A 57671-nucleotide genomic window follows, 5' to 3' on the forward strand; every position below is an offset into this window, starting at 1 on the left:
AATCAGAGAAGGTGGTAGAACAGTTGGTTCAGGTCAGGTTACTGAAATCATAGACTAATCATCTTAAAAATATAAAAAGCTTCCGTAAGGAATTTCTTTACGGAGCTTTTTTTAACTACGGGCATCGTCCAATGGTAGGATACCGGTCTCCAAAACCGTTGATCAGGGTTCGAATCCTTGTGCCCGTGCAAATATAAATTATGAGTTCATTTGTCGATTTTTTAAAAGGTTCTTATAACGAATTCAGACATAAGGTTGAATGGCCAAAATGGGCTGACCTTCAGTCTTCTACAATCGTAGTGACTATTGCGACAGTGATTCTGGCATTATTTACCTTTGGAGTTGATGAATTGTTTTCAAAAGCAATCAGCAACATAATAGGAATGCTAATCAACTTGTTCAATTAATAATTAAGTATTTTCCCATAATGAGCGAATTGAAATGGTATGTGCTGAAAGCTATCAGCGGACAGGAAAATAAAGTGAAAAACTATATTGAGACAGAAATCAAACGTCTAGGGTTTGAGCAGTACGTTACTCAAGTGGTTATTCCTATGGAAAAGGTAATCCAAATTAGAAACGGTAAAAAAGTTCCTAAAGAAAGACCTTACTACCCTGGCTACTTGATGATTGAAGCTGACCTGATGGGAGAGATTCCTCACGTTATCAAGAATATCCCTGGTGTTATTTCTTTCTTAAGCTTAACAAAAGGCGGTGATCCTGTTCCAATGAGAAAATCTGAGGTTAACAGAATGCTTGGAAGAATGGATGAACTTTCAGAATTCGCAAGCGATGTTGAAATTCCTTATGTAGTAGGTGAAAATGTGAAAGTAATCGACGGACCTTTCAACGGATTCAATGGTACAGTTGAGAAAATCCTTGAAGACAAAAAGAAAATTGAAGTTTCTGTATTGATCTTCGGTAGAAAAACTCCAATGGAACTTAGCTACATGCAAGTAGAAAAAGTATAATAATTACTTATTAAAGATATAAAAAGACTGCTATTAAGCGGTCTTTTTGCTTTTATAACATTCTCGTTAATTGATAACAGATGAAAAATTGTTATATTGATAATTTTTTTTCAAAAAAAGTATCCTTTTTTTGAAAACTCTATTTAAATGGTAGATTTTTTGTGAATACTTCTACAAAGAGCTTTGCTTCAATTCAATTATCACGTTGTTGGGATTAAATTTATTTTTCTCCATCTGTGTCTTTGTACTGTTGTTAATTTACTGGCAGATGGCATACTTATTGTAACATCCTGTAAACTAATCCAACGATTTTTATATTTTTTTTCATACACTTTTTGCAGGTGTATAGTAGCCTTATTTTTATTTAAAAAATATAGGATCTGGATTGGTACTCAAAACACAAGTTTTAAATAAACACAACCCAATGACAAAAATTATTTCGATGATCATTTTGGTGGGCACCTCCATGCTCACAAGTGCTCAGGTTGGTATAAATACTACCACACCTGAAAAAGAACTTACCGTGAATGGTACAATGAAGACATCAGGAATTGTTTTCAAGCAACCCATGGAAAAACTAAAAGCAGATGAAAATTACACTTTCATTATCAAATCTCCTGCTCCGGAAAACAAAATTACTGCGTACAATGATTCTTTTGTGCCTAATTCACCGGCACCTATTAATCTCATTCAGTTCAAAATTACCTGTGACCCTTCAGATAAGGATTGGGTCAATCAATTTGACACCTTGATCAATTCCAACAAGTTTTTGGTGGTGATCTCTTCTTTTGGATTTACACAGCCTACAAGAACTTTTTCTGCGGACTGGCTTACTCCAATGCCTCAGATTTTTGCTTATTCATCAGAAGGAACATGGAAGCTGAAGGCCGATTACCAGGGATTCGCACCTGATAACTCTTTTCCTACAGGAGTCTGGACATTAAACTTATTGGTGTTTGACAGATCATATGCCAAAGATTTTAGCCCTACACAGAACCTTAATGCTTCAACTACAGGTGCAGCAGCGGCTCCGTTAATTCAATAAAAAATACTCTATGAAAAAAATTATTGCAATACTCTTTACTGGTTTTACTGCTTTAAGCATGAATGCACAAGTAGGAATTAATACCAAAACACCTAAAGGAACTCTTGATGTAGAAGGTGAAACATTGGTTGAATCCTATTTAATAGATACTGAAAATACGAAGGCAAACGGAAACTATCTTCTGCTTACCCGTTCTAAAGATACTTCACCGGTAGGTAAGGTTAAGCTGTTGGATATATCGCTCCGTAATGTAGCCCCTGTAAATATGTATAATGTTGTATTGACCAATGTGAGACAGGATGAAGTGGTGAATCTCAATACAGGATTAGAGGTTAATAAATATGTAGTGGCAATTACAGGTGCTGTTTTTACAGGAGCGGTGTCAGCGGCGAATACGACAACAACTCCTAAATCGTTTGGTTCATATGCAACTGAGGTTACGCAGGTAACCAGTGGAGGAAAGAACTACCATGCCATCAACCTGGCTTTTAAAGGAGCCGGAACTGTTTCTTCTCAAAATGGAACATGGACCCTTACTTTGAATGTCTTTGAAAGATCATTAGTTAAAGACTGGGGAACTTTCAATGGTTCTGTTTCTGCGTCCGCTTCACCGGGATATTCAGGAGTATCAACTAACACGCCTCTAGGGCTTCAATAAACAAATATGAAAAGGAAAATTTATATTACAATAATCATGTGCCTTGGGATATTTTTAAATGCCCAGATAGGAAAAGTAGGGATAAACACAGCAAACCCTGCAGAAACACTAGACGTCAACGGAAAGACCTATACGAATTCTTTATATCTGAGAAATCCGGGAGAACCTACTATGACAGGAGGTAGCTTCTTGGCGACTTCACAGAATGGATTACAATTATACGATCCGGCTTTAGAAAGCAGTGGATTATTTAATTACATTAAGCTTACCCTTACCGGTGTATCTGGTGCAGGAATTGCAGATTATGACACCAAAATTGATGCAAACAATTTTCTGGTTATACTTCACAACTATTCATTCAAACTGAATGACGGAACTACGAATGTAATGCTTGATTATGGAGACAATGGAGTGAATGATAATAAACAGGGGTCTCCGGAGGTTGTTGCCTTTAAAAATAACGGAACTTGGCATATAAAAGCAAGATTTACAGATAGCAGAATTATTGCAACAACTTCTAACCCGCCACCAAGGAATTATAATAATTTTACTGTTGATCTTTATCTGATGGCATATAGAAGACTGATTGAAAAACAAAATATCAGTGATATCAATGCCAACCTTGGAGGAACTGATGGTTCTACCCAAACGATTAGTAAGCCTTCTGGTTTTTAATAAGTTTTTACTTTTATAATTATATCAAACGACTATTTACTTTAAATAGTCGTTTTTGTTTTCTTAACGGGGATTCAAAAAAAGATTGAAGGTATCTTAAAAAATATTTTCTTAAACTTTTTAAAAATCAGCAATTTCCGTTTGCTATTTCAAAAATATTTTATACTTTTGCAGTCCAAAAAGTAGGTTTATTGTTATGTGAGTGCATAACCTACTGAATAATAAATGCTTCCAAACTCATTAATTATTCAAATTTAAAAAACAAACAATGGCTAAGAAAGTCTTTAAAATGGTAAAGCTTCAGGTGAAAGGTGGCGCAGCTAACCCTTCTCCACCAGTAGGTCCAGCATTGGGTTCTGCAGGTGTGAACATCATGGAGTTTTGTAAGCAATTTAACGGAAGAACCCAAGATAAGCCAGGGCAAGTTTTACCTGTAGTAATTACAGTATATGAAGACAAATCTTTTGAATTCATTATTAAAACTCCACCTGCAGCAATTCAGTTAATGGATGCAGCTAAGATCAAGGGAGGTTCTGGTGAACCAAACAGAAACAAAGTAGGTTCTGTAACTTGGGAACAAGTAAAGAAAATCGCTGAAGATAAAATGGCGGATCTTAACTGTTTTACAATGGACTCTGCTCTTTCTATGGTTGCAGGTACTGCTAGATCTATGGGATTAAGAGTAACAGGAACTAAACCAACTAACGCTTAAAACTTAAAGAAATGGCAAAATTAACTAAAAAGCAAAAGGAAGCTTTAAGCAAAGTAGAAAAAGGAAGAATCTATAACCTTGAAGAAGGTTCAGCTCTTGTAAAAGAAGTGAACACTACAAAGTTTGATGCTTCAGTAGATATCGCTGTAAGATTAGGTGTAGACCCTAGAAAAGCAAACCAATGGTAAGAGGTGTTGTATCTCTTCCTCACGGTACTGGTAAAGATGTTAAAGTATTAGCTCTTGTAACACCAGATAAAGAAGCCGAAGCTAAAGCTGCTGGTGCTGATTATGTAGGTCTTGACGAATATTTACAAAAAATCAAAGAAGGTTGGACAGACGTTGACGTTATCGTTACTATGCCAGCTGTAATGGGTAAATTAGGTCCATTAGGTAGAGTATTAGGTCCAAGAGGTTTAATGCCAAACCCTAAATCAGGAACTGTAACTATGGAAATTGGTAAAGCAGTAACTGAAGTAAAAGCAGGTAAAATTGATTTCAAAGTAGATAAGTATGGTATTATCCATGCTGGTATTGGTAAAGTATCTTTCGATGCTGCTAAGATCAAAGAAAATGCTCAGGAGCTTATCCAGACATTGATCAAAATGAAACCAACTGCTGCTAAAGGAACTTATGTGAAGAGCATCTATTTGTCTTCTACAATGAGCCCAGGTATTGCAATTGATACTAAATCTGTTAACTAATATTTAATCCTAAGACAATGACAAAAGACCAAAAAGTTGTAGCAATACAAGAGATCAAAGACTTGCTTCAGGATGCAAAAGTAGTATACGTAGCAGATCTAGATGGTTTGAACGCTGCTAAATCTTCAGATTTCAGAAGACAGGCTTTCAAGCAAAATATCAAAGTGAAAGTGGTAAAAAATACACTTTTACAAAAAGCAATGGAGCAGATTGATGGAGTAGATTTCTCTGAAATGTTCGAAACATTTAAAGGAAACTCTGCTTTAATGATTGCTGAGACAGCTAACGCTCCTGCAAAATTAATCAAAGATTTTAGAAAGAAAGATGAGAAGCCGGCTTTGAAGTCTGCTTTTGTACAAGAAACTTTCTATGTTGGTGACAACAACCTTGATACTTTAGTAAATATCAAGTCTAGAGAAGAAATGATCGGTGAAATCATCGGATTACTTCAGTCTCCAATCCAAAGAGTTGTTTCTGCTCTTCAAAACAAATCTGAAACTGTAGAAGCTCAAGCTGAAGAAGCTGCTCCTGCGGTAGAAGAAACTCCTGCTGCTGAAGCTCCAGAAGCTCCTGCTGCAGAAAGCACTGACGAAACGCCAGCTGCTGAATAATTACACTCAAAAAATTAAATAAATAATCAACAAAAACATTACAACAATGTCAGATTTAAAAAATTTAGCTGAAACGCTAGTAAACCTAACTGTAAAAGACGTAAACGAATTAGCTGCTATCCTTAAGGATGAGTACGGAATTGAGCCAGCTGCTGCTGCTGTAGTTGTTGCTGCAGGTGGTGCAGGTGAAGCTGCTGAAGAAAAGACTGAATTCGACGTAATTCTTAAGTCTGCAGGTGCTTCTAAATTAGCTATCGTTAAATTAGTAAAAGATTTAACTGGTGCTGGTCTTAAAGAAGCTAAAGATATCGTAGACGGTGCTCCTGCTCCAATCAAGCAAGGTGTATCTAAAGACGAAGCTGAAGCTCTTAAGAAGCAATTAGAAGAAGCTGGTGCTGAAGTAGAATTGAAATAATTTCAATTTTATTATAAATATACAAGCCTGAGCATTTGCTCAGGCTTTTTTTTGTATGTAAGTCTTTGTAAATATGTGTTTTATTTTTCAATTGTATTTTAATATTATTGATATGTATATTTTTGTATTTAATTATTATTATTTATTTGATGATAATTAACATAATATTGTATTTTCTGTATTTTATTGCTTTGTGTGAATTTTTATTAATAAAGTATTGTTTTGATTGAAAAAATATTATATTTGTATCGAAAAAAACACAACATAATTGGAAAGAAATTACTTTCTTTCCTACGGCCATAAGATTACACTTATATTACTTCTGGCGGCTGTAGGAAAACTAAACGCTAAGTTTATATCTGTAACGATGACGAATCCTGAGTTATCATATTATACAGATACTGATAATCCTCTGCAACGATGCTTAGCTGATGTTTCAATTCATTTGTTTACTAAAGCAGGCAATAATGATCTGGTTGCTGTAAATAAAGAACCTGCTGATAAAAATCAAGCCTTTTTATTCTATTATATTGGCTTTCAGTATAATACTCAATTTTTCAAGAAAAATAATATTCAGATATCATTTCCGGAAAATATAAAATTTGTTGCAATAAGAAATGAAAAGAACTATTTATTTCTGAACTGTAAAGAAAATACTTTCTTGGTATTTGATGAAGTTAAAAATTTCTATACCAATTCCATTAAACTGGTGGATGGTTTTAAGTTTATCATTAAAATTCCTGATAAACTTGTCCATTCGCTTATCTCGTAATTATATTTCACAATTTTAACGCTTTCATACAGTACAATCTGTTATTTCATTTAATATTTAAATGAGAATGCCTGAGGATTGCCCTTTCAAAAAACACATATACATAAAAACAGCAAACATCAACAGAAATGAAAAACAAATTATTAACCATCGCTATTTTATCTTTTAGTTTGGCCATGAACGCTCAGGTAGGGATTAATACCTCCCAAGCTCAGGCCACATTTGATGTCGTAGGATCACCTTCTAATACAAGTAAACTTGACGGCGTGATTACTCCAAGAATTACAGGAGTACAATTGAAAGCCAAAAACTATACGGCTGCTCAAACCGGAGCATTAGTATATGTTACATCGGTTGAAGCCGCTCCTACAGGACAAACTGTGGATGTCGTTTCTCCAGGCTATTATTATTTTGACGGTACCAAATGGGGAAGCTTAAGTGGAAGCTGGCGAACTGTAGGAAATGCTGGAACAACAGCAACAACAGCAACTCTTGGAACAGATATTGGGACGGGAAATTATCTGGGGACTAACGATAGTCAGAATTTAGTTTTGGCTACTCAGAAAAACGTAAAAGGAGTGTTAGATATTAATGGTACACTACAGGGAGGAAACTCTAATTCTGCCGCAGGACCTTATGCTTCATTTACATGGGGGTCGAATAATATCCTTACCAACAGTACTTCTTCAAATGTTGCCATGGGGAAAGATAATACAGTCTCTGCACAAGGAAACTTTCCGGCTGTAGCTATTGGATTGAACAATACCGCCAATAATGGGGCTAAAGTAATAGGAAATAACAATAGTGCCACAGGAGCCAATAACCTGGTCTTTGGAAATCTTAATACTGTAACGGGTCTGGTTGGATTAACTGTTGGGAACAATCATACAAATAACGGAGGAATTGCCATTGGAAGTGGAAACACAACATCCTCAAACAATATTGCTGTTGGTTCCGCAAATACAGCTACTGGTACAGAAGCTTTTGCAATAGGGTTTTCAGGTCAGGCAGCTGCAGGACAATTGGTTTATGCCAACAAAGAACATGTTTTCTTTAATAAAAATAACGGAACAGATACAATATTGGGAATTAATATGGCTCCTACCGCATCTACATCTACAGGGGCAGCGATTCAGATGAAGGGAATTGCTTCAGGTGCTAATGCTGCATGTACAGCTGCTGAAGAAGGAGCAATCCGATATAACACAACTACCAGAGCGCATGAAGGCTGTAATGGAAGTAACTGGAAAGCTCTTTATAATTAAACTAATAAACACAAACCTTAAAAAAATAAAAAATGACCAAAAAATTATTCGAAAAGTTAGCTGCGATGCTCATGACATTGATAATGTCTGCAGTATTATTTGCGCAGCAGGGCTATGAACCGATCCGTGGGATGGGGGTAGAGGCAAAACCTGTCAACAATTCAGGAATTTGTCTTGCATGTTACAACGGAAGTATGAATCCTGTAGTGGATGCCAGCTTGGATAACAGTGTAAGTATGGGCAATTTCGCTTCTCTTTTAAGTGGAAACGGAATATCTGTAAAAAACAAAAATACAACCTACCCTGCGGGATATGTCACCGGATTCAATGTAGATCTTGGAACAAGTTTTATTACAGTAGATCTTTTGAGTTCTTTAAGAATCAGTACTTATAAAAATGGGGTACTTCAGGAGACAACTACCAGCAGTACACTTTTGTCAGTGCCTGCATTCGGGGGAAGCAAAAACAGAATTTTCCTGAACTTCAAAACATCAAAAGAATTTGATGAAGTGAGATTGTATCAAACTAATGTTCTTTCTGTATTCAGTGCGATGAATGTATATTATGCATTCGCATTTGATCCTGCAAAAGTACCTACCGATAATAATGGTATTTGTGATGACATCATCGCTGGAAGTGGTGTGGATGGAAACGTATCCGGAAGCAGCAGTTTCCTTGCTCCGCTTTCTTATGTTCAAAATAAAGAAAGAATTGGTGACGGAAATAAAAACTCATATGGATCAATAGTGCTGCCAATAGGATTATTAGGATCTTATTCAGTAGGAGTTCTTGACAAAAACCAGACCTATCCTGCAGGAAACAGAACGGGATTTGTTATAGAGCCGGATGATCAGGGGAAACTGTTAAGTGCAGAATTCTTAAAAAATATTACCATAGAAACTTATCTTTTCGGTCAGCTTCAGGATTCAAAACAACTGTCTGACGGAGGAGGTTTAATCAATATTAAAGTTTTAGGATATGGTTCAGGAAAGCAGAAAGTGACTTTAACAACCACTAAACCTTTCAACGAAGTAAGGTTGAAAATTACCCAAACTGTAGGATTTAATTTAGGAGCATTGAAAGTATATTATGCTTTCGAAGAGCCTCTTACTTGTGAATGTGATGATAAAATCCAGACAAGCGGTTCTGCAGTACCAGGAAATTTGGTGACAGGTACTACATGGACTTCAGGTCCTGGTTTCCTAGGGCTTATTTTAGCTAAAATGACCAGTCCAGAAGCTATTGTGGATAATAACCCATCCAACTACGCAACGGCTACCGTTCCGGCAGCATCTATTCTGAGTCTTTTCTCAGCATTTGCAACAGTAGGTACTAATGCGGTACTTCCTGCCAACACAATGGCTGGATTCACCGTAGAAAAAGCAGGGAACCTTCTTGGAGTAAGTGTGCTGGAAAATATCACTGTAACATTATATAACGGGAATGTTCTTACAGATACTTTCACAAGTTCAGGAAGTCTTATCAGTGGAAACTTCTTTACTACGAATTCAAATAAATTCTATGTTGGAGGAAAGGCTACAAAACCTTTTAACCGTATTAAAATCACTTTCAACAGCGGAACGGCAATTCGTTTTCCTCAAAATTATTATATCTATAATGCTTTTGCGAGCAGAGATGATGACAATGACGGTGTTCCGAACTGTTTCGACCAATGTCAGGGCGGTGATGACAGCATAGATAATAACGGAAACGGAATTCCCGACTGTGCAGAAGGATGTACAGCGGTAAATGACAAATCTCCTGCATTGGATACAGATGGCGATGGTATTGTGGACGCTTGTGACCTTGATTCTGATAATGATGGTATTCCTGATGCTGTGGAAGATTTTGATAAAAACGGTAAGTTCCAGGATGATGATAACGAAGGTGATATCCTGATAACGCCGGTATTGGGAGATTCTGTTCCTAATTATCTTGACCTTGATTCTGATAATGACGGTATCTTAGATTTATTTGAATCCGGAATTCCAAACTCAGTAATCAACCAGATTGATGCAGATCATAACGGTATTATTGATGCCAATGTTCCTGTAGGCAAAAATGGAATTGCAGATATTTTGGAAACTTCTCCAGACTCAGGGGTATTGAAATATCCAATCAAAAATACAGATGGTGATGATAAACCAGACTTCCTGGATATTACTTCCGATGGTTCGGATTATGACCTTTATAAAATAGGAAAAGGAAACCTTGATATGTTAGGAGGTGGATTTATTTCTACCATTAATGATAATGATAAAGATGGTATACAGGCTGTAGTAGATACGGATCTTGTGAAAAGAGGATCTCCGAATTCACCGCTTTCACCATATGCTTCATTATTGAAAAATGCATCCAATGCTGCAAAAATTGCTGCAACAGACATTACAGAAGAAGCGAATGATGTAAAAGTATATCCAAACCCTGTAAAAGCTGGAGAAAATCTTAGAATTACATCAGCAGAAGAAGGAGTGTACACATTGTTCTCTGCACAGGGACAAGTAGTTAAAACAGATAAGTTCAATACTCATACAGGTATTGATACCTCTTCACTTCCAACAGGAGTGTATATTATTAAAATAGAAACCAAATCGAAGATAAAATCTTATAAGGTTATTGTGAAATAATCATAAGATTAGCTTGTGTTGTAGAGAGGCTGCTCATATTTGGGCAGTCTCTCTTGTTTTTAAGAGTCTCAAAATGAGATGATTTATTTGTTATTGTGGATAACTTTTTGTATCTTTGCCCCTCTTTTGGCGCGAAAAATTGTTTGTAAATTTATAAAATACTGAAAATCAGCTCTTTCATTGTGTAAAACATGGAAGGGATTTCCTGTATATAGATATTGCGGTAATATAGCCTCAAAAGTAATAAAAATATTTTGCATTACGCTGTGAAAAGATATACCAGTGTTGCAGTTAGAAAGAATCAAGTACAAAGTTTAAAAGAGCCTAAGGTCCTTTGTGAGCGCCAAAAACACTTTTACCTTTTACTTTTATATTGTTTCTTGTTCTTTTCTGATATTTTTTAATGAATCAAAATATTTTTTAACCCTTTCTTAAAAGTTTTATGAGTAAAACAAAATCAACAACTCAAGGAAATCCGAGAATTAATTTCTCATCAGCGAAAGGAAAAATCATCACTCCAGACTTTTTGGATATCCAAATTGAGTCTTTCAGAGAATTTTTCCAGCTTGATACACTTCCTGAAGCCAGAAAGACAGAAGCTCTTTACAAGACTTTCCAAGAGAATTTCCCAATTACGGATTCAAGAAACCAATTCGTATTAGAATTCTTAGACTATCTGGTAGATTCTCCACGTTATTCAATTGATGAGTGTGTGGAAAGAGGACTTACTTATTCAGTTCCTCTAAAAGCTAGACTTAAACTGTATTGTACTGACCCGGAACACGAAGATTTCCAAACTGTGGTTCAGGACGTATACTTAGGTCCGGTTCCTTATATGACGCCAAGTGGTTCTTTCATCATCAACGGTGCTGAGAGAGTTATCGTTACGCAGCTTCACCGTTCACCCGGTGTATTCTTCGGACAGACTTACCACGCGAATGGGACCAAACTTTACTATTCAAGAATTATCCCTTTCAAAGGATCTTGGATGGAATTTACAACAGATATCAACAGCGTAATGTACGCTTATATCGACCGTAAGAAAAAATTACCATTAACAACTTTATTAAGAGCGATCGGTTATGAATCTGATAAGGATATCCTTCAGATCTTCGACCTTGCTGAAGAAGTGAAAGTTTCTAAAGCTGCCCTTAAAAAAGTAGAAGGGAGAACATTGGCTGCGAGAGTATTGAACACTTGGTTCGAAGATTTCGTAGACGAAGATACAGGTGAAGTAGTTTCTATCGAAAGAAACGAAATCATCTTAGATAGAGAAACTATTCTTGAAAAAGAACACTTAGATCTTATCTTGGATGCTGGTGTGAAATCAATCCTGATTCACAAAGAAAACAGCAATGAATTCTCTATCATCCAGAATACATTACAAAAAGACCCTACTAACTCTGAAAAAGAAGCAGTAGAGTATATTTATCGTCAGTTAAGAAATGCAGATCCACCAGATGAGGAAACAGCAAGAGGAATTATTGAAAAATTATTCTTCTCTGAGCAGAGATACTCTTTAGGTGAAGTAGGACGTTACAGACTAAACAAAAAGTTAAGCCTAAACATCCCAACTACAACTGAAGTTCTTACAAAAGAAGATATTATTGCCATTGTAAGACACTTAATTGAGTTAGTAAACTCAAAAACTGATGTAGATGATATTGACCACTTATCAAACAGAAGAATTAAAACTGTTGGTGAGCAATTAGCAGGACAGTTCGGAGTAGGTCTTTCAAGAATTGCAAGAACAATCAAGGAAAGAATGAACGTTAGAGATAACGAAATCTTTACTCCACTTGACCTTGTAAATGCGAAGACATTAACTTCTGTAATCAACTCATTCTTTGGTACCAACCAGCTTTCTCAGTTCATGGACCAAACCAACCCTCTATCAGAGATCACTCACAAGAGAAGATTATCTGCACTAGGGCCTGGTGGTTTATCAAGAGAAAGAGCAGGTTTCGAGGTTCGTGACGTTCACCATACTCACTACGGAAGAATTTGTCCGATTGAAACTCCGGAAGGACCAAACATCGGTTTGATTTCATCTCTAGGGATTTATGCAAAAATCAACAGACTAGGTTTCATCGAAACTCCATATAGAAAAGTTGAAGATGGTAAGATTGAGCTTAACGCAGATCCTATCTACTTAAATGCTGAAGACGAAGAAGACAAAGTAATTGCTCAGGCAAACGTTGAATTAAGTGATAACGGTGATTTCTTAACAGATAGAATTATTGCAAGATTGGATGGTGACTACCCGGTAGTTGAGCCTTCACAGGTAAATCTTATCGATGTTGCACCTAACCAGATTTCCGGTATTTCCGCTTCATTGATTCCTTTCTTGGAGCATGATGATGCGAACCGTGCATTGATGGGATCCAACATGATGCGTCAGGCCGTTCCTCTATTGAAGCCACAGGCTCCAATCGTTGGTACAGGGCTTGAGCAGCAAGTTGCAAGAGACTCAAGAATCTTAATTAACGCTGAAGGTACAGGTACTGTAGAGTATGTAGATGCTGACAGAATCGTTATTAAATATGAAAGAAGTGAAGACGAAGATTTAGTACAATTCGAGTCTGCTACTAAAACATACAAACTTACTAAGTTTAGAAAAACTAACCAGAGTACAACAATTACCCTAAGACCAAATGTAAGAGTAGGTGATGTAGTGGAGAAAGGACAAGTACTTTGCGACGGTTATGCTACTGAAAAAGGAGAATTGGCTCTTGGTAGAAACTTGGTAGTAGCGTTCATGCCTTGGAAAGGGTACAATTTCGAGGATGCAATCGTAATCAACGAAAAAGTAGTACGTGAAGACTGGTTTACTTCAATCCACGTAGATGAATATTCTCTTGAAGTTCGTGATACCAAATTAGGTATGGAAGAGCTTACAGCAGATATTCCAAACGTATCTGAAGAAGCTACTAAAGATCTTGACGAGAACGGTATGATCAGAATTGGTGCTGAAGTGAAGCCTGGAGATATCATGATTGGTAAAATTACTCCAAAAGGTGAATCTGACCCGACTCCTGAAGAAAAACTTCTTAGAGCAATCTTCGGTGATAAAGCTGGTGATGTGAAGGATGCTTCATTGAAAGCTGACTCTTCATTAAGAGGAGTTGTGATCAACAAGAAATTGTTCTCCAGAAACATTAAAGACAAAAAGAAAAGAACTGAAGAAAAACTTAAACTTGAAGAAATTGAAAACACTTACAAGGCTAAGTTTGATGAGTTGAGAAATACTTTAATTGAAAAATTAAATACACTGGTAAGCGGTAAAACTTCTCAAGGGGTACAAAATGACCTTGATGAAGAAATTATCGGTAAAGGTGTGAAATTCACTCACAAATTATTGACTTCAGTTGAAGATTATGTAAACGTTAGTGGTGCAGACTGGACAGTAGATGCTGACAAGAATGAATTGATCAAACAATTGATTCACAATTACAAAATCAAATACAACGATATCCAAGGGGTTAAAAACCGTGAGAAATTTGCAATTTCAATCGGAGATGAGCTTCCGGCAGGGATCATGAAGTTGGCTAAAGTTTACATCGCTAAGAAACGTAAACTGAATGTAGGGGATAAAATGGCAGGACGTCACGGTAACAAAGGTATCGTTTCAAGAATCGTTCGTGAAGAAGATATGCCATTCCTTGAAGACGGAACACCAGTAGATATCGTATTGAATCCACTAGGGGTACCTTCTCGTATGAACATCGGTCAGATCTACGAAACCGTTCTTGGATGGGCTGGTAGAAAACTAGGATTGAAGTTCGCTACGCCAATCTTCGATGGAGCAAGTCTTGATCAGATTACTGAGTACACTGAGAAAGCAGGTCTTCCTAAATTCGGTCACACTCACCTTTATGATGGGGGTACCGGAGAAAGATTTACACAGGCTGCGACTGTAGGTATCATTTACATGTTGAAACTAGGACACATGGTAGATGATAAGATGCACGCACGTTCTATTGGTCCTTACTCATTGATTACTCAGCAGCCGTTAGGAGGTAAAGCTCAGTTCGGAGGTCAGAGATTCGGAGAGATGGAGGTTTGGGCACTTGAAGCATTCGGTGCATCTAACATCCTTAGAGAAATCCTTACTGTGAAGTCGGATGACGTGATTGGTAGAGCAAAAACTTATGAAGCCATTGCAAAAGGTGAATCTATGCCTGAACCAGGTATTCCAGAATCATTCAATGTATTACTTCACGAGTTACAAGGTCTTGGATTAGACGTAAGATTGGAGGAGTAAGATATCAGATGTCAGACACAAGATGTCAGACTATGGCACTCTAAAAATTTTATAATCCTTGAATTTGGAATGATGATTTCGTCTGAAATCTGAAATCTGAAATCTAAAATCTAAAAAAAATTATGTCAAATAAAAATAAATCAAGTAGATTTAATAAAATAACCATCGGTTTAGCTTCACCGGAGTCCATTTTACAGGACTCTAGAGGGGAGGTTTTAAAGCCGGAAACTATTAACTACAGAACTCACAAGCCTGAAAGAGACGGGCTATTTTGTGAGAAAATCTTTGGTCCTGTAAAGGATTACGAATGTGCTTGTGGTAAATACAAGAGAATTCGTTACAAAGGGATCGTTTGTGACCGTTGTGGAGTAGAAGTTACTGAGAAAAAAGTAAGAAGAGAGAGAATCGGGCACATCAACCTTGTAGTTCCAATTGCACACATCTGGTATTTCCGTTCATTACCAAACAAAATCGGATACCTTTTAGGAATTCCTTCTAAGAAATTAGACATGATCATCTACTACGAAAGATATGTAGTGATTCAGCAGGGTATTGCTAAAAAATTAGACGGTTCTGATTTTGAAAATATGGAATTCCTTACAGAAGAAGAATACCTTGATATCATGGAAACTCTTCCTGTAGAAAACCAGTATCTTGATGATTCTGATCCAAACAAATTCATCGCCAGAATGGGTGCTGAAGCTGTAGAAGATCTATTAAAAAGAATTGATCTTGATGCATTGTCTTTCGACTTGAGACACAAAGCTCACAACGAAGGTTCAAAACAAAGAAGAACAGAAGCTCTTAAGAGATTGAACGTTGTAGAAGCATTAAGAGGTGCTAATACAAGAATGATCAACAGACCAGAGTGGATGATCATGCGTGTACTTCCTGTTATCCCACCAGAACTAAGACCATTGGTTCCATTGGATGGAGGACGTTTCGCTACTTCTGACTTGAATGACCTTTATAGAAGAGTTATCATCAGAAATAACCGTTTGAAGAGATTATTGGAGATCAAAGCTCCTGAAGTAATCTTAAGAAACGAGAAGCGTATGCTTCAGGAATCAGTAGATTCATTATTCGATAACACAAGAAAATCTTCTGCAGTAAAATCTGAATCAAACAGACCATTGAAATCACTTTCTGATTCATTGAAAGGTAAGCAAGGTCGTTTCCGTCAGAACCTACTAGGAAAAAGGGTTGACTACTCTGCGCGTTCGGTAATTGTTGTAGGTCCAAACTTACAGCTTCACGAATGTGGTATTCCTAAAGATATGGCAGCTGAACTTTACAAACCATTCATCATTAGAAAACTAATTGAAAGAGGTATTGTAAAAACAGTAAAATCTGCAAAGAGAATTATCGACAGAAAAGAACCAGTAGTTTATGATATCCTTGAAAACGTGATGAAAGGTCACCCTGTTCTACTGAACAGAGCACCTACGCTTCACAGATTGGGTATTCAGGCTTTCCAACCTAAGATGATCGAAGGTAAGGCAATCCAGCTACACCCGTTAGTAACAACGGCCTTCAACGCCGATTTCGATGGTGACCAGATGGCGGTACACTTGCCACTAGGACCAGAGGCAATCCTTGAAGCTCAGTTATTGATGTTAGGTTCTCAAAACATCTTGAACCCTGCAAACGGTTCTCCAATTACAGTACCATCTCAGGACATGGTTCTTGGTCTTTATTTCATGACCAAAGAATTAAGCTCTACAGAGACTATGAAAGTAAAAGGAGAAGGTCTTGCATTCTATTCTCCTGAAGAAGCAGAAATTGCTTATGCTGAAGGTAGAGTATCTTTAAATGCTAAAGTAAGATGTAGACTACCGATCAAAGAAGAAGGAGAAATCGTTACAAGATTGATCGAAACTTCCGTAGGTAGAATTCTATTCAACCAGATTGTACCTAAGCAGGTAGGATATATCAATGAACTTCTTACGAAGAAATCATTGAGAAACGTTATCGGTAAGATCCTTGCTGATACAGATTTCCCTACCACTGTGAAGTTCCTTGATGCAATGAAAGACTTAGGATATTCAAACGCATTCAAAGGAGGTCTTTCTTTCTCACTAGGGGATATTGTAGTTCCTGTTGAGAAAAAGCAGATGATTGCACAATCAATTGAAACTGTAGACGAGATTAGAGCCAACTATAACATGGGTCTAATTACCGATACAGAACGTTATAACCAGGTAATCGACGTTTGGACAAATACCAACGCTGGATTAACTGAAATGATCATGAGCAGAATGAAAACTGACCAAGGTGGTTTCAACTCTGTATACATGATGCTTGATTCTGGAGCGAGGGGGTCTAAAGAACAGATCCGTCAGTTATCAGGGATGAGAGGTTTGATGGCAAAACCGCAGAAAGCTGGTTCTACCGGAGCGGAGATCATCGAAAACCCGATCCTTGCCAACTTTAAGGAAGGTCTTTCGATTCTAGAGTACTTTATCTCTACCCACGGTGCTCGTAAAGGTCTTGCGGATACCGCTCTTAAGACAGCCGATGCTGGTTACTTAACGAGAAGATTAGTAGACGTTGCACAGGACGTTATCGTTACAGAAGATGACTGTGGAACTTTAAGAGGTACAGAAGTTACTGCACTTAAGAAAAATGATGAGATCGTTGAAAAAATCTCTGAAAGAATCTTAGGTAGAGTATCTCTACATAATATCTACGATCCTGAAACTGACGAGCTTATTGCAAGTGCAGATCAGGTGATCATTGAATCATTGGCGAAGAGAATTGAAGAAGCTGGATTAGAAGCAGTGGAGGTTCGTTCACCATTAACTTGTGAAGCTAAGAAAGGTATCTGTGCGAAATGTTACGGTAGAAACTTAGCAACAGGTAAAGTGATCCACATGGGTGAAGCGGTAGGTGTAATTGCAGCACAGTCAATTGGGGAGCCAGGTACTCAGCTTACGTTGAGAACTTTCCACCAAGGGGGTACTGCAGGAAACGTATCAGAAAACCCATCTATCGTGGCAAGAAGAGATGGTATCGTTGAAATGGATGAAGTAAGAACTATTACTTCTGAAGATGAAAACGGTAATACTGCTGAAGTAGTGGTTTCTCGTTCAACAGAATTCAGATTAGTTGCTGATAATGAGTCCAGAACTCCATTAATGGTAGCTAACGTACCTTACGGATCTATATTATCTGTAAAACCAGGTGATAAAGTGAAGAAAGGAGATACAATCTGTAGATGGGATCCGTATAACGCAGTTATCATTGCTGAAACTTCAGGTAAGGTAGAATACGAGGATATCATCCAGGGTATTTCATTCCAACTTGAAATTGACGAACAAACAGGATTCGAAGAGAAAGTAATCTCAGAATCTAGAAATAAGAAAGCCGTACCTACCTTGAAAGTGGTAGACTCTAAAGGAGTTGAGCAAAAAGCTTACAACTTACCGGTAGGAGCCCACTTAATGGTAAACGATGGTGAAAAAATTAAGGCTGGTAAAGTCCTAATCAAAATCCCAAGAAAATCTGCAAAAGCAGGGGATATCACCGGAGGTCTTCCGAGAGTTACCGAATTATTCGAAGCAAGAAACCCTTCAAACCCAGCGGTTGTTACTGAAATCGACGGGGTAGTTTCTTACGGAAAAATCAAGAGAGGTAACCGTGAACTTATTGTTGAGGCTAAAACTGGAGAAAGAAAAATTTACTTGGTAAAACTTTCTAACCAGATTCTTGTTCAGGAGAATGACTTCGTAAGAGCAGGTTCTCCACTTTCTGACGGTTCTATCACACCGGAAGATATCCTAAGAATTAAAGGTCCAACTGCCGTTCAGGAGTACTTAGTAAATGAGATTCAGGAAGTTTACCGTCTACAAGGGGTAAAAATCGACGATAAGCATTTCGAAATTATCGTTAGACAGATGATGACGAAAGTATCTATCGTAGATGGAGGTGATACTCAATTCCTTGAAGGAGCTCTTGAGCACAAGTATGACTTCTTAGAAGAAAACAACAGAGTATTCGGTCTTAAAGTAGTAGTAGAAGCTGGTGATTCTAAAGAATTCAAACCAGGTCAGATGATTACAGCAAGAGAATTAAGAGACGAAAACTCTAAGTTGAAACGTGAAGATTTAGGTCTGGTAGAAGTAAGAGAAGCTCTTCCTGCTACGGCAACTCCTGTACTACAAGGTATTACAAGAGCAGCCCTTCAGACGAAGTCATTCATGTCTGCAGCATCATTCCAGGAAACAACTAAGGTTCTTAACGAAGCAGCAGTTGCTGGTAAGATAGACGATCTTAACGGTCTTAAAGAAAATGTAATTGTAGGTCACAGAATCCCTGCAGGTACAGGTCTTAAAGAGTATCAGAACGTTATTGTAGGTTCTAAGAAAGAATTCGAAGACCTTAACTAAAATTAATGATTTGAAATTTGGGATTTGAAATTATTTTTATATTTTCACAATCTCAAATTTCGAATTTTAAAAACATAATTTATAACAATGGACAACAATCAAAATCCACAAGACGGAAACATCAACATCGAATTAAACGAAATGGTAGCTGCTGGTATCTATGCTAACCTAGCATTGGTAAACCACTCTCCATCTGAATTTGTAGTAGACTTTATTCAGTTGATGCCAGGTGTTCAGCAAGCTAAAGTAAGATCAAGAGTAATTCTTGCTCCACTTCACGCTAAAAGAGTATTAAGCGCTCTTCAGCAGAACATCGCTAACTACGAGCAGCAGTTCGGAGAAATCAAAGAAGTTGAGCCTTTCGTATTAGGAGGAAACAACGTTCAAGCGTAAGATTTTTTTTACAATAAAATAAGAGTGCCCTGGGTTTTTCCCAGGGCATTTTTTATGAACTAAATTCAGTAGATGAAGAGGTGTAATTGTTAATTTTCTTTAATAAAATAAAATTGTATGATAACGATATATCAATTTTATATCTTTGTTTAAGAAAAAGCAGAAAATATAAGATATGATTGATAACTCGTTCGCTGTAAATAAATTTGGCTTTTTAGGGGCCGATTTTTTATCTGAGCTGGAAAAGCATGCTGTTGCTATTGATATAAAAGCAAAAACCGAAATCATTAGAGAAGGGCAGAAAAATAAGTTTGTACCTTTCTTAATAAAAGGATCTATCAAGGTTTTTACCCTTAATGACGGAAGAGAACTCATCTACTATTACATTAAGCCTAAAGACAGCTGTCTGATGACCTTTTCGTCCATTCTCACAGATTATATCAGCAGGGTATATGCCATTGCAGAAGAAGATTCCGAAGCTATTCTTATTCCTGTTTCTATCATGCACGAATGGCTCATCAGATTTCCGGAAATCAATAAACTGTTTTACAATGAGTATGACCGTAGATTTTCAGAAGTCATGAATATGGTTAATGATGCCGTTTTTCACAAGCTGGACAAGAGAGTTCTGAATTATATTAAACAACAGATTTCATCCACAGGAAGTAATCCTATTAAGATCACGCATCGTGAAATTGCCAACAGTTTGGGAACTTCAAGAGAAGTTGTGAGCCGAGTTTTGAAAAAAATTGAAAGTGAAGGTGAAATTGTTCAGACTAAAGAAGGAATAAAAGTTACTGTAAATGAAAATGTTAGGATGATCTAATTTTATTTGTTTGGATTGTTTATTTCTATCATTGATAAAAACAATTTGAGTGGTGACTTTTATCACCTATTTTTGAATTGAGAACTCGATAAGTTTGTTATATCATAATTTAAATCAAATTGTATATGACAAAAACTCTCTTATTTTTGTCAGTATTTTCTTCAGGTCTTGTCTTTGCACAGGAAGATCTGTTGAAAGATATTGACACTGTTAAAACCAATTCAGAAACCTCACAACCCGCCTTCAAAGCGCTTCAGATTGTTACGGGACAATCTACAAAACTCGCCGCCAAAAAAGAATGGTACATTATTGTTGCCCATAGATTTGGAGATATAAGCGCAGGATTTAAAGACTTTTTTGGTCTGGATCATGCTTCCACCAAATTAGGTGTTATCTATGGTATTTCAGATGCTGTATCTGTAAGCCTTTCCAGAGAAACAAATATGAAAACGTTTGAAGGGGCCGTGAAATACAAGCTGGTAAAGCAGAGTGAAAACTTTCCGGTGGATATTGTGGGGTACAATGTAATGGGGGCCAATACGGAATTGGATAAAGATACTTATCCATACTTAAAATTCAGTGACAGACTTTCTTATCTTACACAGGCACTGATCTCAAGAAGATTCAGTGATAAACTTTCATTGCAGCTTACGCCTTCCTTTGTTCATAAAAACCTTTACGAACCTACCATTGAAAACAAAAATCAATTTTTGACAGGTTTGGGAGGACGCTACAAAATCTCAAAAAGAGTTTCTGTGAATGCAGAATACTTTGTGAATTTCGACGATCACAGTTTTTATAAAAACCCTTTATCATTAGGGGTAGATATAGAAACCGGGGGACATGTTTTCCAGCTTTTATTGACGAACTCCCAGATAAATTCAGATATCGGATATCTTACCAATGCTACCGGAAGATGGGGAAAGGGACATATTTTCTTTGGGTTTAATCTTTATAGAGTTTTTTAAGATGAAAAAGCGAACATCCTTATTGATATTGTCATCAGCAATCATACTGATGGCTTGTGACAGCAGAACTTACGAAGAGATTTCTGACAATACACCCATCACTGTACCTGTAAAATATACTGCTGATGTAAAACCAATTGTAGATAACAGCTGTATAGGCTGTCATTCCGCAGGAAGTTTTAAACCTTTAGTTACCTATGATCAGGTAAAAAATAATATAGACGGAATTCTGGACCGTATCCAAAGACCTAATGGAGATCCCGGGAAAATGCCGCAGGGGGGATCTTTGTCTTCAGCTCAGATCAATATTTTCATCAAATGGAAAGCTGACGGATTAAATGAAAATTAAAAAATTGATATGAAAAAATTAGTATTATTAAGCGTATTACTTCTTTCTGCGGGGTACGTTTCAGCACAAAAATATAGCTCTAAAACAGGGAAAGTGACTTTTGAAGCTTCGGTTCCTCTGTTTGATGATATTTTTGCTCAGGATGATAATAATGTTGTCATTCTCAATGCAGACAATGGTGAAATGGCATCCGTTTCAACCGTTAAGAACTTTCATTTTAAAACAAAATTAATGGAAGAGCATTTCAATGAAAGTTATGCTGAATCTGCAAAATACCCGAAAACAACGTTCAAAGGAAAGATCGTAAACTTTGATAAGACAAAGCTTACCGCAAATCCTCAGAAATATACAGTTCAGGGAACTTTGAACTTTCACGGGGTAGACAAAGCTGTTACCTCTGCTGCTACTTTATATGCAAAAGATGGTAAGATCTATATGCAGGGCGGGTTTGTGGCCAGACCTGTAGATTATAAAGTGACCATTCCTAAAATGGTTACTAAAAAAGTTGCAGAAAATGTCAATATCGAGTACAACTATGTAATGGTAAAACAATGAGACCTATAATCTTAATATTAGGACTATTCCTGAGCTCATGGATGGCTGCTCAGGACAAAACAAAATCAATATTTGATATTGCCAGAAGTGGAACTGTAACGGAAGTACAGGAATTGATGAAACAAAATCCTGATATCATTAACCAAACTAATGAGAACGGATTTTCACCCCTTATTTTAGCATGTTACAGAGGAAATACAGCTGTTGCAGATTTTCTGATTGACAATGTAAAAGATGTAAATTATAAAAGCCGTGAAGGAACAGCATTAGCCGGTCTTGCCATTAAATACAACAAAGACCTGGTAGAACATCTGTTAAAGAAAAAAGCAGATCCGAATATTGCAGACGAGACAGGATATACTCCTTTATTCTGGGCTGTAAAATCAGGAAATAAAGACCTGGTAGAACAACTGCTCAAATACAAAGCGGATAAAACAAAAAAAGATTCAATGGGAATGACTCCTTTTGAATATGCATTACAAACCAATAATAAAGAAATTATTAACCTTTTAAAAAATTGATATGAAAAAAACTTTACTAACACTTAGTTTAGCTCTAGCTAATTTTGCATGGGCACAGTTTTCGTCAGGCACTGTAAACCTACCCAATACAGCAATGACGGTGAAATTAGACACAACTCCTACCGGAGTAACGATGACGGTTACAGGTGACAGCAACTCTATGTTGGGAATAGGTTTTGGAACCACAGGAATGGCAGCTGGTGCAGACGGTTTTATTTATAATTCTTCTGCCAACAGAGACTATTCTTTCAGCGGAGTTCCTAATACTCCTTCAGCTGATGCCGCTCAGGACTGGACTGAAACTTCAAATACCATATCCGGATCTACAAGAACTGTGGTGGCAACAAGATCACTTTCGGGAGGAGCAGGGGATTTTGCAATTGCCAATGCAGCAGGAACAATTAATATTTTTTATTCCCGTAAGAGTGGAGGAACTTCTTTAGGATACCATGATGCTGGTAGGGGATATGCTTCATTAACGATGGCAACCGCTACTTTATCTACCAACGAAATTGCCGCTAATAGCAAGAAGGTAAACCTTTACCCAAATCCTGCCAAATCAACTGTTAGTTTCAAAAACTTCGATAAGATAAGATCTGTTGATATCTATGAGGCAACAGGCCGAAAAGTATTATCTGTAAAACCGGAGGGAGAAAGCATTAGTGTTGAAAATTTGAAAACTGGAAGCTATTATCTTGAAATCCAGCTTAAAGATGGAAGCACTTCTTATGAAAAGCTGATTAAAGAATAATTTTTTTTAATACCTTAAATATTTAGTAATGAATACCTCTGATTTTTCAGGGGTATCATTTTTTCTTAAAGTCCCGATTTCAGGGAGATTGCTTTAAAATTCATATATTTGTTTAGATCCTGATTCTTAACAAAAGGTAGTTTCCTGACCTTATAATTTTTACAATTGATGGAATTTAAAACTTTAACCAATATCACAATAGATGAACTTTTATCAGTGTTCAATCATTCGTTTTCTGATTACGTAATTCCCTTTCATCTTACCAAAGAAGTACTTATCTCAAAAATAGCGGCTGAGAAGCTGGATATGAACATTTCTGCCGGAGCATTTGAAGCTGGAAAATTAGTAGGCTTTATACTTCAGTCTGAAAAAATTGAAAATGGTAAAAAGATTATCTATAATGGAGGAACAGGAGTAGTTCCGGAAAGTAGAGGAAAGGGTCTGGTAAGAAGAATGTATGATTTTATCATTCCTGTTTTAAAAGAAAGAAATGCAGATATATTATTGCTCGAGGTTATTGAGGGAAATCAAAATGCCATCAGGGCTTATGAAAATTTAGGATTTGCAATTGTCCGAAGATTGCTTTGCTTTAGAGGGAATATTAAAAAAGGAAATGGAAATGCTGAAATATCCATAAAAGACATGAAAACCTTTCAGTGGGAATTGCTATGTTCTTTCTGGGATATTGAACCTTCATGGCAGGGATCTGTTTTCGTATTGGAACCTATGCCGGAAAACTATATCACTTTAGGAGCTTATGACGGAGAAAGATGGGTAGGATATATTGTTTACGGCCCTGTTTCTAGAAAAATATATCAGATTGCTGTAGATAAGAACTATAGAAATCAAGGAATAGGAACAATGCTTTTCAATGCTATTCTGGAAAGCAATGGGGGAGAAGCTGTAATATTGAACAATGTAGATGATTCCTCAGAAGAACTCAGTAAATTTCTGAGTGAAAAAATAGGACTGACTAATTGGCTCTCACAATTTGAAATGAAAAGACCTATTTAACAGGGAATAATTTTGATTAAAAAAAATAAGAGGGTTTTAATATACTTTTAATCTCTTAAACTTTTCAGGGAGAAGTATAGGATGTAACTTTGCCGAAAATTTTTAAATAATGAAGCGAGGAATCCATTTTTTACTGTTGTTAATTTCCTTTACAGCTTTTGCACAACATACTAGTGCAGATACTGCTCAGGTCGTTATACCAGGAAGGCAAAACAGTACGGAAGCACAGTCAAAACCTTATGTGATCATGATATCAACGGATGGTTTCCGTTATGATTATGCTCAGAAATATAATGCTGAAAACCTTTTGAAACTGGCCAATGGCGGTGTAAAGGCAGAAGCAATGATTCCAAGCTATCCAAGTATTACTTTCCCCAATCACTGGAGCTTAATCACCGGACTTTATCCTTCTCATCATGGTTTGATAGATAACTTTTTCTATGATTACAAGAGAAAGGAAAACTACGCAATGAGCAGCAAAAAAAATGCTGAGGACGGAAGCTGGTATGGAGGAACCCCACTTTGGGGACTTGCCGAAAAACAAGGAATGGTATCAGCCTCTTTAATGTGGGTAGGATCTGCAAGTGATGCCGGAGGAATGAGACCTACTTATTATTATCCTTATCACGAAAAATTTACCCCTTCCGAAAAAGTAGAGAAAGTAGTCAACTGGCTGAAACTACCGGAAGATAAAAGACCACATTTTATTTCATTATATTTTCCGGAAGTAGACGGAAGCGGGCACCATTTTGGTCCTGATGCTAAAGAAACTGAAACTGCTGTTCATTTGATAGATCAGGCAATTGGTGATCTTGTTCAGAAAATAAATGATTTAGGATTAAAAAATGTCAACTTTATTTTTGTTTCCGATCACGGAATGATCAAAGTAGATGGAGGTACACCTTTGGAAATCCCGGCTCTTCTTTTCGATAAAAACAGATTTGATTTTTACAATTCTCAGACTTTACTGAGAGTTTACGTTAAAAATTCTGATGAGGTAAAGGCGGTTTACAAACAACTAAAAGCTAATAAAACGGATGATTACGAAGTATATTTGGATAAAAAACTTCCTAAATACCTGCATTTTGCAACAAGAGATGATCAGTACAACAGAATAGGACAGATTCTTCTGATCCCGAAAGCACCGAAAATTTTTCTGGAAAAAGGTAAAAAATCATCAGTGGGAAAACATGGTTACAACCCTAAAATAGTTCCTGAAATGAAAGCCACTTTCTTTGCTTGGGGGCCGGAATTTAAAAACAATCTGGTAATTGATGAATTTGCCAACATCAATGTTTATCCTTTGGTTGCTGAGGTTTTAGGATTAAAAATCGATCAGCCAATTGATGGAAAACTGAAAGTCTTAAAAGAAACTTTGAAAGAGAAAAAATAATCTGAAGATTAAAAGATAATAATATAAAAAAAGTTTCGGCGCACCAAAGGTGCGCCGAAACTTTTTTTATGACTGACTTAGGAATTGAAAGCGTTAAAAAATAAATTTTGTGAACGTTAAGAAAATTCTACTGTTTGAAGCGTGGGAATTAAACTTGATAATAAATTAATAGTGAATCCGCGCAAGTTTAGAATTTTTAGAGAAAAAAATTATTTTTAGCATTTTAATTCCAGTCTTGAACTTTTGTTTCTTTTGTTTCAAGGCAAAAGAAATTAAAACTGAGAAGAAAATTCTTTCGCAAAATCTTCTAACTTAACCCTTCCTGTAACCGGAGAACCGTGATCAATAAAATCCTTCTGTACAACACCGGTTCTTATTCCTCTTCCCATTTCAACATACAACTTAGCCATATCTTCAGGTAATCCTGCCTGAAGCATTCCGTTTAAAGAATCTTCATCAGAGAATTCTACCCATGGAAGCTCAGGTTTATCAACAGAAGTTCCCAGAACCTTCGCAAAATCAGAAGCTTTTCTTACGTCACTTACAATATATCTGATAGTGTTGGTATTTTCATCTTTTACCAGTTCTTCAGCAGCTGCTTTAGCAATATCGTTGGGGTGTACTACGGGTACTTCAATACCTGCAGGATAATTTGCTCCAATAATTCCTGCATTTTGAATTAAAGGAATATCATTGAAAAAATTATTGTAAAAATATCCGGCTCTTAAAAAAGAAAAAGAGGTATTCTCTACTTCATTGTATATTTTTTCAATATTGTGAAGACCAGCGATAGGGCCATTTTCTACCGGAGATTCTGCGCCTACGCTGCTTAGCATTACAGCTCTTTTTACATTGGCTTTTTTTAAAGCTTCAGCATAATTTTTTCCTGCATTGGTGGTGTTTTCCACAATTTTATCGGAACTGATCGCAGGGGGTGTCATGACAAAAACAGCATCAGCTCCTTCGAATGTTTGTGTTAAAAAATCAACGTCTATAATAGATCCTATGGCTGGCGTTGCTCCCAGAGATTCAATATCCTGTTTTCTGGCATCGCTGCTGCTTACAATTGTAATATTGTGCCCTTCGGCAATTAATTGTTGTGCTAATGGTTTAGCTACATTTCCTAGTGATCCTGTGATTATAATTTTCATAATAAATATTTTTTTATTTCTGGGAACAAAGTTATATTTGTACTTACTTTTATACAAGTACTTACCCTAAAGTATGTAGATATGACAGCTATCAAAGAAAGTTCAACCATTCAGGAGAATAAAAAGACAGTGCAGGATTGTCCTGTAATGTACGTTATGGAAAGAATCGGAGGATTCTGGAAACCCATTATCCTGTTTAATCTTTCCACAGGAGAAAAAAGATACAGCGAATTGAAAAAAGCAATTCCTGCGGTAACAGAGAAAATGCTCATTCAACATTTGAAACAGCTCGAAACAGATGGATTAATCATCAGAACAGCAAAACCAGTGATACCGCCTCACGTCACTTATAAGCTAAGCGAAGCTGGTAATGAGCTGGCTCCCGTGATTGATGCCATGGCAGCATGGGCTTTTCAGGATATGGAAAGGAATGATATCAAATATACTGAAGGAGACCGATATATCACCAATCAGGATCAGAATGCTTTCAGTCAAAACCTGAAAAAATAAAAACAGGCTCTTCAATCCGAAGAGCCTGTTTCTGTTAATATTATTCTATCAAAGAATTATAAAGACTGCATGTCAATAACGAAACGGTATCTCACATCACTTTTCAGCATTCTTTCATACGCTTCGTTGATGTCCTGCATTTTGATCATTTCAATTTCTGAAACAATATTGTGCTCTCCGCAGAAATCCAGTAATTCCTGAGTTTCAGCAATACCGCCAATTACTGAACCTGCTACAGATTTTCTTCCCATAATCATAGGAACAGTATTTAAAATAGGCTCTAAACCTCCAAGATATCCTACCAGAACATGAGTCCCGTTGATATTTAAAGTAGTCACATACGGATTGACATCATGTACATAAGGGACGGTGTCAATAATCACATCGAATTTTCCTTTTACAGAATCCATTTGGGCTTCATCGGTAGAAATCACAACATGATCAGCGCCTAATTGTTTAGCATCTTCAGTTTTTCCCGGAGTTCTGGAGAATAAAGTAACTTCAGCGCCCAGTCCTTTTGCCAGCTTAATCGCCATATGACCAAGACCTCCCAATCCTACAACTGCTACTTTAGAACCAGGACCTACATTCCAGTGTTTTAAAGGAGACCATGTGGTAATACCTGCACAAAGTAGTGGTGCTACGGCTGCAAGGTCAAGATTTTCAGGTACTTTTAAAACGTGGTGAGAATCCACTACAACCTTTTGAGAATAGCCTCCAAAAGTATGTCCTCCCAAATGTTTATCCTTTCCATTGTATGTTCCGGTGAAACCGTTCAGACAGTATTGTTCAAGATCATGCTTACAGCTGTCGCAGTGTCCGCAAGAGTCTACAATACATCCTACACCCGCAAGATCTCCCACTTTAAATTTGGAAACTTCACTTCCTACTTTTGTAATTCTTCCTACAATTTCATGTCCCGGAACTACAGGGTACAAAGACCCGCCCCAGTCGTTTCTTACCGTATGAAGATCAGAATGGCATACCCCGCAGTATAGAATTTCAATTTCTACATCTTTTGAGGTGACTTCTCTTCTTACAATATTCATTTCTTTCAGATCTGCTGTGGTAGATTCTGCACCATAAGCTTTTACTGTGATTGTACTCATTTTTTATATTTAGTTTTATAAATTATGATATTCTTCATCCGTTACAGGCTCCAGCCATTCTACAATCCCGTTTTGTGTATTAGGATTAATGGCAATGTGGGTAAATTCACTATCCGGAGCTGCTCCATGCCAGTGAATAACATCTGGTGGAATATTAACAATATCTCCAGGATTTAAAATCTGTGCAGGTTTTCCTTTTTCCTGATAATATCCTTTTCCTGAAGTTACGATTAAAATCTGTCCACCCCCATGAGAATGCCAGTTATTTCTGCATCCCGCTTCGAAAATTACATTTCCGATCTGGCAGTTCAGGTTATCTTCATTGGGTTTCAGAATATGAACCCAAGCTGTTCCTCCTGAAAAATAATCAGGAGAAGCTTTTTCCCCTTTCGGAAAAATATTGGTATTAAAAGTTTCCATAACGGTACAAAAGTCGAAACTTTCTGGTAAACCAAACTTATACAGATTACCGAATTACTTACCAATTTTACAGACAGCATTTCAGTTACAAATGAAAGTGGTAATTTTGAATAGCAATAAAAATATACTTCATGGAAAATCAGGAGGTTGAAATCTATAACACGGTATCAGAATATAACAAAATGGCGAATCATGAAACCCTCCATCCATTGGTAAGTATCATTGATTTTTCCAAATCCGATCCTATTTGTCAGTATAAAAGAACGTTTGGCTTTTATACCGTTTTTCTGAAAGATGTGATGTGTGGTGATATGCAATATGGAAAACACAGCTATGATTATCAGGAAGGGACATTGGTTTTTATTGCTCCCGGCCAGACCTATGGAATTTATAATAAAGACAGATTTGTTCAGCCGGCAGGTTTTGCTCTGATTTTCCATCCGGACTTAATCAAAGGAACCAACTTAGGGAAGAATATCAAAGACTATTCATTTTTCTCTTATGACGTTCATGAAGCACTCCATCTCTCAGAAAAAGAAAGAGAAGTGGTACTGGATTGTTTTAAAAATATTAAACTGGAACTGGAGCAGTCTATTGATAAACACAGTAAATCTTTAATTGTAAACAATATTGAGCTGTTCCTGAATTACTGTATGCGTTTTTATGACCGCCAGTTTATTACAAGAGATCATATCAACCAAGGTGTTATCGGGAAATTTGAAAATCTGGTAGATGATTATTTGAAATCTGAAAATCCAAAGAATATAGGTTTTCCAATGGTTAATTACTTTGCCGAAAAACTGAATCTTTCTGCCAATTATTTCGGAGATCTGATCAAAAAAGAACTGGGAATTTCTGCACAGGAGTTTATCCACAATAAGCTTATAGAGATAGCCAAAGAACAAATTCTGGATCAGACAAAAACAATCAGCGAGATTTCTTATGATTTAGGTTTTAAATATCCGCAGCATTTTACAAGACTCTTCAAAACCAAAGTAGGGATCTCTCCGAGTGAATATAAAATCCTGAACTAATTTTTTTCACGAATAACACGATAATTATTAGTGAATATTTGTGTCCTTATTTGTGGAATTTGTGTTTAAATAATTAAATTTAAAGAGAAAAGTTTTCACAGTTTTAAAGATGACACCAAATCAGCTGAACACCACTATTTTCGAAACCCGATTCGGGAAAATCTTAGCATTAAAAGAAAATGGAATTATCAGAGCCAGAAGTATCCGGTATGCCTATTCTGAAAGGTTTAAACAACCAGTTGCTGCAGAAGCTTGCGTATCTTCCATAATTATTTCTCCGGAAAAAATTCCGGTCTGCCCACAGACTTTAAGTCCGCTTGTAGAAAAAATGATTGGAGAAACACCTGTCGAAAGTTTCGAAGCTGATGAATCTACCCAATATTTATCCGTTACCCGTCCTGAAATTATATCTGAAAATGAAAAACTTCCTGTTGTAGTATGGATTCACGGAGGTTCCCATGAAATAGGCTGCGGCGATCTCGTCACTGCCGATCCTGCCGAATGGGTGAAAGAACAGCATATTATCGTTGTTACTGTTTCATATCGTTTAGGATTATTTGGTTTTTTAGGGGGTGATGAAAAAAGACCTGCCAATCTTGGATTGCTGGATATCATTGAAGCATTAAAGTGGATCAAAAACAACATTGCAGATCTGGGAGGTGATAAAAATAATATTACCCTTCTCGGGCAGTCTTCAGGAGGTGATGCTATTGCTCATTTAATGATATCGGAAGGAGTGGAGGATTTGTTCCAGCGCTTGATTATCCAGAGTGCTCCTTTGGGATTACGTCATAAAAGGCAGAAAATGTCTGCAGAATTTCTGAAAAAGACAGAAGTGCTGAAAGATGAAACCGATGTTTTAAAAATGATGGATGACTACAAAGAATTTGTGCCTTCCGTAATAAAATATGGTTTGAAAGCAGCGATGCCTTTTGGAACTCAATACGGACATTTTCCTTTGTGTAAAGAAGAAGATTCTGTGGAAATGTGGAAAAAAATGCTCAGAAATTTGATGTGCTGATTGGTTTAAATAATGATGAAACGGCATTTTATCTTAAAACCTCAGAAGCTTTAAATAAATATTTCGGGAAAGGGTTGGGTTTAAAAATCATGGATAAGACTGTTGAAAAAACAACCGCATTGATCTATGGAAATCCGGCAAGACAGTTTGCACAGAACCTTGCGGATGCCGGAGGAATTGTATATCTCTTCAGAATTCATTCAAAATTGAAAGAGAATCTTATCGGAGCACCCCATTGTATCGATCTTCCCTTAATTTTCGGAAATGAATCTGCCTGGGAATCTTCTGAACTGCTGAAAAATATTCCCTGGAGTCGTATTCATGAGAATGGTAAAAAGCTGAGAGCACTTTGGGCTGAATTTGCCCGCACCGGAAAAATAGCTGATACCTCCGAAAGACCAGAAATCCTGGAACTCCGAAAAATGTAACTATACATCAAACCTATAATTTCTCTAATCTTCACAAATATCCCAACTGAAGACGTAAACATTCCCATCCTTGGAGGGGTGTCAAAAATTCTTTGAATTTTTGACGGGGTGGTTCGCCATATTCCCAATATTTATCTTCAATAATGAAAACTATATACTAAATCAAGTATTTGGTGTTGAATGTTTGGTCATAATTGTAATTTTTAATGTATATTTAATAACTAAACCATAAAAAATAACAATTATGAAAACGCACAAAGAAATCAAAGTAAAAAAATTAAACCGTCAGGAATTAAAAAGTTTAAAAGCCGGAGATTTAAATTGGGGTAAAGTGTGCTGTACTTCCAATGAAGATGGCCAATGCTGTGAATGGGCTATCGATGTTTGGAATTGTAGATATATTTATTGTTAAATATAGTGTTCAGATATGATACAAAGCATATATGATTAATCATGTATGTTTTTTTATTTTTAATAAATTTAATCTTATTCAGGGATCCAAACACTTACGTTTCCTGCCGGAACAGGAAAATTTCCCCATCCGTTTTCATCAATAATTACTTTCTCTTTGAACCGTTTCAACAGATCTTTGAATTTTTTACCAGCATACAATGTTCCCATTTCCATAGGCTTGTTGTAAGAATCTTTATTGCTCAGAACTACGGCACATCCTGTATGTTCATCATCTCCCGTACGCACCCAGCCGAGACAATTGGCATCCTCAAAATAATCATGCTGATCACCGTAAGCATGATCTTTCCTTGCTTTTAATAGCTCTTCAATACCATCTACTTTGGGCATAAATATTTCCTGATCATTGCCTTCTCTATCTTTATCCACATAATGAGCGCCATAAAGATCCGGATAAAATACACATGGATAACCGTCTTTTCTCAATAAAATAAGCGCATAGGCCATTGGTTTGAACCATGGTTCTACAGGAGCTTCAAGATCCTGTAAAGGTTGCGTATCATGATTGGCTACCAGGCTTACAGAATGCATGGGATCTGCCTGAGTAAGGGTTTCATCAAAAATTCTTCTGAGATCATAAGAACCGCCTTCTCTGGAAGCTGTATGGAAATTATTCTGTAACGAACTGTCAAAGAGACTCATGCATCCATCCGTTACCTCAATATATTTTTGAAGCAGATGAAGATATCCCGGAGCCCAGTATTCTCCTACCGCAAAAATATTTTTTCCGGAATTGGAACGAAGCAGCGTAAGCCATTCTTTATAAAAATCAAAGGAAATATGTTTTAAAGCATCCAATCTTACTCCGTCAAAATCTGTCTGATCAAAATACCATTTTGCCCAAGTGTTGAGTTCTTCCCGTACAAAAGGATTCCGATGTTCGATGTCATTATACATCAGATAATCATAGTTTCCTTTCTCATCATCAATCATTTCTTCCCAGTCATTTCCGTATTCTGACTGTATTTTATAAATGTGGGAATCCATCCCTTCAGCATAATCTACACCACTGAAACAGTTGAAATTCCATTCAAAATCCGAATATTTTTTTCCTCTTCCAGGAAAAGTAAATTTGGTATAAGATTCTATTTCGATGACATCGGAAATTATTTTTTCCCTGTTTTCCTCATCTACTTTTACCACTTTGAATTTTTCCAGTTCATCACCTCCCGCTTTATGCCCCAGAACAATATCTACAATCACTTGGATATTTTGTTTCTTTAAGGCTTTAATCGCTTTGGTATAGTCATTTTTTGTACCGTATTTAGTGGGAAGAGTTCCTTTTTGATCAAATTCTCCAAGATCGTATAGATCATAGGCATCATAGCCAATAGAATAGCCACCATTTGTTCCTTTGTAGGCAGGTGGAAACCATACAGAAGTGATTCCAAGTTTTGCTAAATATCCGGCCTGTTTTTCGGCTTCTTTCCACAATTTTCCGTCGCCTTCAGAATACCAGTGGAAAAACTGGATCATGGTTGGGTTCATAGATTTGCTGATTTGGTTCATACAAGTTAGCAAAAAAATCTGACCTATTCGTTTTCGAATTCCTCAAACGGGATTTTTAGTTGAACGGAAACCTGCTTTTTTTCTTCCGTATTCAGTTGAGAAAGAGACAATCCGAGCAGGCGGACTGCTTTATCAAAAGGGCGGAGTTCCCAAAGTTTTTTTCCGGTGTTATAATACTGTTCGGGTGACGAGAAATAATCTTCCCTGGTTATACTTCTTGTGAAAAGAGAGAAATCTTTATATTTTATTTTTAAAGTTAAAGTTCTTCCGAGAATATTATTTTTCTGTAATCTTTGGTGAATTTCCTCAGCAAGGCTTTCTAGCTTTTCATTGATCTGCTGTTCATCCAGAAGATCCTCAAAAAAGTTCTTTCTACGGCCACACTTTTCTGAATCCGATGAGGTTTTACTTCTGATGTATGAATCCCACGTACCACATTGTAATAATGCTGGCCGGATTTTCCAAAAAGCCTTACAAGATCCTCAAGTGATCTCTTTTTTAAATCTTTTCCTTTATAAATCCCTAAACTAAACATTTTGTTAGCCGTAACTTTTCCCACACCATAAAATTTTTCCACGGGTAATTCTTCCAGAAAATGCTCCATTTTATCAGGATGAATGGTTTTCTGCCCATTCGGTTTATTAATATCGGAAGCTACTTTGGCTAAAAATTTATTGACAGAAATTCCTGCTGAAGCCGTTAATCCTGTTTGTTCAAAAATTTTCTGACGGATTTCTTTAGCGATGAGATTGGCAGATTCCATTCCTTTTTTATTTTCAGTAACATCCAGATAGGCTTCATCGAGTGATAAAGGTTCTACCAGATCAGTATATTCATAGAAAATTTCCCGGATCTTTTTGGAGATTTCTTTATATCGGGCAAATCGGGGAGGAACAAAAATAAGATGTGGGCATTTTTCTTTGGCTGTTTTACTGGGCATTGCAGAGCGAACACCAAATTTTCTGGCTTCATAACTTGCGGCTGCCACTACACCACGATGTTGCCCGCCTACGGCTATTGGCTTACCTTTCAACGTAGGATTATCATGCTGCTCCACAGAAGCATAGAATGCATCCATGTCCACATGAATAATTTTACGAAGAGGCAAAGAAAAATCCATATACAAAGATATGGATTCCTTTATTTATAGAAGGAAGCTAGAAGCTGGAAGAGGGAAGTTAATAGGAAATTAAAGGACTGCTTACTAAATAATAAAAAATGAAGTAGTAATTAATAACGCGTTAATAACTTCCATCTCCCATCTTCCGGCTTCCTGCATTTTAAGCCTTCATTCTCATAGTCAGAAGATGAGGTTCAAAACCTGCTTTTTCATACGCTTTTATGGCAGATTCATTTTGAGCGTAGACATCCAATCTTACCTCACTGATTCCTCTTGATTTTGACCAGGAAATAAGTTCATCGGTAATCATTTTATTAATTCCTTTTCCTCTGTGCTCCGGTTTTACATACATAAAACCGAGGTAGGCATATTCTTTAAACTGATAATAATCTTTTGCTGCTTTTTTGATCAGCGCATATCCAGATGCAATGATCTCGTTATTCTCTTCAGCAACAATAACGGTAGCTTCCGGAGATTGTATCAGGTATTTTAAATCATAATAATGTATCTCTCCTGCAATCAATGTACTATTGAAAGGTCTTTCGGCAGTAACAACTCCCTGCTCAAATTCTAATAGGATATCTAAATCCTCTTGTGTGGCTTCTCTTGTGATCATGGTGTTATGGGTATAAAATTTTAAAACTCACTGAAAGTTTTGGTTTTCAATGAGTTTTTTATGTTCTTTCGGGTTAAATAATAATTATTTTAAAAGCTTGTCTATGGTTTGCTGAAGTTCAGGATCTTCGGGAGATATTGCGTAATATTTTGCAATAGAAGATTTTTGGTCAATCACCATATATCTTGGAATCCAGTTTAGATCTACATAATTATTGAAATCGTTTTTCCATCCTGTAGAAAACCAATAGTTTTCTTTGTGTTTCATATCAAATCTTTCAAGACTTTTTTCAAACCCTTCTTTTGAACGGTCCAATGACAGAAATACAAAATCTATATTCTTGTTATTTTCTTCTAATTCCTTGGCTTTTGGAAGTGCATTTAAACAATCTCTACACCATCCGGCCCAGAAATCAATCACTAAAACTTTTCCTTTATGCTGAGCCAGAATCTGTTTGATGGTAATGGTTTTTCCATCTTCATCCTGCAGTTTCTGCTGTAAAGCTTCTTTTGAAAATCCTGTTTTAAGGACAGTAGGGACTTTTTGTGAATAGCTTATCCCAAAAATACCCATCATCAATAGTAATATCAACTTTCTCATCTCGTACAATTTCATTTGTACAAATCTAAACAATGAATGGCAATCTGAGATTGATTTCTTTGGAATTAGGAAAAATTTATAATATTGATGGATTCTATGAGGTAGGAGAGTGGGAACGGGTAAACCACCCCGTCAAAAATTCAAATAATTTTTGCCACCCCTCCAGGGGAGGGGAATGTTACGGCTTCAATTGTAATATAGGGTTATATTTATTGGTAGTTTTTAATCAAGCCTTTGACAACGGCAATTACATTAGGCATTGCTTTATTGGCTGCATTCAAAACTTCTTCATGAGAAACGGCAAAAGCCACATCCGGTCCGCCAAGATCTGTGATCACGGAAATACAGAAAACATCCATTCCCATATGTCTGGCAACAATAACTTCGGGAACGGTGCTCATTCCTACCATATCACCGCCAATAGCTTTGATCATTCCATATTCGGCCGGTGTTTCAAAAGTTGGTCCCTGAAGAGCAACGTAAACTCCCTGATGAATTTTGATATGTTGATCTGCAGCAGCCTGTTCTGCAATAGCAATCATTTTTTTGTTATAAGGCTCGCTCATATCCACAAATCGTGGTCCAAGCTCATCGATATTTTTTCCGCGTAAAGGATGCTCAGGCATCATGTTGATATGATCTTTCAGAATGACAATATCTGCAACGCTGTAGGCTGGGTTTACACCACCACATGCATTGGAAAGAATAAGGTTTTGAATTCCCAGCAAATGAAAAACTCTTATGGGGAAAGTCACCGTTTCCATAGAATGTCCTTCATAATAATGGAAACGTCCGCTCATCATGAGTACTTTTTTCCCTTCCAGGATTCCATAAATCAGTTTTCCGGTGTGTCCGGCCACTGTAGTTTGTGGAAAATGAGGAATGTCTTTGTACTCTAAAATATGGATCGGTTCTACTTCATGTTGTAATTTTCCCAGCCCGGATCCTAAAACGACTGCAAAATCAGGAGTTTCCTGAATAATATTTTTAATAAAATCTGCAGTCTCATTAATTTTTTCTAACATAATCTAAGATGATTTGGTTGAATTCTTCTTTCTTATCAATAAGTACATTGATAGGCCAGTAGTAAACAATTTCTCTAAGATAGTCAAAAGTTTTCAGACGTACATAGTCTTTCTCTGTGGTTAATATCAGTTTATATTCTCCCAGTTTTTTATACTCGGCAAGGATTTTTTTAATATCATCATCCGTGAAATTATGATGATCTCTGAATTTTAAATGCTTTACTCTTTTTGAGAATTTGGCCAGATGTTCCAGAAGCGGTTTAGGATTGGCAATTCCGGTGATCAGTAAAATATCGTAATAATTCAGGTTGTTATCCGGAAGCATTTTATCCTTTCCGTAGACATTTTCGTCATAGCCGATGGATGAAAAGAATACTTTCTGTCCGTAAGAAGGTCTTATTCTTGAGATATAATATCTTTTGGTTTCCTCCGTAAGTTCATCAGGACATTTACTGACCATGATGATATTGGCTCTTTTATATCCCGCTCTTGATTCTCTCAGATCTCCGGCAGGAAGAAGGTAATCCTTGAAAAAGGATCATTAAAATCAGTCATCAGAATATTGAATCCTGCTTTGATGGCTCTGTGCTGCATGGCATCATCCAGTACCAGAACTTCAAGATCCATATCATCAATCACTTTTTTAGCACCAGGAACACGTTCTTCGGAAACGGCAATTACGAAACGGTTTTTAAAACGTTCAAAAAGCTGCATCGCTTCATCGCCAACCATTTTGTAGTTGCTTTCGTAATTCGTTACTTCATAGCCTTTGGTAAGCCTTCCGTAACCACGTGAAAGTACTCCGGTTCTGTAATGTTTGGATAAGAACTGGGCAAGATACATCACCATGGGTGACTTGCCGCTTCCGCCCACAGAAAGGTTTCCGACATTGATTATCGGTGTCTTGAATTTTGTCGACTTAAAAACTCCCAGATCATACATTGTGTTCCGGATACCCGTTACCAAATGATAACCGAGGGAAAAAGGATAAAGGTACCATCTTTTCATACGATTGCAAAAATAGGAATTTTCATAAGCATTTGGTGTAATATTCTCAAAGACTTTTCAACAAATATTTCGTTAAATTAAAGTATTTTTGTGGAGTTATTATAATACATTGAGATACTTTATTGAATTTTCTTACAACGGAAAGAATTATTTCGGCTATCAGATACAGCCGGATGCTATTTCTGTACAGGAAGAACTGGAAAAAGCGCTGTCTACCATTTGCGTGAAGAAATAAAAACTACAGGAGCAGGAAGAACGGATACCGGTGTTCATGCTAAAAAATATATGCCCATTTTGATACGGAAAAAGAATTGGATGATCAGCTTGTACGAAGACTGAACAGTTTTCTTCCGCCTGATATTTCCATTAAAAGAATTTTCCCTGTAAAAGATGATTTTCACGCCCGTTTTGATGCGACGTACAGAACTTACGAATATTATATCTCATTGGAAAAAAATCCGTTTACTCAGGAATCTGCATGGCAGCACTGGAAAAGAAGTTTGGATATCAATGCGATGAATGAAGCCTGTAAAATTCTTTTTGAATATGAAGATTTTACCAGTTTTGCGAAATTAAAAACCGATAACAAAACCAATATCTGCAAAATGTACAAAGCAGAGTGGGAACAAAATGGAACAGAACTGAAATTCACAGTTTCAGCCAACCGTTTTCTCAGAAATATGGTTCGTGCTATTGTCGGAACGATGGTAGAAATTGGAACCGGAAAACTGAAGCCGGAAGATCTTCGTCAAGTGATTGAAGATAAAAACCGCAACGCTGCGGGAACTTCAGCACCGGGACATGGATTGTATCTTGTGGATGTAGGATATGAATTTTAATGCTAAGAAATAAGCCGGAATCAATTCTTTATTGACGGTAAGAAAATCATTCGGTTACAAACATATTTACAAAAAACCTCTTGAGTTCTCGGGAGGTTTGTTGTAAGTAGGCAGGAGACTTCCGAAGGACTCTGAAATTTACAAGCAATTCCGTTTTAAACCAACGGAGGATCTTGGAAGTTTGTTTCACTATTGTTTTAAACCTCCGAAGCTGCCGGGTAGGTTTCATACAATGATGTTTTAATTATTACAATCCTATCTTTTTCATATTTAATAAGAGATAAATATGGATGAATGATCAAAAAATCAGGTTCTCAACAGGTTGATCCTATTCATTCTGTAAATAACAGGTATCTGAAATTTTCTATGACGATTTGCAAAAGTTGTAAAGGCAGTCCGGTTATAAAGTCTTATTTTTGCATAGAATTTTATTTTAATTCTTTCTTTCGATTCGTACAATGAAAAAACAAGATACCTGGGGAATTATAAAAAGGCTGTTCTTTATCGGAATGAAATTTCGTTCTTGGTTCATCCTTACTCTTATCATTTCCATATTCCTTTCCATCGTTTCTACTTACAGGCCTTATCTTACCATGCAGGTAGTGGATAATGACATTACAAAGCTGCATGATAAAGCTTTGATGATGAAGCACATCTATATTCTCGTGGGATTAGTGTTTGCAGAAACTATTTTAAACTTTTTCTTAGTTTATTTTTCAAATTTTATCTCGCAGAATGTGATCAGAGATATCAGAGAGCGTTTATATGCTAAACTGATCTATTTCAAAACTTCATTTTTTGATAAAACGCCTATCGGGCAGCTGGTAACGCGTGCAGTAGGAGATGTGGAAACCATTGCTACAGTATATACAGATGGATTCCTGATGGTTTTCGGAGATATTCTGAGAATTCTGTTTGTACTGGTGATGATGTTCAGTACCAATGTTCATCTGAGTTATATTACGCTGGCTATTTTACCTTTAATGGTAGTGATTACAAGATTCTTCCAGAAAAGACTGAAAAAAGCTTTTGGGGATGAAAGAAACTGGACAGCCAATCAAAACTCTTTTGTTCAGGAAAGATTGGCTGGGATGCCGATTATTCAGGTCTTCAACAGACAGGAATCTGAGTTTAAGAAATTTGATGATATCAATATTACCCTGAAAGGAGCATTGCTGAGAACCGTATTTATTTTCTCATTGTTCTTTCCTGTAGTAGAGCTTATTTCTTCATTATTCATAGGGTTTATCCTTTTCTATGGTGGATATATCACGATCAGTGCCGGGGTGGTGATTGCATTTATCCAGTATATTTCGATGCTGATCCGTCCTTTGAGACAGATTGCAGACCGTTTCAATAATATCCAGCGAGGAATTGTAGGAGCAGAGAGGGTATTGGGATTAATGGATGAAGAAAACTCCATGCCGAATAACGGAACGGTGAAAAAAGATCATTTTGCCGGAAAAATTGAATTCCAGAAAGTACATTTTGCTTACGATGAAAAGCAGGAAGTTCTGAAAGGAATTGATTTTAAAGTAAATCCGGGAGAAACGGTAGCGATTGTAGGAGCAACTGGTGCTGGGAAATCTACGATTATCAGCCTGATCACAAGATTATATGATATCAATTCCGGAAATATTCTGATTGATGATGTGGATTTAAAAGATTACGAATTGTATAATCTGAGAAGCCATATCGGAGTGGTATTACAGGATGTTTTCCTTTTCCACGGAAGTATTTTTGAAAACCTTGCCTTTGGAGATGACAGCATCACATTGGATAAAATAAAAGCCGGAGCCAGAGAAATTGAAGTTGATAATTTCATTCAGCAGCTTCCTGGCGGATATGATTATGTAGTGAGTGAAAGGGGCTCATCCATTTCTTTAGGTCAGAGACAATTACTGTCTTTCCTGAGAGCTTATTTATCCGATCCGAAAATTTTAATTCTGGATGAAGCTACTTCTTCTATTGATCACGAAAGTGAAAAACTTATTCAGAGAGCAACAGAAAAAATTACTAAAAACAGGACATCCATTATTATTGCTCACAGGCTTTCCACGATTGAAAAAGCAGATAAGATTATTGTCATGGAGCACGGTAAAATTGTAGAAGAAGGAAAGCATCTTGATCTTTTGGATAAGAACGGATATTATGCCACGCTTTACAAAGCCCAGCTTCGCCATGAAGTAGAAATGGAAGAAGAAAAAGAATCATGATCCAGTAAGGAATGATAATAAACAAAAAAGAGAGTCAGTAACGACTCTCTTTTTTTATAAATAAAATAATTTAGAATTTTAATTTCTTCGTAATCACTTTTCCGTCTTCCAGTACTGCTGTTGCAGTGATGATTATGTTTTTCTGATCAACAGGATATTTGAATTCTGAAGACTTTACATCTGTTTTTCTCAACAGTAATCTTCCTGAAGCATCATAAATATGCACTGAAGCAATTTTTACATTACTTTTCACAGATACGGAGTTTTCATCTTTAAAAATAACAGGCGAATTTTTCAATCCTGCATTTTCTACTGCTAATAATCCTTGGTTTTCAATGATTACAGAATAATCTTCTACCTGTCCGTATTTAGGTGTATAGCATGCTGTTACGGCCGTTCCGTTGAATTCTCCAATCACTCTCATTCTTAAAGGAGTATTGGTTACTGCACTTGCAGGAGGAGTTACCTGAGCCGTAGCGAACGAACCATTGGTTATGCCACTTTGATTAAGGACAAGTTCTGTAGTTTCGTTGAACTGACCGTCATTATTATAATCAATATATGCTTTGATAATGTGAGAATTGCTGGTGCCCGGAGCTACAGTAAGGGTTGTAGCTGAGGTTTGGGGTATCGTAGTTTTGGATATTCCGGAACAGTAAGTTCCCGTGAAATTTTCATAAAAATTATTGGCTGCCTGTTTATAATTGCTTGAATAATTGCTGATACTTCCGAATTTCACAGAAGTGATTCCTACGTTATATCCACCAGGATTTGTGATGGAAGCAGGAGTACAGGCGTTCGTTAAAGTAGAATTATTATTGATTGTTGTGGTAGAAGCTACTGGTGAATTGATCAGTGACTGTCTATACTGTAAAAGCTGTGCTGTTGCTCTGTCTGCCTGTCCTTGCGTGAATAAATTTCTGAAGCAGTACGTATACGCCATCACGTTTCTTTCACCTCCGCTATATAATTGGCTTGTACATGGATTGATCTGTCCCGTCTGGCATGTATGAGGAACCGTAGAGTGGTAAAGACTTTTCATGGGCTCCGTATCACATACAAGATCTCCTTCTAAAGTACAATCATTGTTCACAGGGCAATCTCCAGTAGTTTCATTATATCCCTGATGGGTATGTCTAAGCCCCAAAGCATGCCCGAATTCATGAGCCAATGTTTGGGCATTGACAGCAGAGGCACTTGTTGCCATAAAAGCGTAATCATTGCTTCCTCCTGGATAATAGGCGAAACCGTTCAGCCCTCCTGAATTGGAGGTTAGTTTTTTAACCACATAAATATTGTAATATTTTGAAGTATCCCACATTCCCATTGCTGTAATCTCAGAAGCAGTTACGGCATTGGTTGTGTTATCATTATTGACTCCTCCGCTTACATATTTAGGAAGACCAGAAGCATTGATCCTGTTGATCCCGTTGGTTGCATTGCAGTTAGGGTCTTTAGTTGCAAAAACAAATTTTACAGGCAGAATAGCACTTGTACCCGACATTCCGCTGGTAGAGTTTCCGGCAAAGACACCATTGGTATAATTTACCCATGCAATGATATCGGCATCCGACTTATTATTGGTGGTTCCTACAGCGCTTCCGTCTCCTACAACATGTACAACAACAGGAATTTCATATACCTGATTGGTAAGCTTAGAAGCCAGTTTTCCACTTTTGATCATCTTTGATAATTTCAGGTTGAAAGCATCATCCTGAGCTTTCTCTTCCGGATACCTTTCATAATGCTTTTTCATTAATTCATCGGTTCCGCATTCCTGAAATTCTAAACTTTGTGAATAAAAATGAGAGCAGAATGCTCCTGAAATAAGCAGAAATAATAATTTTTTCATAGTTTTTTTATTTAAATAGTTGGGAATTTAAAAATAAATAAAAAATACTTATAAATACTTAATGCTTTTTAAAACTACAAAAAACAAAATTCTGAACCGTCTCAAAGGGAGTTATATGATCTTCAGTGATGCATTCCACTTTTTTAAAACTTCCTTCAAATTTTTCTGATAATGATTTCTCATCATACTGCTGAATATCCAATCCACTGCATTTTGTAGGTCCGTTTTTAGAAAAAGTCCCGAGAATCATAAAGTGATTGACATTTTTCTCTGCAATATCTATGTATTTTGAAACCTGTTCCGGAGTGGTAAGGAAATGAAAAGCAGCTCTGTCATGCCATATATCATACTTTTCCGAAGATTCAAAAGCCGTAATATCCGTAGCAATCCATTTTACTTTATTGGCAGCATCACCAAGTCTTTCTTGTGCTTTTTCTAAAGCTTTGGCTGAAATATCAAGTACCGTAATGTTTTCATAGCCTTCTTCAAGGAGATAATCAACAAGGTTGCTGTCTCCCCCGCCAATATCTATGATGCTGGTGTCTTTCCCCAATCCCGAAGATCTGATAAAGTCAAGGGATGTCTGAGGCTTTTTCTGAGTCCAGCTTACCTGATCAGGATTTTTGGTTTCATATACGTTTTCCCAGTGGTTTTTGTTGTCAGAAGATATCATGATTCTTTTAATTGATTATTGATCTCTTCAAATTTATTAATTAATTCATCAAGTTTTCTTTCCTGCTTTTTAATGGTCTTCGGTCTCAGATAAAACCAGTTGAAAGCAATCCAGGCAGATGTTACAGCATAGGTCAGAATACCTGAGCCCAGAGTCATTCTTGAAGTGTATTCATACATATAAAAGCATATTCCCAGAAACAGCATAATGAAATACAAGTTAAGTATTGTTGTCTGCATCAATTTCTGCTTTCTTTTTACCACGTATAAGCTTTGGAGATATTCATTGTTAGACTGTGTCTGGTCTATTTTGTAAAATACCATAAACATTTTGTTATAAGCCAACAGGAAAATAGCCATGCCCAGAATTACAAGAACAATTCCTATTTTTGTTGTAATCATTTGAGGCTGATAACGGTACCAGATGAAAAGAATGACTAATGAAGTAGCGATTAATCCAATATTAGCAAAGATCAGCCTGCGCAGATTCTGGTTTCTGAATTTTTTCAGTTTTCCGAGAAGCTCGTCCATATTGGGTTTGTTGGAAGTCTGCTGCTTCCATATATTTTTGAAATCTATATTTTCTTTGGATGCAAAATTAGGATTTGCCATTGCTGCCAGACAAGGCAGTGCGTCTACAACAATGATTTTACCAACAAGTTCAGAATAGTCAGCTGCAATAGCCAGTGCAAGACCACCACCCATACTGTGTCCGATTATTATAGGTTTGTCAATTTTATTATTCTTGATATAATCGGCAATTCCTTTTTCCCAATCTTTAAAACTGGCATCTGATTGGGGTTTCGTTCCGGCAAATCCGGCCATCGTTAAAGTATAGCAAGTGAAGTTTTTTTCAAATTTTGCTGTCGTTTCGTTCCATACATCTCCTGAAGAAGCAAATCCCGGAATGAATAGCAAAGACTGGGTTCCTTTTCCTGTTTTCTTTACTTCAAAAGGATACGTTGCTTCCTGTCCGAAAATATTGCATACCGCTAAAAAAATAACATGATGATTAAAAGGAATGTGAATTTTTTCATGATTTCTAAGGTTTTAAAGATTATTTGTCTTTTAGAGACGAACCTTCAAAAAATGTTACACAAAAATTTATTTTTCTGAAAAAAATATTTCTCCTTCCCCGAAATCCCTGTTATCAGGGCAAAATCATATGAAATTTATTGTAGCAATTTGTTGTTTAATAGTAAAAATCCCAGAAAAATTAATCCAATATTCTTCCGTAGAATCTGCTGATATCAAAATAAAAACCTGGAATTTTATATTTTCCTTTTTCAAATTCCTGATAATCACATTTTCCATTGTGGCTTTGTGATTTTGTTTCCATTTGAAATCTGTTTAATAGAACATATTCGTCTGTCACAGAAATGATATGAAAGCCTGTTTCGCATGTCAGCCCATCACCGGAAGTAAGAATGGCATTTAATAATCCATGGAAATTTCCTGCAATTTTTCAGCAGTAGCATCATCATTATTTAAATGATATAAATAAGCTATATAATTCATAGCCCTCAGATCCAGTGGATTTTCATCCAAAGCGTCAAGAAATAATTGGATTCCTTTAGACAGATCTTTTTGAGAAATACCTTCTCCACGATAATATTTAGCTACCTCTTCAGCTTTCTTCCCTGTTTTATAAGGTTTGTATTCTTTTTGAAAGGTAAAACCGTAGTAAAGATGATGGTATTGATTGCTTGTAAGAAGCGTATCGTTCTGTTTTAATCTTTTTAAAAGCTTCGGATAATAGAATTCTGAGCTCTTATCCTCAATATTTTTTTGAATTAGAGTATAATCGGGCGCCTTAAATTCCATTTTCTGAGCATGAAGGAAAGTAAGCAGGATTAAAAAGAATAAAGAGAAAAATGCTTTAATACTCATGGTTTATATAACGTTGCTATAATTTTTTTACAGGTTAAAAATACGGAATATGTATCAATTGAATAATATCGACTGACTATTTGTAAAAAAAATAATAAAATATTATCAAAGTGTTATTTTGTATCAATAAATTTACTAACTTTATTCGGAATTTGAGAGATTACCCCCGACATTTGAAGGGGTAAATGGAATTTTTAACTAAAAAACTAGAAATATTAATGAGCAGTAGTATCCAAGATGAATTTAAAGTCTTCAAAGACGAATTAAGAAAGTTGAATATCGAAGTACAGAAAGTTGTAAAAGTAGGAAACGGTAGTATGGATTTCCACGAGGTTTTCTACAAATCACCGAGGTATGAAGAGGTAAAAAGTATATACGTCCAGCGTCATAATCTGGATAGTATGATTGAAAAATTTAAACAAGCTTATCATTAAAAAATAGAACGAGCGCCACAGATTATCTGCGGCGCTCGCTTTTTATAAAGTTTCTAATCTCAATCCTTGTCCAGAGTAGAGGTCTTTCTGGTATCTTTCATTCCGATATAAACGATCAGAGAGAAAAGGATACATCCGGTAATGTACCAGTAAAAGTATTCTTCAGAGCCAATCTTTTTAAACCAAAGCGCAATATACTCTGCCGTTCCTCCAAATACCGCAACTGTAATGGCATACGGCAGACCTACACCTAATGCTCGGATTTCAGATGGAAAAAGTTCTGCTTTTACCACTGCATTGATGGAAGTGTAGCCGCTTACAATAATTAAAGCTGCCATAATCAGAAAAAATGCACTCCATATTGATGTGGTTGTACTCAATGCTGTAAGAAGTGGGACAGTACATAAAGTTCCCAAAATACCAAAGCCTAAAAGAAGCGGTCTTCTTCCAATCTTGTCAGACAAGCCTCCAAATACCGGCTGAAGACAGGCGAAGATAAACAATGAAATAAATGAGACTAATGTAGATTCTTCTTTCGTAAGATGGACGGTATTCACCAGGAATTTCTGCATGTAAGTAGTGTACGTATAAAAAGCCAGAGTTCCTCCTAAAGTTAATCCTACAACGGTAAGAAGAGCTCTTGGGTGCTTCAGCAATTCTTGTATTGTGCCTTTTTTCTTTTCGCTGACTTCTTTTTTGTTTTCAAAAGCTTCCGTCTCATGAAGATTGGCACGGAGGTATAATGCGATAATAGATAACATAGCTCCGATTACAAAAGGAATTCTCCATCCCCATTCCTCAAGCTGTGCTTCAGTGAGTATTAATTTTTGTAAAATAAGTTGAATTCCTAATGCTATAAGCTGTCCGCCAATCAAAGTGACATATTGAAAACTTGAATAAAAACCTCTCCTGTCCTGTGTGGCCATTTCGCTGAGGTAAGTTGCTGAAACTCCATATTCGCCGCCAACGCTTAACCCCTGAAGTAATCTTGCCAATAAAAGTATTAAAGGAGCCAAAATACCTATAGATTGGTAAGTAGGGGTAAGGGCAATCAGTAAAGATCCAAAAGACATCAAAAGAACAGAAAGAGTCATCGCTTTTTTTCTTCCTACCTTATCGGCAATACTCCCAAACATCCATCCACCAATAGGGCGCATCAGAAAACCTACAGCAAAGATTCCCGCAGTATTCATGAGCTGGGCATTAAGGTCAGAATCCGGGAAGAATGAATGAGAGAAATATATGGCAAAGGCTGCATATGCATACCAGTCATACCATTCAACAAGATTTCCGATAGATCCGCCTATAATGGCTTTGATTCTTTGGCCTGTGGTGATAGAGGTTGAATTCATAAAATGTTATTTTCCGGAAAAGTTTTTTTATAATGGCATCCAAGATACAAATTTCAGAAAAAATAAACCGTTCTGGAAAAGAACGGTTTATGTATTACAAGATTGTAGATTTTAGAATCTATATCCTAGTGAAAGTCCGCTTCTGAAACCTGCCCAGGGACCATCCACTTTTATTCTGGCACCATTGGGATTGGTTTCTACTGTATACTTTACAAAGGGAATATCCAGATTTTCAATTTCTTTTTTAAGCTGAGCCTGCATATCAGGGGTCAGTACATAATCCGAGGTCATGGTAAAATCACCTTTTCCACTTCCGTAGTGTGCTCCCGCAATCCAGAAATCCAATACAAGATTCTGGCTTCTGGTCAGAAAGAATTGAACTCCAACCATTAATCCTCCACTGTTTCCATTGGTATCTCCCTGACCTCTAAGAGGGATTTGATAAGTAATTGAATTAGGACCATTGTAATCATAATAAAAATCAAAAGTATTGGAAGTAACACTTGAATATCTGTAATACGGTGCAAAATAAAATCCTTTTCCATAGCCCTTTCCGATGTAAAACCTTGGTTCTATCGTAAAGTTCGTAGCTTTTACTCTTAAATTCTGGAATCTTTTCTCGTCTTCATCCTTTAGAAAGGCATTAATGAAAGGCACTTTACCTTCCGGCATTGTTCCGAAACCGAGGTTTACAGAAAACCATTGGTTGATGACACGCTCATAAGACAGATTAATATTTCTGAATGCATAAGCAGTAACATTGGTCTTGACGATATTCATCTTCTCAGCAGAATTGTTCTCTATTTCCTGAGCTCCTAATCCGGAAAACAGGAAGCACGGAATTAATATGAATGCTTTTTTCATGACTCTATATTTTGTGATGTAAAAAAATACCAGCAAAAAACGGGCTGAATTTAACATAATAATTATAATTTAAAGAAAATTTATTGATAAATTTTTAATAGACTGTGATTATAAATGTAATATACATCGGAGATTGATTGTCCTAATGGTATAATTCATCTTCTGACATGAAAAAAATGATATATACCATCTTCTTTCTTTGCGGAGCTTTTATGTTTTCCCAGGAGAAGAAAAATGATACAGCTGATGTAGCACCCGCCAAGGAGATTCAGGAAGTTATTTTGAAATCACAACGCAAAAAACAGTTTGCAGATAAAGCTGTATATACTTTTGATAAGGAGGCGCTGGAAAAAGCACGCTATGCTAAAGATTTACTTCGTACCCTTCCTGAATTGCAGCTTGATCCTGTAGCCAATACAATTACCAGTACTAAAGGAGGAACTACCTTATTTCTCATCAATGGTATTGAAGCTACAGACATGCAGATTAGAAGTGTTGCACCCAGTGAGGTCGTAAAAGTGGAGTATTATGATATTCCTCCTGCGAGATGGGCCACAAGAGCAGATACAGTAGTGAATATTCTTACAAGATCTACAGAAACAGGGTATGTTTTCGGAGCTGATGTTTCTACGGCATTAAATACCGGATTTGTGAATGGCTCTGCTTATGCGAATTATACAAAGGGGAAAAATAATTTCGGACTGGAATATTCCATGAATCTCAGAGATTACAATGACAGAAGGGTTAATAGTATTTATGATTATCAACTGGGTGGTAAGCATTACCGGTCTGATGAAAACAGAACGGATCATTTCGGGTATACATTCCAGAATGTTGCCTTGCGTTATACAAGGCTTGTTCCTGATGATTATGCTTTTCAGGCTAAATTGAATATGGATATTTTCAGCAGGTTTTCAAAAGGAACAGGACAGAGTGTCTTTACTGAAGATAATCTGAAGGAAGAACACAATATGTTTAAAAATAATGGTTCAGACTATGTTATTCCTAAGCTGGATCTTTATTATTCCAAAAAAATCGGGGAGAAAGATGAATTGAGCATTAACGTGGTAGGCTCTCATTATACGACGAATTCTACAGAAACAGCCAAAGAGTGGATCGTCGGTTCAGGATTGTCCGTGTATGATAATGATATGGTTCTGAAAGCGAAACAAACAAGTCTGGTGGGAGAGCTTGCTCACGTTCATGATTTTAAAGCCGGAAAACTTTCATCCGGTTACAGAATTTCAAGATCTTCTATTTCTAATGATCTGAACAATCTTGCCGGATATTCTCAATACAGCGTTACTTATCTGGAGCAGTATTTTTACACAGAATTTGCCGGAAAAGTGGATAAATTCAGTTACCGTATCGGAGCTGGTCTTACCAATATTCACAACAAAAGTGCAGAAAATACTTTTGATGAATGGACGTTTACCCCGAAGGTTATTTTAGCTTATCAGCTTAAAGGAAACCAGAATCTTCGTTTTACAGCAAGTTACAGTCCGATAAGTCCTTGGAGTAATGCTTTGAGTAGTAACGTGGTGCAGCTGGCTCCAAATATTGTTCAACGAGGAAATCCTTTTTTAGAGTCTCAGCAGGTCTTAGCCAATAATCTGACCTATTCTTTTAATAATAAGTATTTTGATTTTAATGCAGGTTTGTTTTATCGGTATACAGACAGGGTGATCAATCAGTATTATGTTCAGGATGATGTTTTGGGAGGGTATGCTCTGACTTATGAAAACGGGAAAAACGGACAGAGATATGGAGTACAGTTAACAGGATCTTATAAACCTTTTGGAAATAGTCTCCTCGTTATAAAAGCGGTCATCACACCGACTTCCGAGACTGTAAGGACAAGTAAAGGTGCTTTGATCAAAAATGATTATTTAGGAAATTACTTTTCATTTTCCTCAGAATATAAATCTTTATCCGTTCAGTATCAGTTCAATATTCCTGTTTACAGCTTAAATGGTGCCTTCCTTAATACCAATGAAAATCAGAACAATGTTTTTGTGAGCTATAAACATAAAAACTTCACGTTCTCTACAGGAATGTACTGGATCGGAATGCCGTCAGAATACAAAACGAAAAGCCTGCCTGAAAGTTTAGTAGATTATAGAATTCATACGCAGATCATGAACAATAAATCAATGTTTGTATTAGGGTTAAGCTATGATTTCTCTAAAGGGAAAAAGACCGAAATTCAGCGAAAACTTCATAATGAAACAGCTCCTGCAGCTACTTTTTAAGAGTTGATGTTAGGCCGGAAGAGGGAAGCTGGAGGATGGGAGTTTATATTGTGCAGATGATTACTGAAGACTATTATTTATGAAAAAATAGAATAAATTAAACTCTATTTATTCTTAGAGTAAAATAGCTTCCATCTTCCAACCTTCAGCTTTCTGCTAAAAAAATCCCCGCTCAATTTTTAGGAGCGGGGATTTTGTTTTATTATTTCTTAATGAATTTTGTATTCTTTTTGTCTGCTGTATTTTTTCCGCTGATCTCAATAAAATAAGAAGCTGGAGGAAGATCTGAAATCTGAATGTTTCCGGATTTTACCTCTGAAGTTTTAACCAGTTTTCCATCCAGACTGTAGATATTTGCTTTGGAATAATTATCTGTATTTCCTTTAAAACCAATAAAGTCTTTCGCCGGGTTAGGATAAACAACCAGATTTTCTTTTTTTACAGCATTGTTTATAGAAAGGAATGTCTCGCTTAAAGCCTGAGCACTTGAAGTAGACTGGTTGATGCCTAATAAAGGAACGCTGATATTTCCATTGGTAGTGCTAAGTAGTGCATATCTGTGAGAAGCATCGTAATAAGCATAAGCGGTATTGGTAACCGTTCCGATTGGATTAGAATAAATCACATCAAAAGAAGAATATAAATTGAAATTCTGTGTATACTTTACTCTAAGAACATTACTGTAAGTTTGGTTGCCTACAATCAAAGTTCCGTATGCGTCTGCCTGAGTTGCTAAGGTTCCACTAAACAAACCATTGGCAACAGATGAAGTGAAGGTACCTTTAGCGGTATCGTTTTGGGCAGGTCCGTAGCTTGTAGGATAATTATTGTAAGTACCATTGTCTACACTGAAATTTAAAGTAGCCTGAGGATTTACGATTCCTGTAATTTCCAGCTTTGTGGCAGATGCTTTATAATAAATAGTAGTTGTTCCATCCACCATTTTAATGGTTGATCCTGGAAATGTTGTGATTTCGGTTGAAGTTGGAACAGAATAAGTAGTTTGCGATGAAGCTCCCATCGTAAGACTTCCGTTTGAAAAGGTAACGTTAGCTCCTGTTGCAGAGTTGTCCACCGTTCCATTTACCTGGTTGTAATTAATAACGTCTCCAGAAACAGGATCATTGGCGGCTTTGGTCAATGTGATCTGCGCAGAAAGCATGGCAGAAGTCCCTAGTAAAAAGAGTATAGATTTTTTCATAGTCAGAATTTTTTTTTGTTAAAATTAATTAAAAATAGTATTCAATTTTCAAATTCATTTATTTTCAATTAAATATTTAAATAAACCGCCGGCTGATAAGATCAGCCGGCGGTTCTGTGCGTTAAAAAAACTAAAATTTAGTTGCTCATAATCATTGTACGATAAGCATAAATGTCTTCAATAGTCACCACACTCATCCCTTTTTTAATAGCAAAGTCTACAATTTCAGGAAGCCTTGCCATAGAACCGTCCTCATTGGTCAGTTCACAAAGTACGGCATCGTCTCCCAGATTGGCCATTTTTACAAGATCTACACTGCCTTCAGTATGGCCACGTCTTTCAAAGACACCATCCTTTCTGGCGATCAAAGGGAATACATGCCCGGGACTTGCAATATGCGCTGCCTGTGCATTTTCTGCCACAGCGGTTCTGATCGTCGTTACACGATCTTTTGCAGAAACTCCCGATTCTACCCCCTCTCTGGCTTCAATAGATATGGTAAATGCAGTTTGATTTTTAGAATTGTTGTCTTCCACCATAGGACGAAGGTTGAGGTGGCGGCTTTTTTCTTCAGAAATGCATAAGCAGACGATACCGCTGCATTCGCGGATCAGAAGTGCCATGTCCTGTTCTGTAATTGTGGATGCGGGAAAGATGATATCGCCTTCATTTTCGCGGTTTTCATCATCTACTAATAGAATACCTTTTCCCTGTTGTAATGTCTGAAGTGCTTTTTCTACACGTTCTTTGGAGGTCGCTCCGAATTGTTCTAATAATTTTTCCATGTTATTTTACTTTTAAAAGTTAAAATAGTCTTCGGTACATGGAAATGAAATACAACGCAACAAGAGTCCATAAGGAATCTTATTGGTCATCTCATTTTCTTCTCCCATCCAGACTTTAACTGTCGGTTCCGGAATTTCACCAGATCAGTCCTTTCAGAAGAAAGGAGTCGCGGACTGTAACCGCCGGTAGGGAATTTCACCCTGCCCCGAAGAAAACTTATACTAAGTTTTGCTGTATGTTGTAATTTAAATTTTTATTTCATTGAATAGTATTTAACGCACAGACTGCTAATTTCGGGAAGTTTTTTGAATTGGGGAAGAAATTTATGACGAATCACTTACATTATTTTTCTCTACAGGCACATTCATGATTTTCATTTAAATAAGCAATTGTTGCTTTGCACATTTTCTCTAAAGTTTCAATATTGATATCAGAAAGTTTTTTGATGTAAATGCAGGCTTTTCCCATTTTAAATTTTCCAAAGTCATCTAATAAATACTTACTTTCTTCAGTGGGCGAATAAACATACTGCGAAAACTCAGCTTTACGGGGTGAAAAACCAATAAGAGGCATATCACCTTCATGGCCACTTGCGTATTTATAATGATAAAAACCAAATCCTATAATGGTTGGTCCCCACATTTTTGGCTCAAAGCCTGACCATTCACTCATCAATTGTATTAATTGAAAGCTATCAGCTTTCTTTTCATCTTTTTCTACAAATGAGTTAATAAAATCGGTTACGTTTACGTCTGTTTCAGTGGTTTTATTTGCTTTAGCCATGGTAGTTGTAATCTTTAGTTACTTGTGTTTCTCAATATAAATTTAAATCAGTTTTTTCAGAATATCATCTAAAATGGTATTAAATTCATCCGGTTTTTCCAGCATGGGATAATGCCCGACTCCTTTAATGGTAACATAATCATATTTTTTCAAATATTTACGGTTCGCTTCCAGATCAGTAGGTGAGGCATCGGAATTGATGGCTATAACAGGTACCTGAACTTGTTTTGCAATGGTATTGAAATCCGTTTTATATAAAGGTCTGAGAAGATTGATCGCCATTTCAGGTTCGTTCTGAAGAAATTCGTACTGCAGTCTTTCTTTTACATTAGCAGGAGTCTGCTCAACGAATAGATATTGAGGAAGGAAATTTTCCACAGCATATTTAAAATCTGTCATGTACTGTGTGAATATAATTTCTTCAGCCTGTTGTTCCGTAAAAGCTTCATCTAAATTTTTCAGGGTATCAACCAGGACTAATGCTTTTACCTGTGGGATTTTCAATGAAGCTTCCAGTACATAAGCTCCGGACATAGAATGGCCTACAAGAATTATTTCCTGAGAATTGACAGCATCGGCAACAGCTTTAATATCATCTGCGTATCCGGCACTCGTCCATTCCTCTCTTGAAGAATCGGATTTTCCATGCCCTGCAAGATCCATCTGTACAATGTGATATTGACTATTTAAATACTTTTGTTGGTCTTCCCACCATTCAGTATTTCCAAGCCATCCATGAATGAAGATTAAGGTTGGATTTCCGTTTCCGGATTCTTTGTAATGAATTTTCTTGCCGTCTGATGATGCTACATATTTTTCCATATAAAATTGTGAGTATTGGTGTATTGTTTTGTAAAGCCTAATTTACGAAAAGAGGTATAAACACAACGTTTTTTATTGATTATAAACTGAAAGAAGTATTCATCATCAAGTAGTGAAGGTGATAGATATATGAATTATTAGAACTAAAAATGTGGATAAGTTATCCACAGAAGTTATCCACACGATTTTTTATTGTGGAAATTTCACAAAAATTAATAAGTATTGTAAGTTAAAGAAATATAGTTGTTTACAATCTTTGTTTCAATGGTTGAAAAAATTATCCATAGTTTATCCACAGATATAAATTAAGGTATGAAAAGTTATCCACAAATATTTAGAGATGTGGATAACTGATTGTTTTTGATTTAAATTGTTTAAAACCAGTAATTTAATTAAATGTTGGTTTGTGGGCTGGATTCTATTTCAAAGTTATCCACAAAATTGTTGATTTTATTGCTGGTCTTTATAGATATTCCAGAAGTTGAAATCGGTCATAGGAGCATATGTGATTCCGATATTTCTTCCCATTGTTACGATTTGTCCTCTGTGATAAGTTCCATGGATAATGGCATGCTGGATATATTCATATTTAGAAAAATCACACTGAAACCATTGGGATTCTATTTTTACATTTTTTGAAAGATCTTCCTCAGATAAGCTTTCCACATAATCTACCAGCATTTGTGAATTGTTTCTTATCGCATTGAAAACATCTTCTTTACTGGTAGTTTCTGTAGTTTTAGTAAAATCAAAATCATTCTTTTCAGAAATATGGCTCCACCAGTATTCCTGAGTTTGCCAGATGTGGTGTAATGTTTTTAAAATAGTCGGAAAACTTGAAATCGTTTCCTGATTCAGCTGTTCGTCAGACTTTGTGGATAACCAGTCAATATATTTATTGACTACCCAGTTGTTGTACTGTACGGTTTTGTTGACTAATGTTTTTAAGCTCATAATATTAATGTTTATTGGGTTTAAAAGAAGGTGTTATAATCCGAAATGCCGGTCTTTATCTGTGTTTTCCGGATTGATAAGTGCTTTGTTACTGTAGATTGCAGCTTCAAAATCACTAATGCTTACAGAAAGAAAAGAAATATCAGGCAGTAATTCTAAAAGTTGTGTACTGATCTGTCTGGAAAGCTCAGCTTTTTGTTCGGTGGTGCGCCCTTGCATAATATACCCGAACACATGCAAAAATTTTTCTTGCCTGCACCTAATTTGTAATATTGATAGGGCTGAAGCCTTACTTTGATATCATTGGGAGCAAATATACCTGTTGCATTAGCCACGTCATAAACGGCTTCCATTAATTCATCGGGTGTTCTTTCCTGAAGAATATCCTGTGAACAATCTATAATAAAATGAGGCATAGATTATATTTTGTGTTTTGATTTTGTGTAAGATAAAAGTAATAAAAAATAGTAATGGATATTAAAAATAAAAACCGTTCTGAAAACAAAACGGTTTTAAAATATGTATTTTTTACTTTGTGAATTCCTGTTTTATGGATTTGATTTTTTAATGCTGTATTGCGGTTGTACAATATTAGTCATGTCGAGAATAATATCATAAACTCCATTTTCATTGATAGGAAAATCATAGGCATCAAAGGCAATACTTTTATTATCATTATTCAGCCCAAGGCTGTATCCCCAATCATTATTAAATCTGAATTTCAGATTGCCTTTTTCAATGTATAGTTTTTCAGAAAATAAATATTCGGATTTTTAGGATCTGTCTGCAGCGGAATATCTTTTCCGTCCCAACCGTTTGGAGTTGCATTTCCAATAATTCCCCAGGTAAGGGTATTGGTGTTTCTTTTGGCTGTTTTTACAGTTCCATCCCAGAAATGAATAACAACAGTATCTATTTTTCCATTTTGATTGGGTTGGAAAGTGCAGGTGAATTTCTCATCCAGCTGAAAAGATGTTTTGCTTTTTGCTAATAAAACATTTCTTGGATAACTCCCTTCTTTGAAAATAAGCTTTCCATCAATACTTTTTATATAAAAATTTGTTTTTTCTGAAGAATAAACACCTTCCAGCTTGTTTAGATCTTCTGTACTCACTTTTGCAATCGCTGGAATGCTGTATGGCTTATTGTACAGTATTTTTTCTACTTGAGGAATAATAAAATCAGAATGAGAAAGTTCTGAATTTGAAATTAAAATCACACAAATATCATCATCCAGAACTCTGTAATATCTGCTTCTGTAACCGGGTCCACCTCCATCATGACCCACTCTTTTTTTCCAGAATCATTTGAAATCTGGAACCCTAAACCATAGTGATCCTTAAGATAAGGAGTAAAAGCTTTGTCCGTCGTTTCTTTTTTTAGGATAGTGTAATTCTTTAACGCTTCATTGAATTTAAAAAGATCTTCCACAGTAGAATACATGGCTCCTGCTCCGAAAGGATGGTCGGTTTTAAAACGTAATGCTTCGTTGGATCTTTTATCAGATACAAATTCATATCCCAATGCTTTGTTTTCATCGGTCACATCATTGAAATGAAATCCACTGTGATTCATTTTCAGTGGTTTCAGAATACTATTTTCAATGACTTCGTCATAATTCAGACCTGTAATTTTTTTAATAATATAACTTAGAATATAATATCCGGAATTGGAGTAGTCCCAATCTTTGCCAGGGGAAAAGTTCAAAGGTTTTGCTGAGATATATTTTAAAAATGTTGCTTCATCTACAGTATACTCAGAATTTGTATCATTAGGAATTCCTGAAGTGTGGGAAAGCAGATGGGCAATGGTAATACTGTCGCCCTTCGGAAAATCAGGATAGTATTTGGATAGTTTGTCATTCAGGGATAGTTTACCCTGTTCTTCCAGCTGACAAATAACGGTTGCAGTAAACATTTTTGTCGTAGAGAAAACACGATAAAGGCTGTTATTGGTATTTTTCTCTTTTTTAGGAGCATTTCTATAGCCGTAACTTTTTTCAAAAATAATGTTTCCTTTTTCAGCAATCAAAACAGAACCGCTAAACAAACCGGCTTTTTCATAAGTTGAGAATAACTGTTCCAGTTTTTTAGATTTCTGTGAAAAAAGAGGATGTACCGAAAGCAATACCACGATACAGATTAAAATAGATCTCATGTAATTTTTTTAAATAAGACACTTTTAGGTGTTATAATATTACATGGGATTTGAAAAAAATTATTGAAGTAGAATAGAAGATTTTTTATGCAATTTGAATTAAAGTCTTAACAGCACTGATCATAATCATAGAAGCTTTCCCTGTTTCAATAAAATATTTCATGGTTTTTCGATTTTCCAGGATGATCTTTCCGAAAGTATATTTCTCATTTTCATACCCTTTAAAGTTTCCATACAATTCATTTTTTGCATGTATAATAAATCCCGATTCCAAAATTCTGTTTTCTAATGTGATCAATTTCTGAGTTGTCAAAATACTATAATTATCTGAATTGATTATTGTAGAACAGATAAGAAGTTCTTCTCCATTTAACTGGATAGAAATGTCTGGATATGCATTAAAAAAAGAATGATTATCTTCATAAAACTTTGTCCATTGAAAATCATCGTATTGCTTAATGGTGCTTCTCTTTATTTTTGAGATACAGATATTATGTTTTGATTGATCTGTTTTTTTCATTTTAAGACCACATTTTTTTTATTTCATTTACTATTTCACTGGCTTTGGTTTCAGTGATCCAGTCTACAATTCTTGTTTCATTGCCGTTTTGTATAAGAATAACAGAATAGGTTGAGCCACTCAGAGAAAAATGATATCGGGTTCCCAACTTATACTTTTCTACTTGAAAATCTTTTACCT

The 57671-nt window shown here is 36.3% G+C and carries 52 protein-coding genes, 1 tRNA gene, 6 pseudogenes and 1 riboswitch (2 of these 60 cut by a window edge); of the genes and pseudogenes, 34 read left to right on the forward strand and 25 right to left on the reverse strand.

Going from position 1 to position 57671, the window contains the following annotated elements; genetic code table 11:
* From tuf to BOQ62_RS05755, 25 genes and pseudogenes are all read left to right on the forward strand, one after another.
* Positions 1–58 (forward strand): annotated as a pseudogene (gene tuf, locus BOQ62_RS05635) (elongation factor Tu); it begins 1153 nt to the left of the window's first position.
* A 59-nt stretch (positions 59–117) separates the two neighbouring features.
* A tRNA-Trp gene (locus BOQ62_RS05640) sits at positions 118–188 on the forward strand.
* 12 nt (positions 189–200) lie between these two features.
* Positions 201–407, forward strand: coding sequence for a preprotein translocase subunit SecE (gene secE, locus BOQ62_RS05645; RefSeq protein ID WP_002976410.1), 207 nt, complete (start codon positions 201–203; stop codon positions 405–407).
* A gap of 20 nt (positions 408–427) precedes the next feature.
* Positions 428–970: a transcription termination/antitermination protein NusG gene (nusG, locus tag BOQ62_RS05650; protein ID WP_002976412.1), complete on the forward strand. Its 543-nt coding sequence runs from the start codon at positions 428–430 to the stop codon at positions 968–970.
* A 424-nt stretch (positions 971–1394) separates the two neighbouring features.
* On the forward strand, positions 1395–2015 hold the full coding sequence (locus BOQ62_RS05655; protein ID WP_129037815.1) for a hypothetical protein: 621 nt from the start codon (positions 1395–1397) through the stop codon (positions 2013–2015).
* A 10-nt stretch (positions 2016–2025) separates the two neighbouring features.
* The gene (locus BOQ62_RS05660; protein ID WP_129037817.1) at positions 2026–2673 is read left to right on the forward strand and encodes a hypothetical protein; all 648 of its coding nucleotides are present in this window, start codon (positions 2026–2028) and stop codon (positions 2671–2673) included.
* A 6-nt stretch (positions 2674–2679) separates the two neighbouring features.
* Positions 2680–3348, forward strand: coding sequence for a hypothetical protein (locus tag BOQ62_RS05665; protein ID WP_129037819.1), 669 nt, complete (start codon positions 2680–2682; stop codon positions 3346–3348).
* A 268-nt stretch (positions 3349–3616) separates the two neighbouring features.
* Complete coding sequence (gene rplK, locus BOQ62_RS05670; RefSeq protein ID WP_105701281.1) at positions 3617–4060, forward strand: 50S ribosomal protein L11; 444 nt, start codon at positions 3617–3619, stop codon at positions 4058–4060.
* Positions 4061–4071: 11 nt separating this feature from the next.
* Positions 4072–4763 (forward strand): annotated as a pseudogene (rplA, locus tag BOQ62_RS05675) (50S ribosomal protein L1).
* Positions 4764–4780: 17 nt separating this feature from the next.
* Positions 4781–5374: a 50S ribosomal protein L10 gene (rplJ, locus tag BOQ62_RS05680; protein ID WP_129037821.1), complete on the forward strand. Its 594-nt coding sequence runs from the start codon at positions 4781–4783 to the stop codon at positions 5372–5374.
* Between the two features lie 46 nt (positions 5375–5420).
* Positions 5421–5789 carry a 50S ribosomal protein L7/L12 gene (rplL, locus tag BOQ62_RS05685; protein ID WP_076781873.1) on the forward strand — a complete coding sequence of 123 codons (369 nt, stop codon included), beginning with the start codon at positions 5421–5423 and terminating at the stop codon, positions 5787–5789.
* Between the two features lie 268 nt (positions 5790–6057).
* The gene (locus BOQ62_RS05690; protein ID WP_129037823.1) at positions 6058–6561 is read left to right on the forward strand and encodes a hypothetical protein; all 504 of its coding nucleotides are present in this window, start codon (positions 6058–6060) and stop codon (positions 6559–6561) included.
* Between the two features lie 128 nt (positions 6562–6689).
* Positions 6690–7826 carry a hypothetical protein gene (locus tag BOQ62_RS05695; RefSeq protein ID WP_129037825.1) on the forward strand — a complete coding sequence of 379 codons (1137 nt, stop codon included), beginning with the start codon at positions 6690–6692 and terminating at the stop codon, positions 7824–7826.
* Positions 7827–7858: 32 nt separating this feature from the next.
* The gene (locus tag BOQ62_RS05700; RefSeq protein ID WP_129037827.1) at positions 7859–10453 is read left to right on the forward strand and encodes a T9SS type A sorting domain-containing protein; all 2595 of its coding nucleotides are present in this window, start codon (positions 7859–7861) and stop codon (positions 10451–10453) included.
* Positions 10454–10895: 442 nt separating this feature from the next.
* Complete coding sequence (rpoB, locus tag BOQ62_RS05705; RefSeq protein ID WP_129037829.1) at positions 10896–14717, forward strand: DNA-directed RNA polymerase subunit beta; 3822 nt, start codon at positions 10896–10898, stop codon at positions 14715–14717.
* 122 nt (positions 14718–14839) lie between these two features.
* Positions 14840–19105, forward strand: a complete 4266-nt coding sequence (gene rpoC / locus BOQ62_RS05710) for a DNA-directed RNA polymerase subunit beta' (RefSeq protein WP_129037831.1) — start codon at positions 14840–14842, stop codon at positions 19103–19105.
* A gap of 87 nt (positions 19106–19192) precedes the next feature.
* Positions 19193–19498, forward strand: a complete 306-nt coding sequence (locus tag BOQ62_RS05715; protein WP_027375539.1) for a DUF3467 domain-containing protein — start codon at positions 19193–19195, stop codon at positions 19496–19498.
* A 175-nt stretch (positions 19499–19673) separates the two neighbouring features.
* Positions 19674–20324, forward strand: coding sequence for a Crp/Fnr family transcriptional regulator (locus tag BOQ62_RS05720; RefSeq protein WP_129037833.1), 651 nt, complete (start codon positions 19674–19676; stop codon positions 20322–20324).
* A 125-nt stretch (positions 20325–20449) separates the two neighbouring features.
* Positions 20450–21292 carry a DUF5777 family beta-barrel protein gene (locus BOQ62_RS05725; protein WP_129037835.1) on the forward strand — a complete coding sequence of 281 codons (843 nt, stop codon included), beginning with the start codon at positions 20450–20452 and terminating at the stop codon, positions 21290–21292.
* A 1-nt stretch (position 21293) separates the two neighbouring features.
* Positions 21294–21641, forward strand: a complete 348-nt coding sequence (locus BOQ62_RS05730; protein ID WP_228413737.1) for a hypothetical protein — start codon at positions 21294–21296, stop codon at positions 21639–21641.
* Positions 21642–21650: 9 nt separating this feature from the next.
* Positions 21651–22196 carry a YceI family protein gene (locus tag BOQ62_RS05735; RefSeq protein ID WP_129037839.1) on the forward strand — a complete coding sequence of 182 codons (546 nt, stop codon included), beginning with the start codon at positions 21651–21653 and terminating at the stop codon, positions 22194–22196.
* Complete coding sequence (locus BOQ62_RS05740) at positions 22193–22717, forward strand: ankyrin repeat domain-containing protein (RefSeq protein WP_129037840.1); 525 nt, start codon at positions 22193–22195, stop codon at positions 22715–22717. The genes BOQ62_RS05735 and BOQ62_RS05740 overlap by 4 nt, the downstream gene beginning before the upstream one ends.
* A 1-nt stretch (position 22718) precedes the next feature.
* Positions 22719–23468, forward strand: coding sequence for a DOMON domain-containing protein (locus tag BOQ62_RS05745; RefSeq protein WP_129037842.1), 750 nt, complete (start codon positions 22719–22721; stop codon positions 23466–23468).
* Between the two features lie 168 nt (positions 23469–23636).
* Positions 23637–24482, forward strand: a complete 846-nt coding sequence (locus BOQ62_RS05750) for a GNAT family N-acetyltransferase (RefSeq protein WP_129037844.1) — start codon at positions 23637–23639, stop codon at positions 24480–24482.
* A gap of 109 nt (positions 24483–24591) precedes the next feature.
* The gene (locus BOQ62_RS05755; RefSeq protein ID WP_129037846.1) at positions 24592–25875 is read left to right on the forward strand and encodes an ectonucleotide pyrophosphatase/phosphodiesterase; all 1284 of its coding nucleotides are present in this window, start codon (positions 24592–24594) and stop codon (positions 25873–25875) included.
* A 272-nt stretch (positions 25876–26147) separates the two neighbouring features.
* Here BOQ62_RS05755 and BOQ62_RS05760 read toward each other — a convergent pair whose 3' ends face one another.
* Positions 26148–27026: an NAD(P)H-binding protein gene (locus BOQ62_RS05760; protein WP_129037848.1), complete on the reverse strand. Its 879-nt coding sequence runs from the start codon at positions 27024–27026 to the stop codon at positions 26148–26150.
* 81 nt (positions 27027–27107) lie between these two features.
* Between BOQ62_RS05760 and BOQ62_RS05765 the strand changes: the two genes are divergently transcribed.
* Entirely contained in the window at positions 27108–27536 is a 429-nt protein-coding gene (locus BOQ62_RS05765; protein ID WP_129037850.1) for a winged helix-turn-helix transcriptional regulator, read from the forward strand.
* Between the two features lie 56 nt (positions 27537–27592).
* Here the strand turns inward: BOQ62_RS05765 and BOQ62_RS05770 are convergent, their stop codons facing one another.
* Positions 27593–28645, reverse strand: a complete 1053-nt coding sequence (locus tag BOQ62_RS05770; RefSeq protein ID WP_129037852.1) for an NAD(P)-dependent alcohol dehydrogenase — start codon at positions 28643–28645, stop codon at positions 27593–27595.
* A gap of 15 nt (positions 28646–28660) precedes the next feature.
* Positions 28661–29065 (reverse strand): cupin domain-containing protein, encoded by a 405-nt coding sequence (locus BOQ62_RS05775; RefSeq protein ID WP_129037853.1) that lies wholly within the window; start codon positions 29063–29065, stop codon positions 28661–28663.
* Positions 29066–29196: 131 nt separating this feature from the next.
* On the opposite strand from BOQ62_RS05775, the gene BOQ62_RS05780 reads away from it, so the two are divergent.
* The 4 genes from BOQ62_RS05780 (at position 29197) to BOQ62_RS22390 (ending at position 31960) form a co-directional block, all read left to right on the forward strand.
* Positions 29197–30099 (forward strand): helix-turn-helix domain-containing protein, encoded by a 903-nt coding sequence (locus tag BOQ62_RS05780; RefSeq protein WP_129037855.1) that lies wholly within the window; start codon positions 29197–29199, stop codon positions 30097–30099.
* 109 nt (positions 30100–30208) lie between these two features.
* On the forward strand, positions 30209–31120 hold the full coding sequence (locus tag BOQ62_RS05785) for a carboxylesterase family protein (RefSeq protein WP_228413740.1): 912 nt from the start codon (positions 30209–30211) through the stop codon (positions 31118–31120).
* Positions 31087–31548 carry a carboxylesterase family protein gene (locus BOQ62_RS22985; protein WP_228413741.1) on the forward strand — a complete coding sequence of 154 codons (462 nt, stop codon included), beginning with the start codon at positions 31087–31089 and terminating at the stop codon, positions 31546–31548. Before BOQ62_RS05785 ends, BOQ62_RS22985 begins: the two co-directional genes overlap by 34 nt.
* A 244-nt stretch (positions 31549–31792) precedes the next feature.
* The gene (locus BOQ62_RS22390; RefSeq protein WP_164976690.1) at positions 31793–31960 is read left to right on the forward strand and encodes a hypothetical protein; all 168 of its coding nucleotides are present in this window, start codon (positions 31793–31795) and stop codon (positions 31958–31960) included.
* A gap of 74 nt (positions 31961–32034) precedes the next feature.
* On the opposite strand, the gene BOQ62_RS05790 is transcribed toward BOQ62_RS22390, so the two are convergent.
* The 6 genes and pseudogenes from BOQ62_RS05790 to lpxK all read right to left on the reverse strand — a co-directional run bounded on the left by BOQ62_RS05790 (position 32035) and on the right by lpxK (position 37897).
* Positions 32035–33528 carry an alpha-amylase gene (locus BOQ62_RS05790; RefSeq protein ID WP_228413742.1) on the reverse strand — a complete coding sequence of 498 codons (1494 nt, stop codon included), beginning with the start codon at positions 33526–33528 and terminating at the stop codon, positions 32035–32037.
* Between the two features lie 23 nt (positions 33529–33551).
* Positions 33552–34648, reverse strand: a pseudogene (gene dinB / locus BOQ62_RS05795) (DNA polymerase IV).
* Between the two features lie 160 nt (positions 34649–34808).
* Entirely contained in the window at positions 34809–35264 is a 456-nt protein-coding gene (locus tag BOQ62_RS05800) for a GNAT family N-acetyltransferase (protein WP_129037857.1), read from the reverse strand.
* Between the two features lie 84 nt (positions 35265–35348).
* Entirely contained in the window at positions 35349–35864 is a 516-nt protein-coding gene (locus BOQ62_RS05805; protein ID WP_129037859.1) for a TlpA family protein disulfide reductase, read from the reverse strand.
* 209 nt (positions 35865–36073) lie between these two features.
* Positions 36074–36889 (reverse strand): purine-nucleoside phosphorylase, encoded by an 816-nt coding sequence (locus tag BOQ62_RS05810; RefSeq protein ID WP_129037861.1) that lies wholly within the window; start codon positions 36887–36889, stop codon positions 36074–36076.
* Positions 36873–37897: pseudogene (gene lpxK / locus BOQ62_RS05815) on the reverse strand (tetraacyldisaccharide 4'-kinase). Before lpxK ends, BOQ62_RS05810 begins: the two are co-directional and overlap by 17 nt.
* 109 nt (positions 37898–38006) lie before the next feature.
* Between lpxK and truA the strand changes: the two are divergent.
* Both truA and BOQ62_RS05825 read left to right on the forward strand, forming a co-directional pair.
* Positions 38007–38736 (forward strand): annotated as a pseudogene (gene truA, locus BOQ62_RS05820) (tRNA pseudouridine(38-40) synthase TruA).
* A 458-nt stretch (positions 38737–39194) separates the two neighbouring features.
* Complete coding sequence (locus tag BOQ62_RS05825) at positions 39195–40952, forward strand: ABC transporter ATP-binding protein (protein WP_129037863.1); 1758 nt, start codon at positions 39195–39197, stop codon at positions 40950–40952.
* 70 nt (positions 40953–41022) lie between these two features.
* Here the strand turns inward: BOQ62_RS05825 and BOQ62_RS05830 are convergent, their stop codons facing one another.
* The 4 genes and pseudogenes from BOQ62_RS05830 to BOQ62_RS23845 all read right to left on the reverse strand — a co-directional run bounded on the left by BOQ62_RS05830 (position 41023) and on the right by BOQ62_RS23845 (position 45366).
* On the reverse strand, positions 41023–42804 hold the full coding sequence (locus BOQ62_RS05830) for a GEVED domain-containing protein (protein ID WP_129037865.1): 1782 nt from the start codon (positions 42802–42804) through the stop codon (positions 41023–41025).
* A 58-nt stretch (positions 42805–42862) separates the two neighbouring features.
* Positions 42863–43477 carry a class I SAM-dependent methyltransferase gene (locus tag BOQ62_RS05835; RefSeq protein ID WP_129037867.1) on the reverse strand — a complete coding sequence of 205 codons (615 nt, stop codon included), beginning with the start codon at positions 43475–43477 and terminating at the stop codon, positions 42863–42865.
* Positions 43474–44394, reverse strand: a complete 921-nt coding sequence (locus BOQ62_RS05840) for an alpha/beta fold hydrolase (protein WP_228413744.1) — start codon at positions 44392–44394, stop codon at positions 43474–43476. Before BOQ62_RS05840 ends, BOQ62_RS05835 begins: the two co-directional genes overlap by 4 nt.
* A 298-nt stretch (positions 44395–44692) precedes the next feature.
* Positions 44693–45366, reverse strand: a pseudogene (locus tag BOQ62_RS23845) (DUF4919 domain-containing protein).
* A gap of 218 nt (positions 45367–45584) precedes the next feature.
* On the opposite strand from BOQ62_RS23845, the gene BOQ62_RS05855 reads away from it, so the two are divergent.
* Complete coding sequence (locus tag BOQ62_RS05855) at positions 45585–45800, forward strand: hypothetical protein (RefSeq protein WP_034696179.1); 216 nt, start codon at positions 45585–45587, stop codon at positions 45798–45800.
* A gap of 59 nt (positions 45801–45859) precedes the next feature.
* On the opposite strand, the gene BOQ62_RS05860 is transcribed toward BOQ62_RS05855, so the two are convergent.
* Positions 45860–47152, reverse strand: coding sequence for an MFS transporter (locus BOQ62_RS05860; protein WP_129037873.1), 1293 nt, complete (start codon positions 47150–47152; stop codon positions 45860–45862).
* Positions 47153–47263: 111 nt separating this feature from the next.
* A complete protein-coding gene (locus BOQ62_RS05865) occupies positions 47264–48016 on the reverse strand; it encodes a DUF3575 domain-containing protein (protein WP_228413746.1) in 753 nt (250 codons plus the stop codon).
* 167 nt (positions 48017–48183) lie between these two features.
* On the opposite strand from BOQ62_RS05865, the gene BOQ62_RS05870 reads away from it, so the two are divergent.
* Complete coding sequence (locus BOQ62_RS05870) at positions 48184–50268, forward strand: TonB-dependent receptor domain-containing protein (protein ID WP_129037877.1); 2085 nt, start codon at positions 48184–48186, stop codon at positions 50266–50268.
* Positions 50269–50470: 202 nt separating this feature from the next.
* On the opposite strand, the gene BOQ62_RS05875 is transcribed toward BOQ62_RS05870, so the two are convergent.
* The 10 genes from BOQ62_RS05875 to BOQ62_RS05915 form a co-directional block, all read right to left on the reverse strand.
* Positions 50471–51469, reverse strand: a complete 999-nt coding sequence (locus BOQ62_RS05875; protein WP_129037879.1) for a T9SS type A sorting domain-containing protein — start codon at positions 51467–51469, stop codon at positions 50471–50473.
* 137 nt (positions 51470–51606) lie between these two features.
* Positions 51607–52254: a 3,4-dihydroxy-2-butanone-4-phosphate synthase gene (ribB, locus tag BOQ62_RS05880; protein WP_129037881.1), complete on the reverse strand. Its 648-nt coding sequence runs from the start codon at positions 52252–52254 to the stop codon at positions 51607–51609.
* Positions 52255–52346: 92 nt separating this feature from the next.
* Positions 52347–52472, reverse strand: a riboswitch (FMN riboswitch).
* 125 nt (positions 52473–52597) lie between these two features.
* A complete protein-coding gene (locus tag BOQ62_RS05885; protein WP_129037883.1) occupies positions 52598–53038 on the reverse strand; it encodes a DUF1801 domain-containing protein in 441 nt (146 codons plus the stop codon).
* A gap of 42 nt (positions 53039–53080) precedes the next feature.
* A complete protein-coding gene (locus tag BOQ62_RS05890; protein ID WP_129037885.1) occupies positions 53081–53860 on the reverse strand; it encodes an alpha/beta fold hydrolase in 780 nt (259 codons plus the stop codon).
* Positions 53861–54310: 450 nt separating this feature from the next.
* A complete protein-coding gene (locus tag BOQ62_RS05895) occupies positions 54311–54814 on the reverse strand; it encodes a DinB family protein (RefSeq protein ID WP_129037887.1) in 504 nt (167 codons plus the stop codon).
* Positions 54815–54847: 33 nt separating this feature from the next.
* Complete coding sequence (locus BOQ62_RS22995) at positions 54848–55048, reverse strand: hypothetical protein (protein ID WP_228413748.1); 201 nt, start codon at positions 55046–55048, stop codon at positions 54848–54850.
* Positions 55049–55535: 487 nt separating this feature from the next.
* Positions 55536–56033, reverse strand: a complete 498-nt coding sequence (locus BOQ62_RS23000) for a hypothetical protein (RefSeq protein ID WP_228413751.1) — start codon at positions 56031–56033, stop codon at positions 55536–55538.
* Positions 56030–56971 (reverse strand): serine hydrolase domain-containing protein, encoded by a 942-nt coding sequence (locus tag BOQ62_RS23005; protein WP_228413753.1) that lies wholly within the window; start codon positions 56969–56971, stop codon positions 56030–56032. The genes BOQ62_RS23000 and BOQ62_RS23005 overlap by 4 nt, the downstream gene beginning before the upstream one ends.
* A gap of 85 nt (positions 56972–57056) precedes the next feature.
* Positions 57057–57491, reverse strand: coding sequence for a hypothetical protein (locus BOQ62_RS05910; RefSeq protein WP_129037889.1), 435 nt, complete (start codon positions 57489–57491; stop codon positions 57057–57059).
* Between the two features lies 1 nt (position 57492).
* A protein-coding gene (locus tag BOQ62_RS05915; RefSeq protein WP_129037891.1) for a hypothetical protein crosses the window boundary here: on the reverse strand, positions 57493–57671 show its end. It continues 331 nt past the right edge of the window; 179 of the gene's 510 nt are visible here — the last part of the coding sequence; its start codon lies off the right edge, out of view — the gene reads right to left on this strand; the stop codon is at positions 57493–57495.

The organism is Chryseobacterium sp. CH21, from assembly GCF_004119445.1.
In the GTDB taxonomy this organism is placed as follows: domain Bacteria; phylum Bacteroidota; class Bacteroidia; order Flavobacteriales; family Weeksellaceae; genus Chryseobacterium.

Excerpts from the sequence above, each read along its gene's own strand:
- BOQ62_RS05745 (WP_129037842.1), top strand. The coding sequence starts at position 22,719 with ATGAAAAAAACTTTACTAACACTTAGTTTAGCTCTAGCTAATTTTGCA.
- BOQ62_RS05830 (WP_129037865.1), bottom strand. The coding sequence starts at position 42,804 with ATGAAAAAATTATTATTTCTGCTTATTTCAGGAGCATTCTGCTCTCAT.
- BOQ62_RS05885 (WP_129037883.1), bottom strand. The coding sequence starts at position 53,038 with ATGGCTAAAGCAAATAAAACCACTGAAACAGACGTAAACGTAACCGAT.
- ribB (WP_129037881.1), bottom strand. The coding sequence starts at position 52,254 with ATGGAAAAATTATTAGAACAATTCGGAGCGACCTCCAAAGAACGTGTA.
- BOQ62_RS05765 (WP_129037850.1), top strand. The coding sequence starts at position 27,108 with ATGACAGCTATCAAAGAAAGTTCAACCATTCAGGAGAATAAAAAGACA.
- BOQ62_RS05825 (WP_129037863.1), top strand. The coding sequence starts at position 39,195 with ATGAAAAAACAAGATACCTGGGGAATTATAAAAAGGCTGTTCTTTATC.
- BOQ62_RS05790 (WP_228413742.1), bottom strand. The coding sequence starts at position 33,528 with ATGAACCAAATCAGCAAATCTATGAACCCAACCATGATCCAGTTTTTC.
- BOQ62_RS05695 (WP_129037825.1), top strand. The coding sequence starts at position 6,690 with ATGAAAAACAAATTATTAACCATCGCTATTTTATCTTTTAGTTTGGCC.
- rplK (WP_105701281.1), top strand. The coding sequence starts at position 3,617 with ATGGCTAAGAAAGTCTTTAAAATGGTAAAGCTTCAGGTGAAAGGTGGC.
- BOQ62_RS05835 (WP_129037867.1), bottom strand. The coding sequence starts at position 43,477 with ATGATATCTTCTGACAACAAAAACCACTGGGAAAACGTATATGAAACC.
- BOQ62_RS05890 (WP_129037885.1), bottom strand. The coding sequence starts at position 53,860 with ATGGAAAAATATGTAGCATCATCAGACGGCAAGAAAATTCATTACAAA.
- BOQ62_RS05720 (WP_129037833.1), top strand. The coding sequence starts at position 19,674 with ATGATTGATAACTCGTTCGCTGTAAATAAATTTGGCTTTTTAGGGGCC.
- BOQ62_RS05775 (WP_129037853.1), bottom strand. The coding sequence starts at position 29,065 with ATGGAAACTTTTAATACCAATATTTTTCCGAAAGGGGAAAAAGCTTCT.
- rplJ (WP_129037821.1), top strand. The coding sequence starts at position 4,781 with ATGACAAAAGACCAAAAAGTTGTAGCAATACAAGAGATCAAAGACTTG.
- BOQ62_RS05865 (WP_228413746.1), bottom strand. The coding sequence starts at position 48,016 with ATGAAAAAAGCATTCATATTAATTCCGTGCTTCCTGTTTTCCGGATTA.
- BOQ62_RS05735 (WP_129037839.1), top strand. The coding sequence starts at position 21,651 with ATGAAAAAATTAGTATTATTAAGCGTATTACTTCTTTCTGCGGGGTAC.
- BOQ62_RS05755 (WP_129037846.1), top strand. The coding sequence starts at position 24,592 with ATGAAGCGAGGAATCCATTTTTTACTGTTGTTAATTTCCTTTACAGCT.
- BOQ62_RS23005 (WP_228413753.1), bottom strand. The coding sequence starts at position 56,971 with ATGAGATCTATTTTAATCTGTATCGTGGTATTGCTTTCGGTACATCCT.
- BOQ62_RS05800 (WP_129037857.1), bottom strand. The coding sequence starts at position 35,264 with ATGATCACAAGAGAAGCCACACAAGAGGATTTAGATATCCTATTAGAA.
- BOQ62_RS05910 (WP_129037889.1), bottom strand. The coding sequence starts at position 57,491 with ATGAAAAAAACAGATCAATCAAAACATAATATCTGTATCTCAAAAATA.
- BOQ62_RS05665 (WP_129037819.1), top strand. The coding sequence starts at position 2,680 with ATGAAAAGGAAAATTTATATTACAATAATCATGTGCCTTGGGATATTT.
- rpoB (WP_129037829.1), top strand. The coding sequence starts at position 10,896 with ATGAGTAAAACAAAATCAACAACTCAAGGAAATCCGAGAATTAATTTC.
- BOQ62_RS05895 (WP_129037887.1), bottom strand. The coding sequence starts at position 54,814 with ATGAGCTTAAAAACATTAGTCAACAAAACCGTACAGTACAACAACTGG.
- BOQ62_RS05805 (WP_129037859.1), bottom strand. The coding sequence starts at position 35,864 with ATGAGAAAGTTGATATTACTATTGATGATGGGTATTTTTGGGATAAGC.
- BOQ62_RS05770 (WP_129037852.1), bottom strand. The coding sequence starts at position 28,645 with ATGAGTACAATCACAGTAAAAGCTTATGGTGCAGAATCTACCACAGCA.
- BOQ62_RS05660 (WP_129037817.1), top strand. The coding sequence starts at position 2,026 with ATGAAAAAAATTATTGCAATACTCTTTACTGGTTTTACTGCTTTAAGC.
- BOQ62_RS05750 (WP_129037844.1), top strand. The coding sequence starts at position 23,637 with ATGGAATTTAAAACTTTAACCAATATCACAATAGATGAACTTTTATCA.
- BOQ62_RS05760 (WP_129037848.1), bottom strand. The coding sequence starts at position 27,026 with ATGAAAATTATAATCACAGGATCACTAGGAAATGTAGCTAAACCATTA.
- secE (WP_002976410.1), top strand. The coding sequence starts at position 201 with ATGAGTTCATTTGTCGATTTTTTAAAAGGTTCTTATAACGAATTCAGA.
- BOQ62_RS05715 (WP_027375539.1), top strand. The coding sequence starts at position 19,193 with ATGGACAACAATCAAAATCCACAAGACGGAAACATCAACATCGAATTA.
- BOQ62_RS05855 (WP_034696179.1), top strand. The coding sequence starts at position 45,585 with ATGAGCAGTAGTATCCAAGATGAATTTAAAGTCTTCAAAGACGAATTA.
- BOQ62_RS05780 (WP_129037855.1), top strand. The coding sequence starts at position 29,197 with ATGGAAAATCAGGAGGTTGAAATCTATAACACGGTATCAGAATATAAC.
- BOQ62_RS05700 (WP_129037827.1), top strand. The coding sequence starts at position 7,859 with ATGACCAAAAAATTATTCGAAAAGTTAGCTGCGATGCTCATGACATTG.
- BOQ62_RS05810 (WP_129037861.1), bottom strand. The coding sequence starts at position 36,889 with ATGTTAGAAAAAATTAATGAGACTGCAGATTTTATTAAAAATATTATT.
- BOQ62_RS22390 (WP_164976690.1), top strand. The coding sequence starts at position 31,793 with ATGAAAACGCACAAAGAAATCAAAGTAAAAAAATTAAACCGTCAGGAA.
- BOQ62_RS05785 (WP_228413740.1), top strand. The coding sequence starts at position 30,209 with ATGACACCAAATCAGCTGAACACCACTATTTTCGAAACCCGATTCGGG.
- BOQ62_RS05725 (WP_129037835.1), top strand. The coding sequence starts at position 20,450 with ATGACAAAAACTCTCTTATTTTTGTCAGTATTTTCTTCAGGTCTTGTC.
- BOQ62_RS05730 (WP_228413737.1), top strand. The coding sequence starts at position 21,294 with ATGAAAAAGCGAACATCCTTATTGATATTGTCATCAGCAATCATACTG.
- nusG (WP_002976412.1), top strand. The coding sequence starts at position 428 with ATGAGCGAATTGAAATGGTATGTGCTGAAAGCTATCAGCGGACAGGAA.
- BOQ62_RS05740 (WP_129037840.1), top strand. The coding sequence starts at position 22,193 with ATGAGACCTATAATCTTAATATTAGGACTATTCCTGAGCTCATGGATG.
- BOQ62_RS05875 (WP_129037879.1), bottom strand. The coding sequence starts at position 51,469 with ATGAAAAAATCTATACTCTTTTTACTAGGGACTTCTGCCATGCTTTCT.
- BOQ62_RS05870 (WP_129037877.1), top strand. The coding sequence starts at position 48,184 with ATGAAAAAAATGATATATACCATCTTCTTTCTTTGCGGAGCTTTTATG.
- rpoC (WP_129037831.1), top strand. The coding sequence starts at position 14,840 with ATGTCAAATAAAAATAAATCAAGTAGATTTAATAAAATAACCATCGGT.
- BOQ62_RS05655 (WP_129037815.1), top strand. The coding sequence starts at position 1,395 with ATGACAAAAATTATTTCGATGATCATTTTGGTGGGCACCTCCATGCTC.
- BOQ62_RS05860 (WP_129037873.1), bottom strand. The coding sequence starts at position 47,152 with ATGAATTCAACCTCTATCACCACAGGCCAAAGAATCAAAGCCATTATA.
- rplL (WP_076781873.1), top strand. The coding sequence starts at position 5,421 with ATGTCAGATTTAAAAAATTTAGCTGAAACGCTAGTAAACCTAACTGTA.